We start from the raw sequence: 56,917 nt of genomic DNA, 5'->3' as shown, positions 1-56,917 counted from the left end.
CACGCGTGCTGCAATGGCACTGGCAGGCGGCCGAACCGCCGGGCCAGGCGCGCAGCGACCTGGAGATCATGTCGGGCCTGTTCTTGCGCATGCGCAGCATGTACAAGAAAGAGGGCGGCAAGTTCCCCGATCCGATTCTCAACCTGACGTGGAATTATGCGCAGCCGCATAACCCGCAGCCGGAAGAAATCGCCCGCGAATTCAACGGCAAGGCGCTGGCCGACTTGTACGATCCGAAGGATGCGACCAAGCTGCTGGTGAAGAAGGGCGAGCAGCTGGCCTCGTTTGCGCAATTGCGCGACGACGGCACAACCACCAGCGGTTGCTGGATCTTCGCCGGCAGCTGGACGCAGGCGGGCAACCAGATGGGACGGCGCGACAATAGCGACCCGACGGGCATCGGCCAGACCCTGGGCTGGGCGTGGGCGTGGCCGGCCAACCGCCGCGTGCTGTACAACCGCGCTTCGTGCGACTTGAAGGGCAAGCCTTTCGACCCGACCCGCAAGCTGATCGAGTGGAATGGGACGAACTGGAGCGGGGCTGATATTCCCGACTTCAAGGTCGACGAACCGCCGGAAAACGGCATGGGTCCGTTCATCATGCTGGGCGAGGGCGTGGCGCGCTTCTTTGCGCGCGGCGCCATGGCCGAAGGACCGTTCCCCGAGCATTACGAGCCGTTCGAAAATCCGCTGGGCTACAACCCCATGCATCCGAAAAACCCGCAGGCGACCAGCAATCCGGCCGCGCGCGTGTTCGCAGATGACCGGAAAATGTTCGGCACGCACGAGGAATATCCGCATGTGGCCACCAGCTACCGCCTGACCGAGCATTTCCATTACTGGACCAAGCATGCGCGCCTGAATGCCATCATCCAGCCGCAGCAATTCGTTGAAATCGGCGAAGAGCTGGCCAAGAGCATCGGTGTCGTTGCCGGCGGTGAAGTGCGCGTCAGTTCCAAGCGGGGCCACATCATCGCCAAGGCCGTCGTCACCAAGCGCATCAAGGCGTTGACGATCGAGGGCAAGCAGGTGCATACCGTGGGCCTGCCGCTGCACTGGGGCTTTACGGGCGTGGCCAAGCCGGGGTATCTGATCAATACCTTGACGCCGGGCGTGGGGGATGCGAATTCGCAAACGCCGGAATTCAAGTCCTTCCTCGTGAAGGTGGAAAAAGCATGATGGGAGCTCAATAATGGCACTGCAATCCTTAGATATCCGGCGCCTGTCGGCTACCACGGTAACGCCGCCGCAAGCGCGCAGCCCGGTGACGGGCACCGTGGCCAAGCTGATCGATGTGTCGAAATGCATCGGCTGCAAGGCTTGCCAGACGGCGTGCATGGAATGGAACGACTTGCGTGACGAAGTCGGCGAAAACCATGGCACCTATGACAATCCGACGGACCTGACGCCGCAATCGTGGACGGTGATGCGTTTTGCCGAACACGAAAACAACGACGGCAACCTCGAGTGGCTGATCCGCAAGGATGGCTGCATGCACTGCGAGGACCCGGGCTGTCTGAAAGCCTGTCCGGCGCCGGGCGCCATCGTGCAGTACACGAACGGCATCGTGGACTTCCATCAGGAAAACTGCATCGGTTGCGGCTACTGCGTGGCCGGCTGTCCTTTCGACGTGCCCCGCATTTCGAAAAAGGACGACCGCGCTTACAAGTGCACACTTTGCTCGGACCGCGTCGCAGTGGGCCAGGAACCTGCCTGCGTGAAAACGTGCCCGACGGGCGCCATCGTGTTCGGCACCAAGGAAGACATGAAGGTGCATGCGGAAGAGCGCATCGTCGACCTGAAGTCGCGCGGTTTCGAGAACGCGGGCCTGTACGATCCGCTGGGCGTGGGCGGCACGCACGTGATGTACGTGCTGCATCATGCCGACAAGCCGAAGCTGTATTCGAACTTGCCGGAACGTCCGCGCATCAGCCCGATGGTGGGCTTCTGGAAGGGCTGGTCCAAGCCGCTGGCGGTGGCCGGCATGGCCGCCACGGCCCTGGCAGGCTTCTTCCATTACACGCGTGTCGGTCCGAACGAAGTGAGCAAGGACGAAGAGCACGAAGCGCTGGAAGAGGCCAAGCGCATCAAGGAGGAACAGCATGAATCCTAGTGAACATCACGATGGCAAGCTGCGCGACAAGGATGGCAACCCGCTGATTCAGCGCTACGCTCCCAACGAGCGCACGAATCACTGGGTGACCGCCGTCACCTTCGTCATGCTGGCCCTGTCCGGCCTGGCCATGTTCCATCCCTCGATGGCGTGGCTGGCGAACCTGTTTGGCGGCGGACAATGGACGCGCATCCTGCATCCGTTCGCCGGCCTGGTGATGTTCGTCTCGTTCGCGATCCTCGTGGTGCGCTTCTGGCACCACAACAAGTTCGAGGACGGCGACAAGCAGTGGCTGAAACAGATGGACGACGTGCTCAACAACCGCGAAGAAAAGCTTCCGAAGATCGGCAAATACAATGCCGGCCAGAAGATCCTGTTCTTCGTGCTGCTGGCTTGCATGGTGGGCTTGCTGCTGTCGGGCATCGTGATCTGGCGCGCGTATTTCGCGTTCTACTTCCCGATCCCCGTCATCCGCGCGGCCGCCTTGCTGCACGCCGTGTGCGCGTTCGGCATCATCTGCGCCATCATCGTGCACATCTATGCAGCCCTGTGGGTCAAGGGCTCGATCGGCGCCATGGTGCGCGGCACCGTCACTTACGGCTGGGCGCGCAAGCACCATCCGAAGTGGTTTGAGGCGGTCGTTCGCAACAGCAAAGACTGACGGTTTTTTGCTTAATTAGCCCAAGTGCAAGAGCTGGGGTCAGACCCGACGGGTCTGACCCCGGTTTTCCTTTGCGGCTTGCGCTGCACCATATCGATTAGAATACTTTACAGCCCCCTTTTTTGATGGGAAAACTCCATTGGTACAACGCATTCTTCAGCCAGGCGAAATCGAAGGCCTGGACCACAACGCGATTCCGCGCCTGCTGCTGCCGCAGCCTGACAGCCTGTTCAAGGCACGCGCCTTGCGCTTGCGCGAACTGGCGCAGGGGAAAATCAAGGGCATCCCCGTCGACGCGGGCATGCAGGGTTACCTGGTGCTGATGGCCGCGCTGGCCGACGCGCAGGCCGCCGTGGTGGGAAAACTGGCGCCCGGCGCCGTGCCGGCCGCCAACCCCGATGCGCTGCGCCGCGCCATCCAGCACCGCATGCCGGTGCTGCCCGTCAGCGGCGCCCGTCCGCCCGTCTGGCGCGACATTTTCGCCAGCCTGCTCGATGAACTGGCCGCCACGGCGGCAAACCAGCCGGCCCTGTCGGGCGGCCTGACGCAGGTACTGGCGCAATTGCGTGCCCTCGACGCGCCAGCGTTGGACGCCTGCGCCGACGCCGTGCTCGATGAAAACGGCGACAACCTCAATCCCATGCATGCGCCATTCGTCGCCGCCGCCCTGCAAATCCTGTGGTCGGTGTCGGCCAGCGAATTGCGCGCCGCGCGCGTGCCGGACCTGGAAACGGGCACCCTGTGTCCCGTCTGCGGTTCGCACCCCGTCGCCAGCGTGATCCGCATCGGCGGCCAGTCGCAGGGTTACCGCTACCTGCACTGCGGCATTTGCGAAAGCGAATGGCATATGGTGCGCGTGAAGTGCTCGACCTGCGAACAGAATGGCAAGATCGCTTACCAGGGCCTGGACGCGGCCGACGCAAAGCCGTTCGACCCGGTGACGGCGAAGGACGACAAATTGCCCAACAAGGCGAACGATCCGAAGAAGGTGGCGCGCGCGGAAACCTGCGACGATTGCCATACCTATCGAAAAGTCTTCAACCAGGAACATGATTACAACGTCGAGCCCCTGGCCGACGACCTGGCCAGCCTGATGCTCGACCTGCTGGTGGGTGAGGCGGGTTACCAGCGCGCCAGCGGCAATCCGTTGCTGTGGCTGGGAAAGAATGAAAACAGCGAGGGCCAGCAGTCATGACGACGGGGCAAACCGTGCGCCTGCCGTCGGTAGACCGCATCCTGGGCGACGCGGCTTGCCTGGCCCTGATAGCACACTACGGCCGCGTGCAGACCCTGGCCTGCGCGCGCGCCGTGCTGGCCGAACTGCGCACGGCCATGCTGGCGGGCGCAGTGTTTGGTGAATTCGATGAGGAGGACGCATCGATTGCCGCCATCGCCGCGCAAATGGGCGAACGGCTGCAGGCGCAAGCGCGCTCGCAGCTGCGCGCCGTCTTCAACCTGACGGGCACCGTGCTGCACACGAACCTGGGCCGCGCGCTGCTGCCCGACGCTGCGGTGCAAGCCGTGGTGGAAGCGCTGCAGTGGCCGATGAATCTGGAATTCGACCTGGAAACGGGCAAGCGCGGCGACCGCGACGACCTGGTCGAGGAATTGCTGCGCGAACTGACGGGGGCCGAAGCTGCCACCATCGTCAACAACAATGCGGCCGCCGTGCTGTTGATGCTCAATACCCTGGCGCAGAATAAAGAGGTCATCGTCTCACGCGGCGAACTCGTGGAAATCGGCGGCGCTTTCCGCATCCCCGATGTGATGACGCGCGCGGGCGCCGTGCTGCGCGAAGTGGGCAGCACCAACCGCACCCACCTGGCCGACTATGCGAACGGGATCAGCGAGCATACCAGCCTGCTGATGAAGGTCCATTGCAGCAATTACGCCATTACGGGTTTCACGAAAAGCGTGGAACTCGACGAACTCGTGCCGCTGGCAGCAAAACATGCAATTCCCACGGCGGTGGACCTGGGCAGCGGCACCCTGGTCGACCTGGCGCAATATGGCTTGCCGCATGAAACGACGGTGCGCGAAACGATAGCGGCGGGTGCCGATCTGGTCACTTTCAGTGGCGACAAACTGCTGGGCGGGCCGCAATGCGGCGTCATCGTCGGGCGTGCCGATCTGATCGCGAAGATCAAGCGCAATCCATTGAAACGCGCACTGCGGGTCGGCAAGCTGACCCTGGCCGCACTGGCCCCCGTGCTGCAGCTGTACCGCGCGCCGGATTTGCTGGCCGAACGGTTGACCACGTTGCGTTTGCTGACGCGTCCCACCGCTGCCATGCGCACGCAGGCGGAAACCCTGCTGCCGCTGCTGCAAAGCGCGCTGGGCTTACAGTACGTGGTGACGGCTGAATCCATGAAAAGCCAGATCGGCAGCGGCGCCTTGCCCGTCGACCAGTTGCCCAGCTTTGGCCTGGCCATCCGCAGCGCGCCCGGTTCGCACCTGAGCAATCCCCTGGGCGTGCTGGAACAGCGTTTGCGTGCCTTGCCGTGCCCCGTGATCGGGCGTATCGGGCAAGACACCCTGTGGCTCGATTTGCGCTGCCTGGAAGCGGCGCACGAGACGGCCTTCATCGCGCAGCTCGCTGAGTTGACGGCATGATCGTCGGCACCGCGGGCCATATCGACCATGGCAAGACGACCCTCACGCGCGCACTGACTGGCGTGCACACGGACCGCCTGAAGGAAGAGCAGGCGCGCGGCATCTCGATTGAACTTGGTTACGCCTATCTGCCGCTGGCGGATGGCACGGTGCTGGGCGTGATCGACGTGCCCGGCCACGAAAAATTCATCCGCACCATGGCTTCCGGCGTGACGGGCATCGATTTCGCCTTGCTCGTGGTGGCGGCCGACGATGGCGTCATGCCGCAGACGCACGAGCACCTGGCCATCTTGCAGCTGCTGGGCGTGGCGCGCGGCGCCGTGGCGCTGACCAAGATCGACCGCGCCGACAGCGCCCGCGTGGCGCAGGTGGAAGCGGATATCGAAGCGCTGCTGGCTGGCACGCCGCTGGCGGGTAGCCCGATTTTCCCCACCGCCGCGAATCGCGACAACGATGCCGGCGTGGCCGCCTTGCTGGCGCACCTGACCCACGTGGCGCGCAGCTTGCCGCAACGCGACGAGCGGCGCTTGTTCCGCCTCGGCGTGGACCGCGTGTTCACCCTGTCGGGGCAGGGCACCATCGTTACCGGCACGGCGCTGGCGGGACGCGCGCGGGTGGGCGACATGCTGCAACTGGCGCCCGGCGATGCACAGGCGCGCGTGCGCAGCATCCATGCGCAGAACCGCGCGGCCGAGGTGGGCATGGCGGGCCAGCGTCTGGCGCTGAACCTGGCCGGCATCGACCGCGAGCGCATCGAGCGGGGCAACTGGATCGTCGCGCCCGAACTGGCGCAGTGTTCCGAGCGCCTCGACGTGGAACTGACCCTGCTGCCCGACGCGGGCGTGCAACTGCAAGCCTGGTCGCCGCTGCACGTGCACCTGGGCGCGGCGCACCAGCTGGCGCGCGCCGTCATGCTCGATGGCGAGACCCTGTCGCCGGGGCAGACGGGCAGGGTGCAGCTGGTGTTCGACGCACCCATGCATGGCGTGCCGGGCGACCGCTTCGTCGTGCGCAATGCGCAAGCCACGCAGACGGTGGGCGGCGGCATGGTGCTCGATCCATTCGGCCCCGCGCGCAAGCGCCGCAGCCCGGCCAGGCTGGCGTGGCTCGATGCGCTGGCCACGTTCATCGCGCAGGGCGACTATGCGGCCCTGCTGGCGCAAAGTCCGCTGGGTTTGCGCGAATCGCTGCTGGTGCGCCTGTCCCTGCTGCCGGCGGCGGCCCTGGCGCTGCCGCCCGACACGCGGCGCATCGCACTGCGCGGTGGCGACGCCCTGTTGCTGGCGCCGGCGGCGTTGCTGGCGCTGGAAGCGCGCGTGCTGGCAGCATTGGAAGCCTTCCACGCGCGCGCGCCCGACGAGGCGGGGCCGGAACTGTGGCGTTTGAAACGCATCGTCGATGCCGAGATGGAAGACGCCTTGTGGAGCCACCTGGTCGAAGGCTTGCTGGCGCGTGGCGAGATACTGGCGCGCGGCGCCAGCTTGCACTTGCCGACGCACAGCGTGGAACTGACGCCGCAGGAGCAGGCGATGGCCGAGCCCTTGCTGGCAGCCTTGGAGCAGGGGCGTTCCGATCCGCCGTGGACGCGCGACCTGGCGCGCGGCTTTGGCCTGGCCGAAGACGACACGCGCCGGCTGTTGCGCAAACTTGCCAAGGCAGGGCAGATCAGCCAGGTCGTGCACGACCTGTTTTATCACCAGGCGGCGCTGGCCGAACTGGCGCAGCTGGTGCGGGAACTGGCGCAAACGGCGGAAGGGGACGCAGGATTACCGGCCGGCAATGGCGCCGTGGGCGCGGCCACGTTCCGCGACGCCAGCGGCCTGGGCCGCAAGCGGGCGATCCAGGTCTTGGAATTCTTTGACCGCGTCGGTTATACTCGCCGTGTTGGCAATGGGCATCTATTGCGCCCGCAAGCGCTGTGGTCCTATACGGCAGCCTTGCCCAGCAGCTAAGTACTTAGGCTCAGGCACCGCGGAAAGCACACTCATCCGGTGATGTGGCCGGGCTTCAAACCCGGTGGAGGGCGTCAGACGTTCTCCCGTAGGTTCGACTCCTACTGTTTTCCGCCAGTTATTCATCCTTCCCCCGCATGCTGATCGTCCCGGCGTTGGCCTGTTGCCACGTTGCGGGAAATGAATGGCTTAATTGGCAATATGCGACGATGCCAGGGTGAGCCGATGGTAACATCGGCTTGAATCCCCCTGTGGCAGATGAAAGCAAGCATGAAACAAGCAAGCATGGCGTGGCTGCTGGCAGTGGCGCTGCTGATGCCGGCGCCGGCCGCGGCGGTGGACGTGCGCGTCGTCGGCGAGCATTTGCCGCCGTCGAGCATGATGGAAGGCAATGTGGTCGTGGGACGTGAAACGCTCAAGGTGCGCGACATCATGGCGCGCGCCGGTCTTTCCTACAGCATCGAGCTGCTGCCGTGGAAGCGCGCGTACGCGCAGGCGCTGCGCGAGCCTGATACCTGCATCTTTTCCACCAGCCGCACACAGGAGCGCGAAGCGCAATTTCGCTGGATCGGTCCCCTCAACGAAGCCGAATGGATACTCTACGGCCTGGCCGAACGGCACCTGGCCCTGCGCACGCTGGCCGATGCGCGCGGCCTGGTAATCGGCACGGTGCTCGGCGACGCGCGCGACGATTACCTGCGCCAGCGCGGCCTGAGCGTGGCGCCCGTGACGCAGGAGTGGCTCAATCCACAAAAGCTGCTGCTCGGACGCATCGACCTGTGGGCCGTCGGCATGGCGGTGGGCAGCAAGCCGTTTGCCGGCAAGGAGTGGGAGGGCAAGGTGGTGCCGTTGCTGACTTTTAATCGCGTGCAGACTTACCTCGCCTGCAACAAGCAATTGCCCGAGGCGCAGGTGGCGGCCATGCAGCGCGCCGCTGCCGCCATGCGCCGCGACGGCAGCATGGCGCGCGAGCATATTCGCTGAGCCAATGCGCGGATTCAGCTCTCCAGCCACTGGCGCACGCAGTTGCGCCCTTCGCGCTTGGCCTGGTACAGGGCCTGGTCCGCGTGGCTGTAGGCCGTTTCGAAGGCTGTGCCGGCGCGGTTCCAGCTCAAGCCCACGCTGACGGTGATGGGGCGCGTGATGGGCGCGGCATGGCGCTGGCGGCCGACGCTCTCGCAGATGCGCTGCGCCACTTGCGCCGCGTCGTCGCGCGAGGAAGTGGGCCAGACGACGGAAAACTCTTCACCGCCGACCCGGCCGATGGCCGTTTCCTGTCCCAATAGTCCTTTCAGGCAGTCCACCACGGCCTGGATCACGCCGTCGCCGGCCGGGTGGCCGAAGTCGTCGTTGACCTGCTTGAACAGGTCGATATCGAGCACGATCAGCGCCATGTCGCCCTGTGCCAGGCAGCGCGAGGCATGGTCGATCACGGCGCCGCGGTTCAGGGCGCCCGTCAGAGGGTCGTGCGTGGCGCGGTATTCGAGCTGGCCGGCCAGGGTTTGCAACTGGCGGTTCAGCAGATGCATGTCGCGCTCGGCGCGATCGCTGCGGCCGATCAGGCGCCGCGTCTCGCGCATCAGCCGTTCGTAGTGAGTGATCAATTCACCGAGCACGCGGCGCTGCGCTTCGCCGCTGGCGTGACTGTCGGCGTGCATGCGGCGCGCGGCAGCCAGCGCCGCCGCTTCCACGGTGAACAGGTCGGGCTCCAGTCCGGCTTCGGAGATGGCGGCGCGCATGCCCTAGCTGCCCTGCACGGGATGGTCGTGGAAGTCCAGCGCCGTAAAGTCCTGCTGCAGCTCCTCGCCGAATTCCAGGATGGTGTCGTCGTCCTCGTCGTGATACCAGTTCAGGCGCACCTGGTTGCCATCGACGGCCGCCTGGTTCAGGGTGTCGAACAGGGTAAACAGCATCTTCGTGCTGGAGCTGTTGAAATAGGCCAGCGAGACGTTGACGGTGATGGCCGCCTCGTTGCAGCCTTCCAGGTAGGCGCGCACGGCGGCGATCAGCGGGCCATAGAAGGCGGCCGCGTTTTCCGGATACGACTCGCCCTTGATCGACAGGGTGTGCTGCTCGAAACGGAAGTCGATTTCGGGCGAACTCGGGGTCGCGGCGATGAACAGTGGTGACGGTAATTGCATATGCTTTCCTGAGTCGGCTCTTTCAAATGATGGCTTTGATGCAGAAGATGGTGTGGCCCGGTTCCTGGGGATCCTGGACGAATTCGAATTCCAGCGGCTCGCTGGCGTCGCGCGCCATGGTGAGAAAACCCAGGCCCGCGCCCTTGCTGTCGGCCGGCGCTTCTTCGCGCAAGGCCTTCTTGTACGCCAGGCGGATTTCTTCCATCGTCATCGTGTGCAGCGGTTCCAGGCGGGCGCGGATCTGCGCCACGTTGTCCGTCGAGACGGGGTTGGCGCACAGCAGAAAAAAACTGTCGCCGCGCGTGCCGATACAGAATGAACCGCGCCGCATCTGCTGATCCAGCTGCGCATCGGGCGTCAGGCTGTCGGCGGAATAATGCATGATGTTTTGCGACATCTCGATGAACGAGGAAAAGATGCGCCGCCGCGTGGGCCCGGCCGCGCCGGCCGTATCGAGGCGCGCCTTGATGGTTTCGGAAATGGCATTCACCACGTGCTGCGAGAAATAGCCCACGTAAAAAAAGATGATGTTGCGCTTGCGGGCCACATCCCAAAACTCGTTGAATTCTTCGTACAGCACGTCCGTGCTCCTGGCTAGCCGGTGACCCGGTTTCTTGTTGATAAGGTGACTCGATGGCGCCAAAACTACAGGCGGAAACAGAAAAAGGTCAGGTCGTCGCGGCGCGGCTGTTTTCCCTGCCATGCCGCGCTGTCCTGCAGCAGCGCCGCCGCCACGTCGCCGGCGGGAGCGTCGCGCCGCGCCAGCAGCAGCTCGCGCATGCGGCGCTTGCCGTAGGCGATGTCGCGCGCGCCGCCGATCTGGTCGAGCAAGCCGTCGGTGGTGAGGAACAGCAGGCTGCCGGCGGGAATGGCCAGCGTCTCGTTGTGCCAGCAGTAGCCGGCCGGCGTGTCGACATAGCCCACGCCCATGCGCGCGCCATCGATGGCGCGCACGGCCTCTTCGCCCGGCGCGACCACGTGCAGCGCCAGTTTCGCGCCCGCGAAACGCAGGCTGGCGCTGGCCGTGTCGTAGCACAGGAAGGCGCAATCCATGCCGTCGTTCGAGCCGGCGTGGCCGCTGGCCTCGCTGCTGCTGGCGCCGTCCTGGCCCAGCAGGGTCTTGATGGCGCGGCTGACGGCGCCGATCAGGGCGGCCGGATCGTGCGGCCCCAGTTCGCGCAAGGCCTGGCTCAGGGCCGACGAGGCGATCAGTGTCATGAAGGCGCCCGGTACGCCGTGGCCGGTGCAATCGGCGATGGCGGCGAACCAGCCGCCCGCATGGCGCTCGAAGAAGTAAAAATCGCCGCCGACGACGTCGCGCGGCTGCCATTCCAGGTGCGCGTCGGGCAGGGTGGCGCGCAATTCCGCATCGGATGTGCGCAGCAGGGCGCGCTGGATCACGCTGGCGTAATCGATGCTGTGCATGATCTGCCGGTTCTTTTCCGCCTGCATGGTGGCCACCACGTTCATCAGCTGCAAGCCGAAGCCCACGCCGGCCAGCGCGCCATCCTCGGTGATGATGAAGCCGTCGGCCAGCGCCTTCTCGCCCGCTTCCACGGCGCGGAAGGTGAGGTCTTCGATGCTCATGGCGCCGTCGACGATCAGCGGCTCCTTGTCCATGAAGGCGATGCAGCTCTTCTTGCCATACACCTCGTGATAAAAGGGCTTGGACATCTGCGACATGAAGATGTTGCGACTGATCAAACCGATGGGCTTCTGTTGCTCCGTGACTGGCAGGCTCATCATGTCGCGCCGTTCCGTGAACAGTTCCAGCACGGCGAAATTGCTGGCGTCGGCCTGCACGGATTCCGTGGGAATGCACAGATCAAACGCCACGGACGTGCGATAACGGGGAAGATGCAATCGAGAAGCGTTGAACTCCACAGCGGCTACCTTTACATGACGATCGGACCCTTGTTGTCGCGACGGCAAGGCGACTGACAAACAGGCAATATCATCATGGTAGCCCTGGAATGTGACGGCTTGATTACCAGCTTGTCAAAACCGTATGCAAGATGGCTGCATGGCAAGCAACTTACAGGCGCCGGGCCAGCGCCTGTGCCTGTTCCAGCCAGCGCGCGCGCTGCGCTTCGGTGGAATCGATCATGGGACCAAAGCTGGCCACCTTGACAGGCTTGACGCCGCAAAATTCCAGGGTCGTCTTGCGCAGCTGGTGGATGCCGGGCATGTGGTAGACCCAGCGGAAATACCAGGGCGGCGTATCCATCGCCACCAGCAGCTGGGCCGTGCGGCCCTTCAGCAGCTGCGCCGGGAAAGCCTTGCCCGGGCGATACTTGAAGGCAAAGCCGGGCAGGAAGATGCGGTCGACAAAGCCCTTCAGCAGGGCTGGCGCACCGCCCCACCAGATCGGGTAGGCGAAGACCAGGTGTTCGGCCCAGGTGATGGCCTCCTGCGCCGCCAGCAAGTCCGCCTCCAGCGGCTGCACCTGGCGGTAGCCTTCATGCAGGTTCTGGTCGAAGTCCAGCTGGCCCAGGCGCAGTTCGCGCACGGTATGGCCCGCGCTGCGGGCCGTGGCGGCGTAGGCCTCGGCCAGGGCGGCGCAGAAGCTGTCGCTGGACGGGTGGCCGAGGAGTATCAATACGCGCTTGGGTGTTGTCTTGGTCATGATGCAGGCTATCCGTTAAAGAAGAGCTTGCATGCTAAAGCTTGCCCCTGGGGGCAGAGTCAAGCGGCCTCTTGCAGGCGCTGCTGCGCCAGGCAGTCGTGGATTTCCGTGTCGATGTCAGCCAATTGCGCGTCGAGCTGGCGCAGGCGGGCGATATCCTGCTGTATCTGTGCGCGCTTGTCAGCGATGTGCTGCGACAGGGCGGCCCAGTCGGTATCGTTGCCGGCCAGGATGGGCAGCAGTTCGGCCAGGCGGAAGCCCAGCGCCTGCGCCTGGCGTATCAGCTTCACTTGCGCCAAGTCTTGCTGCGTGTAGACGCGGTAGGCGCCGGAACGGCGCACGTCGCCAAGCAAGCCCAGCGCTTCATAGTGGCGCAAGGCCTTGGGCGAGGTGCCCGCCAGGCGGGCGATTTCTCCGATGTACATGCTTCTTCCTTGTTGAGCTGCGGCGCACGCAGTGTAGCGCAGGTGGCTTGCCAGGCGCTACCTTGCGCGCTGCCTCAGGACGGTTTGCGTGGCGGCACTTTTTTTGCCGTGCACTCGGCGCAGGTGCCGTACAGCGACAGCGCGTGCTCGTGCAGCACGAAGCCCCGCTCGGCGGCGATCTCGTTCTGGCGCAGTTCGATGCCTTCGTCGACGAATTCATCGACCTTGCCGCAACCCGTGCAGACCAGGTGGTCGTGGTGCTGGCCTTCGTTCAGCTCGAAGACGGCGTGGCCCGATTCGAAATGCCGGCGAAACAGAATGCCTGCTTCGGCAAACTGCATCAGCACGCGGTAGATGGTGGCCAGGCCCACGTCGATCTTTTCGGCCAGCAACAGCTTGTAGACATCGTCCGCACTCAGGTGCTTGATCGTGCCTTCTTGAAACAGCTGCAGAATCCGCAAGCGGGGGATGGTGACTTTCAAGCCCGATTCACGCAGTTCCCTCAATATATCCATGTCTCCCATTCCTTTTTGTAGTCGCTTGAGCGAGGTAGTGCATTATATCGCAAATGATAATCATTACTATTCTCATTTGTATTGTGCGAAGTGGAAATAGTATGCTGGCTAGCAGGCCTGTCAACCAGTGACATCGGCGCAAGTTCCGATTGCGTTGCACGCATCTTGCATTGAAATTGCAAAACCAAGGTCGATATCGCTACACTGTGCAGCAAGGAATAACAATGGAGCAGGGACATGGACCGATTTGATGCGATGCGTATTTTTACCCGCATCGTCGAACTGCGCAGTTTCACGCAGGCGGCGCATGACCTCGGTTACCCGAAGGCGACCGTCACGCATGCGATCAAGCAGCTTGAAGCGCGGCTGCGCGTGCGCCTGCTGCAGCGGACCACGCGGCAAGTGACGCCCACGCCCGATGGGGACGCGTATTACCAGCGTTGCGTGCGCCTGCTGGCGGACCTGGAAGAAACGGAAGCCGTGTTCAGTTCGGCGGCGCAGCAGCCGGCCGGCAAGCTGCGCATCGACCTGCACGCGACCCTGGCCATGCATTTCGTGATGCCCGTGCTGGACCAGTTCTGTGCCCGCTATCCGCTGATCGAACTGGAAATCGGCATGGGCGACCGCCTCGTCGATCTGGTGCGCGAAGGCGTCGATTGCGTGCTGCGCGCGGGAGAGCTCGGCGACTCGTCGATGGTGGCGCGCCGCGTGGCGCTGCTCGACCAGGTGACGTGCGCCAGTCCCGCCTACCTGGCCGCGCACGGCACGCCGGAGAATCTGGCGCAACTGGATGGCCACCGCGCCGTCAATTTCTTTTCCACCCAGTCGGGCAAGGTCTGGCCCTTCGACTTCAAGGTGGATGGGCAGCGGCACAGCGTAGCCTTGCCTGGCACGGTGTCCGTCAACAATGCGGACGCCTACCACGCCTGCTGCCGCGCGGGCATGGGCTTGATCCAGGCCCCCCGGTATCACCTTGAACTGGCGCTGGCGACGGGCGAACTGGTGGAAGTGCTGCGGGACTGGCGGCCCGACCCGCTGCCCGTGTCCGTGCTGTATCCCCATCATCGGCAACTGTCGCCGCGCGTGCGCGTGTTTGCCGACTGGGTCGGCAGCCTGTTTGACGGCGTGCAGTGATTGGCATGCTCGCGCTGCGCTGCCGCATTTTCTTGACCTGGGCAAAGGAAAAAATCCCTCTAGTGATGCCATCTAGCACTATTTGATGTGGATCAAAGTTTTTGTTGCACTGCACTCTTAGACTTCGCAGCGTTACTTAACGACAAAAAGAGGGAACTAGAATGAAAAAGTCCGCAACTGCAGCAGCAATCGTCCTGGCCGCCATCGGCGCATTCGCCGGCAACGCAATGGCACAGGAAAGCCCATGGCTGGTCCGTGCGCGCGCCGTGCATATCGACCCGGCCAACAAATCTGCTCCTGTGGGTGGCGTCGGCGCATCCGACCTGATTCACGTCAGCAGCAAGACGATTCCCGAAATTGATATTTCGTATTTCTTCACCCCGAACATCGCTGCCGAACTGATCCTGACCTACCCGCAAAAGCATGACGTTACATTGTCAGGCACGAAGATCGGTACCTTCAAGCATTTGCCGCCGACCCTGTCGCTGCAATACCACTTCATGCCTGAAAAACAGTTCAGCCCATACGTGGGTGCCGGCGTGAATTACACGAATATCTCTGATGTCAAAATTCCTGGCCTGCGTCTGGAACATGACAGCTGGGGCTTCGCGCTGCAAGCTGGCGTCGACTACAAGCTGGACAAAAACTGGTCCTTGAACTTCGACATCAAGAAAGTGCAGATTCGCAGCGATGTACTGACCGCTGCTGGCGCCAAGATCAGCGAAGTCAAGGTTGATCCTGTCCTGATCGGCGTAGGCGTCGGCTACCGTTTCTAAGCATTGATCGACTGCGCCCCCTGCGGCGCGGACAATAAAAAAGGACGGCCAGGTTTACACCTGGCCGTCTTTTCGCATTGCAAGTGCCACCTTATTTTTTCAGCGTCTTTTCCAGCGCCAGCTGGTAGTCCGTCTTTTCGTAGCCGGCCAAATACTTGTTCGTCGCGTCGAGGAAGGCGCGCGAGCGGTAGGCCGCTTCCAGGTCCTTGACCCATGGCTTGGCCTTGTCGGCCGTGCGGATGGCGACCAGGTTGATGTAGCTGTCCGAGATCTTTTCCACGCTAAGGGCCGACGTCAGCTTCATGCCGGCGGCCAGGGCGAAGTTACCGTTGACGAAAGCGTAGTCGGCGTCGGCCAGCGAACGTGGCAGCTGCGCCGCTTCCAGCGGCACCAGTTTCAGCTTCTTCGGGTTGTCCAGCACGTCGCGTTCGGACGCGCGCAGCGGATCGACGTTCGGTTTCAGCTTGATCCAGCCCATCTTGGCCAGCATCACCAGCGCGCGCGCCTGGTTGGTCGGGTCGTTAGGCATGGTGATGGTGGCGCCGTTCTTCACGTCCGCCAGGGACTTCTGCTTGCCGCCGTACAGGCCGATCGGCATGGTCGGCACGGTGATCAGGGAGCTCAGTGGCAGCTTGTTATCGGTGGCGAACTTGGTCAGATACACGATGTGCTGGAACACGTTGGCGTCCAGCGAACCTTCGGCCAGCGCGTAGTTCGGCTGCACGTAGTCGTTGAATTCGACGATCTTGACCTTGTAGCCCTGTTTTTCCAGGATAGGCTTGATGCCCAGCTTCAGCTGGTCCGAATACGGGCCGGAGCTGGTGCCGATGACGAGTTCTTTCGGGTCCTTGGCGTGGGCGGCGGCGGCGAAGGCCAGGCTGGCGGCGGCCAGGAGCAGGTTGCGGCGAATATGGTTCATGCTTTTCCTTGTACTGAAATACTGAAGATGAATTAACGTTTGTCGAGGCGCTTGGCGATGCGCGTGCCGGCGAACTGGATGGTTTGCACCAGCACGATCAGGATGGCCACGGTGGCGACCATGATGTCCGTCTCGAAGCGGTAGTAGCCGTAGCGGATGGCCAGGTCGCCGATGCCGCCGCCGCCCACGACGCCGGCCACGGCCGAATACGACAGGAAGCTGATCGACAGCACGGTCAGGGCCAGCACCAGGCCGGAGCGCGCTTCCACCAGCAGCACGCGGAAGATGATCTGCATTTCCGACGCGCCCATGGCGTGCGCCGCCTCGATCACGCCGCGCGGCACTTCGCGCAGGTTCTGTTCCACCAGGCGCGCCAGGTAGGGGATGGCGGCGAACGACAGCGGCACGGCGGCGGCCAGCGGACCGATCGAGGTGCCCGCGATGATGCGCGTAAACGGCGTCAGGGCGACCAGCAGGATGATGAAGGGGAAGCTGCGCACGGTATTCACCAGCCAGCCGAGGATCGTCGACAGCGGACGGTTTTCCAGCGACTGGCCTTCCGAGACGAGAAACAGCAGGATGCCCAGCGGGCCGCCGATCAGGATGGCGGCGGTCAGTCCAATGCCCAGCATGGTCATGGTCTGGCCCAGCGCCACCCAGATTTCCGGCAGCAGCTTGATGACGTTATTGATCGATTCTTCAAACATGTGTTGCATCCTTCCATGCGGTGGCTTCAAACGCCTCGGTGCCGTAATACGCCAGCTCGCGTCCCAGCGCCGTCTTGCGCGGGGTGGCCGTGTCGCTCAAATCGAATTGTTCGGCGATGGCGCCGTTTTCCACGACGGCGACGCGGTTGCAGATGGCGCCCAGCACCGACAGCTCATGGCTGACGATGACGATGGTCACGCCGAGGCGCGCATTGATGTCGCGCAGGGTGTCGAGCAGGGCGCGCGTCGTTTCCGCGTCCAGCGCGGACGTCGGCTCGTCGCACAGCAGCACGTCGGGGTGGCTGGCCAGGGCGCGGGCGATCGCCACGCGCTGTTTCTGCCCGCCGGACAATTGCGCCGGATAGCTGTGCAGCTTGTCGGACAAGCCGACCAGCGCCAGGCATTCCTCGACCCTGGCGGCGATCTGCTCGCCCTTGGTCGTGCCATGGATTTTCAAGGGGAAGGCGACGTTGTCGAAGACGCTGGCGTTTTGCAGCAGATTGAATTGCTGGAAAATCATGCCGATGTTCTGGCGCGCGTCGCGCAATTCGCTCTTGCCCAGGCGCGTCAGTTCGCGTCCGGCCACGGTAATGGTGCCGCTGTCAGGGCGCTCGAGCAGGTTAATCAGGCGCAGCAAGGTCGATTTGCCGGCGCCGCTCTTGCCGATCAGGCCGAAAATATCACCGGGATAGACTTCCAGCGTGACCGATTTGACCGCGTGGAATTGTTCGCCTTTGGGCAGCGCGAAGGTCTTGTTTGCGCCATCGATGCGAATCACCGGCGTACGGTGTGATGTGGTCATGCAGTGTTTCCTTTTTTATTAGGCCGTGACAGGCGCGCTTGCAGGGGCCAAATCGCCCAGCCTGTTACGTCGGTTGCGTAGTATACCTCCGATCGTGTTATTACTCCTACGACAGAATCTTGCTTTGAATATGCAAATAATGTCTATATGGGTGTTTGGCGAGAGTAAACGCGGTTTTTACGCGATCAGCCAATGGAAAATTCGACGGGAATCGATAATTCCAGCGGGTCCGGCCGTTCCTTGGGAATGCGCGGCAGTGGCGCCGCCCGTTGCAAAGTGTCGAGCGCGGCCTGATCCAGCGCTGCGGAACCGGAACTGCGCTCGATGGCGGCCGCAAGCACATGGCCATCGCGGTCGATGCGGCAGCGCAGATACACGACGCCCTGTTCCTGCTTCGCGCGCGACGCCGTCGGATAGCGGCGGAAGCGTTCCATGCGCGCCAAAACCTTGCCTTCCCAGCTAGATACGCCGCTGCGCAGATCCTGTGGCGCGGGCGGCAGCGCAGGCGAGGGCGGTGCCGCCGCGACAGACGCCGTGGCCACCGCTGCCGGCGTGACGGGGGCTTGGCGCACCTCGGCGACGGCTGCGATGGCCTCGGCTTGCGGCGCCATGGGCGCGGCATCGGGCTGCGGCAGCACGAATTGTTTGATTGCCGGCGCTGCCTTTTTTGCAAGGGTGCGCGACGGTGCGGCGGCCGCGCTGACCTGTTCAGCAAGATTCTGCTCCAAAGGGCGGGGCGGGGCGGCGGCCGGCAGGTAGAGCATGGCCGGCTGCGCGGAGTCGGGCGCGATGGCCAGCACGGACGCCGCTGGCGCGTGCTGGTACACGGCCCATCCCAGCAGGGCGCCATGCATGGCGAAGACGGTGGCGATGGTCAGCGGCTTGTGCCAGTCCGGCGGCGTCTTTTCTGGCGCAGGCACCGGCCCTTCCGGGCGGCGCAGCAGGTAGATGATGACGGCGATTTCCATCGTTGCCACGAGGACGATGACCCACCAGGGCGGATGGCCGAGGCACATGGCGACAAAGCCGATGGCCATGCCCAGGCAAGCGAGGACCTTGCCGCGGCGCGACACGGCGCGGTGTTCGCGCCACTGGCGCAGCGGCGCGCCGAAGCGCGGGTGGTGCAGCAGCCAGTGCTCCAGGCGCGGCGAGGCGCGGCTGAAGCAGGCCAGCGCCAGGATCAGGAAGATCGTCGTCGGCATGACCGGCAGCATGGCGCCGATCACGCCCAGCGCCACCATCAGCATGCCGGCGCCCGTCCACGCCCAGCGGCGCAGGCGTGCCGTATGCGCTTCCGCAACTGCCTGGATGACTGGCTCCTCCATCAGGCGCAGGCCTCCACGTGGCCATGCATGCGCAGGAAGGCGGCGCGCGCGCCATCGATCACGCGCGCTTCACCGGCATCGTCAAGCACGGCCGTATCGAGCACGGAGGTAAACTCGCGCCAGTGGCGCGCGCGTCCGTCCGGATGGCCGGCCAGGTGGCGCGCTCCATGGTGTTCATCGAGGCCGATTTTGCCGGCCAGTTTATACAGGATGGCCGCGCCCAGCTTCGAGCCTTCGCTCACGTACAGCCAGCCCAGCGCCGTGGCCAGATCCAGTTGCGCGTCGAACGGCGGCGTGGCCGCATCTGCCGGCAATGCTGTCTCGAGGTCGCGCAGGTCGGCCGCGATGCTGGCGTAGCGGCGGCGCTGTTCCAGGTCCGGCAGCAGGGCGGCCAGCTGTGCGTTGTCGTACAGCGCGTCGACATCGCGCAGGAACGCGTATTGCGCCTGCAAAAAGCGCGCATAGTTCTCGCGGCTGGAAAACGGCGCGCTGGCCATGATGCGCTGGTCCAGCAATTCGTGGGTGGCCATGGTGTCGGCTTTCAGGCGCTGGCTGCGGGTCGGGGCCGCGTTGGTCGGAACGGCGTTTAAAGTGGTGTCGCTTGCTGCATGCATGGAATATCTGCTCTCTATTATAAGGATGAATCAAATCAGAAACGAAGGCCAAGCGTGACGCGCGCCGTGCGGCCCGGTCCTGGCATCAGGCTCAGGGTCAGCGGATCGAGGTAGTAGCGGTCCGTCAGGTTGTCCACCGCCACGTCGACAGTGGCGTTGGGCGTGATCTTGTAGCTGGCGAACAGGTCGGCCAGCGTGTAGGCCTGCGTCAGCACCTGCGGCGAGGTGCCCGTCCACGATTGCCACACGGCCTTGTCGTCCTGGCGCGCCAGCGGATGGCCGACGTGCGTCAGGCGCGTGCCCACGGTGAGTTTTTCCTGCAGCCAGCGCGTGCCCAGGGTCAGGTTGGCGCTCAGCTTGGGCTGGATATGGTTGCCCACGTAAGAACTGGAAAAGCCGATGGGCGAGCAGTCGGGCGTGTTCCAGATATCCGATTGCCACTTGCTGGCCTTGCGCAAATAGGCCGCCGTGGCCGCGTCGCAGATCAGGGTCTTGCGGTTCCAGGTGCCGGAAAAGTCGGCAAACACGCTACCCCGGTCATATGACGACTGCAGTTCGACGCCCGAGACGCTGTACTTGTCCGTGTTCGCCATCGAGAAATTCTGCGCGTAGGCCGGCAAGTCGGGAATCGGGCGGCGCGTGATGTAGCCGTGCGTGACGTTGTCGAAGTACGCAACGCGCAGGCGCAGCTTGTCGGCGGCGCTCCATACGCCATCCTTGATCACGCTCACGCCGATCTCGCGGTTGTGGCTGCGCTCGGCGTTCAGGGGTGACGAATACGTGGCCGAGAAGCCCATCGTCGATTCGTACAGGCTGGGCATGCGCAGGCCGCGCGCGTCGCGCAGGAACAGGCTGACGCTGTCGGACAGGCGCGCCGTCAGCGCAAACGTGGGCGCAAAACCGTGGTCCTTGCGGCGGATCGGCTTGCTGTAGGTGAACAGGCCGGGAATGGCGTCGCGGAAGACATAGTCGTTGCCGCTCCAGTCGGCGACCTGCGAGACGTCCAGCGGCGCCGGCTCGGCGCCGTAGTTTTCCACCATGCCGCCCACCAGCGCGGGATTGGTGGCGGGCGTGAACCGGCCCTGCGCATCCTGGTACCACTTCGAGGAGCCGAGCTGTCCGCCATCCTTGTCCCACATGGTGACCCATTGCCAGCCCTGCGGCTGGTACTGCTGTTCCGCGCGGCGGTTGCGGTCGCGGGAATCGAAGCGCTGGAAGCGTCCGCCCGCATCGATGGTCAGCCAGTCGCGCGCCTGCCACTGCAGCGAGGCGAATACGCTTTGCTCGTGGCGCTTGCCGTTGCGCAGGGTGTGATTGGCGTTCAGGTCTTCATCGAGGATGGTCACGCTGTCGGCCGGACCGATATCCTCGTTCTGCAGCGACAAGCCGTAATCGAGCTTCAGCGCGCCCATGCCGGTGGCGAAGCGCGAGGTGTTCGTCAGGTCGGCACCGACCCTGCGCGCCTGGTTCTTCGCCAGGTACAGCACCTCCACGCACTCCTTGCATTCATGGTCGCCCGGATTGGTCTTGCCTTCCAGCGGATTGCTGAAGATATCGCCGTTGCGCGACTTGCTCTGCATGTCCGTCAGCCACAGGTTGGCCTTCAGGTCGATGAGGTTCTGGCCTTCCGGCTTCCACTCGTAGCGCGCCGTCAGCGCGTTGGTGCGCACCTGGCTCGGGTCCCACTGGGGAATGCTGCCGGTGCTGTTGCGGTAGATTTGCGAGGGCATGATTTCGCCATAGCTGCTGTCGAAATAGCGGTAGCCCAGCTCCAGCTTTTGCGCGTGCGGCAGGCGCAGACTGGCCTTCAGCAGGGCCGAGGTGGTGCGGTTGGCCGTGTTCAGCACTTCGTCGCCCTTCTTGAAGAACTGCGTCACGCCATTGTCGTCGCCCCATTCATTGAGCATCTGATAGCGTTCGAAGCCCCGTGTGCCGGAAAAATAATTGCCGATGCTGCGCTGGCTGATGGCGGCCACCAGGTCGTAGTCGTCCTGGCGCGTGGCCACGGCGATGCTACCAAAACCGCTGCGCGGGTTGTCCAGCTTGTTGCGCTGCGTGCGCGGCGTGCTGCCGAAATCGGCGGGCGCCGAGACGCTGTTGTCCTGGATGCCGCCGCGCAGGCGCACGCCCGTGCGTTGGCCTGGTCGCAAAATGTCTTCAGGGCGCAGCGTCTGCATGCTGACCATGCCGCCGATGGCGCCCGCGCCTTGCGCCGACAGGTTCGGACCCTTGTCGATGCGGATGGCGCTGATCAGGTCCGGGTCGATGTAGCTGCGGTCGGCGATGCCCGCGTAGCCGCGGTAGACGGTCGATGATTGCAGGCTGCCGTCGATCAGCACGGGCACGCGGCCCTGGCCCTGCATGCCGCGCACGTTGACGTCGACGGCGCCGCTGTTGCGGCTGTCGCCTACCTGCACACCGGCCACGCCCTTGAAGATGTCGGCTGGCGAGGTGCCGCGGAAGCGTTCGATCTGCTCGCGCCCGATGTACACGGAGGCGGCCGGAGTCAGGTAGGGCAGGTCGGCCGGATCCGTGTCGTCCGCCTCGAAACTGCCACTGCCGCCCTGGCCATTCACGCGCAGGGTGCCGATCTGCACGGCGCCGGCAGCGACAGGCGCGGGCGCGCTGATGATGATGGTCGTGCCGCCTTGCAGCTGCGCCTGCAGGCCGCTGCCGGCCAGCAGCTGGCGCAGCGCCTCGGGCAGCGAGTGCCGGCCTTGCAGCGGCGCGCTGTGGCGTCCCTGCGTCAGGCGCGCGTCGGCCAGCAGCACCATGCCGGCCTGGCGCGCCAGTTCGTTCAGCGCGCGGTTCAGCGGCTGCGCGGGAATCTGCCATTCCACCTGCGCCACCGGCGTGGCGGCGGCATGCATGGGGGGCGTGGCAAAGGCCAGGCCGATGGCCAGGAAGAGAGGGGACAGGCGGGGAGACAGGCGGGCGTGCAGGGGAGGGCGCGGTGGAGTCATATGCATGTTTTTCCTATGGTGATGTGGTGATCCTTCATAGTTAAAACGAATGAGTCTCATTTACCCTGACGTGCGGATGGATTTTATTTCGCGTCATGGGGACAAATCAGCGGGCGACGATATGCAGCTTGCCGTCCCGGCGCACCACGCGCACGGGCAAGGCCAGCGGCAGGGCGGCGGCAAATTGCGCCGGCAGCTTCGCGTCGAAGCTGCCGTTCAGGCGCAGGCCGGCCAGCGCCGGATCGCCAAGCACGAGGCCCGTATCGCCATAGCGCTCGAATTCGGCCAGCGCTTCGGCCAGGGTGGCGTCCTCGAAATCGAGGCGCCCGGCACGCCAGTTGCCCACCGCTTGCGCGTTGACCCTGGCCAGCGCCTTCACGCCCTGGGGCGTGACGGTGACCGTGTCGCCCGCCTGCAGCACTTCGGCATGCGCGCCGGCTTCGCTTTCCACGCGCACCGTGCCTTGCGCCACGCTCACCTGTGTCGTGGCGCCCACGTGGCGCACTGAAAAATGCGTGCCCAGCACCGTCGCCGTGGCCGCTCCCGCGATGACCTGGAACGGACGCGCAGGGTCGGCGTGGATATGGAACATGGCTTGGCCGCGCAGCAGGCGCACGCTGCGCCGGTCGCGGTACAGGGCCACGTCGACGGCGCTGCCGCTATCGAGTTCGATGCGGCTGCCGTCGGGCAGGACTTGCGTGGCGAACTGGCCGCGCGCCGTGCTGTAATCGTGCTGGAAGCCCGGTTGCTGCCAATGACTGGCCAGCGGCCAGGCCAGCAGGCCGCACAGCAGCAGACAGCCGCCGGCCAGCGCGCCGCGTGGCGGGAAGGAGGCTGCCTGGCGCAGCCGCCGCAGCAGCGATGACGGCGCGCCCGCCGCCGGGGCAGGCTGGCTGAAGGCCGCCACGCGCTGCGCCGGCAGGCTGGCCAGCAGCGCATCGGTGCGGGCCAGCGCCTGCCAGGCTTGCTGGTGGCGCGCGTCGGCGGCCAGCCATGCATCCAGCGCCGCCAGTTCGTGCGCGGCCAGGCCCGCGTCGTGGCGCAGCAGCCATTGCGCCGCCAGGAAGTCGATGTCGTCGGCCGTCGTGTCTTGTGATGTCATGTGCTGTTTCATAGCGTATCCCGCTCGGGCAAGCCTTTTTTACAGGCGAGCATGCCGTTGATGATGTGTTTTTCCACCATGTTGACGGAGATACCCATCTGGGCGGCGATCTCGATCTGGCTCAGGCCATCGAACTTGTACAGCGCGAAAGCCTGGCGGCAGCGCGGCGGCAAGGCGTCGATGATGGCCAGCAGGCATTCCATGGTTTGCCGGTCGTGCAGCCGTTGCTCGGGTTCATCGGCGCGCGGCGCGCGCAGCTGCATGTGCGGCTCGTCGAGCGCGTCATGGGGCCGCCTCTGGTGCAGGCGCTGTTCGTCGATGGCGATGTTTTTCGCCGTGACGTACAGCAGGGCGCGCTGGCCGCTGTCGGGCGGGGTATCGCCATGCAGGGCGTGGGCGCCGCCCTGCGGCTTGCGCGCCAGGATGCGGGCGTAGGCTTCCTGCACCACGTCCTGTGCCTTGTCGCGGCATCCCGTGGAGCGCGAAATCAGGCGCAGCAATTCCTGGTAATAGCGTTCAAGCACCGCGCATGTCCCCGTGATCAAAGCGAGCGATGATAGCAAGCCTATCAAATAATAACAAGAATCATTCTCATCCAGTGCTTGTTTGAGGTGCCGGATAACGCTGGATATTTTTGGCAATGCAGACAATAATCGGCAGCAGAAGGTGCTGTCGTGGACATCATCGTTGTTATTATCGATTTTATCGATGCTAACTAGGTATATTTTGCGTTTTACATCGATCTTCATGCCATGCATAATCTGTTGTAACTGAAGCCAGACAATCAGCCGCATGCGTCGTTCGCCTGCAGCTGCTTGCGGTTTTGACATCCTCCACTTTCTATCAGGAACCTACAATGAAAAAACTGCTCGCTTTTATCGCCGCCGCCGGCTTCTCGCTGTCCGCTTTTGCCGCGCCTGAAGTCTATGTCATCGATGGCAGCCACACCTTCCCCCGTTTCGAGTACACCCACATGGGCTTCTCGACGCAGCAAAGCCGTTTCAATAACACCACCGGCAAGGTCACCCTGGACCGCGCCGCCAAGACGGGCGCCGTCGAAGTGCTGATCGACACCAAATCCGTCGATACGGGTTCGACCCTGTTCAACTCGCACATCCAGGGCGAAGATTTCCTCGACACGGCCAAGTTCCCGGTCGCCACCTACAAGTCGACCAAATTCAATTTTGACGGCGACAAGCTGGCCTCCGTCGACGGCAACCTGACCCTGAAAGGCGTGACCAAGCCAGTCACCCTAACCGTCACCTCGTTCGCCTGCGCACCGCACCCGATGCTGAAAAAAGACGCTTGCGGCGCCAACGCCACGGCCAAGATCAAACGCTCGGAATTCAACGCCGGCAAATATGCGCCAGCCGTCAGCGATGACGTCACTTTGACGTTCGCAATCGAAGCCATCAAACAGTAATCGTTGGCTGCATGACGTAAAAATGGCGGCGGACTTCGGTCCGCCGCCATTTTTTTATACCTATCCCCAAAGAGAGGGCTGGGGTCAGTCACTGCGTGATTGGAATGTTCCCCATTGGGTAACATTCCCCCGGGTGGGTCTGACCCCGGATTTCACGCCAGGTGATGCACTTCCTGCTGCCCATACACGGGCGTGTTCAACCCTTCCATGCGCGCCTTCAGCTGCAGCGACAGGTACTGGGAATAGTGGCGCGACTGGTGCAGGTTACCGCCGTGGAACCACAGCGCCTGCTGCTGCGTGGGCTTCCACATATTGCGCTGCTCGCCCTCCCACGGGCCCGGGTCTTTCGTCGTGCTTGACCCGAGGCCCCACACCTTGCCCACCTTGTTCGCCACTTCCGGCGAGATCAGGTCGGCCGCCCAGCCGTTCATGGAGCCGTAGCCGGTGGCGTACACCACCAGGTCGGCCGGCAGTTCCGTGCCGTCGGACAGTACGATGGAGTGGCTTTTCAGTTCCTGCACGCCGACGCCGCTTTTCAGCTTGATCTTGCCCTCGGCGACCAGCTCGGAGGCGCCCACGTCGATGTAGTAGCCGGAGCCGCGGCGCAGGTATTTCATGAACAGGCCGGAATCGTCGTCGCCAAAGTCCAGCATGAAGCCCCGTTCTTCCAGGCGCCGGTAAAAATCCGCGTCGCGTTCGCGGATGGCCTTGAAGACGGGCTTCTGAAAGTCGGCCAGGATTTTATAGGGGATCGAGGCGAACGTCAGGTCGGCCTTGTTTGTGGTCATGCCGGCCGCCAGCGCCCGTTCCGAATACAGGTCGCCCAAGGCCAGGTCCATCAGGGAGTCGGACTTGACGATGTGCGTCGATGAGCGCTGCACCATGGTCACATCCACGCCCGCTTCCCACAGGGCGGCGCAGATGTCGTGCGCGGAATTGTTCGCACCGATGACGACCACCTTCTTGCCCACATACGCATCCGGCCCCGGATGCTGCGACGAATGCTGCTGCTCGCCCTGGAACACGTCCATGCCATTGAACTTCGGCATGTTGGCCTTGCCCGACATGCCCGTGGCCAGCACCAGCTGCTTCGGTTTCAGTGTGACGGGCTGGCCGTCGCGCAGCACCTGCACCGTCCACTCGCCGGTGGCTTCGTCAAAGCTGGCCGATTCGCATGACGTCGAACCCCAGTAATTGAGTTCCATCACCTTGGTGTACATTTCCAGCCAGTCGCCGACCTTGTCCTTCGGGGTGAAGACGGGCCAGTTGTCGGGAAACGGGATATACGGCATGTGGTCGTACCAGACGGGGTCGTGCAGGCACAAGGACTTGTAGCGCTTGCGCCAGCTGTCGCCGGGGCGCGAATTTTTCTCGATGATGATGGTGGGAACGTTCAACTGGCGCAGGCGCGCGCCCAGCGCGATGCCGCCCTGGCCGCCGCCGATGATGACGCAGTAGGGCTGGCGCGCGTAGCCCAGTTCCGCCGCTTCCTGCTCGCGGTGCTCCAGCCAGCTGCTGCGGTTCGTGCGCGCGCCGTGTTCCGCGCCCATGGGCCGCCGCCCGCCCTTGGCTTCCTCAAAACCCTTCAATTCGCTCATGGTGGTAAGCAGGGTCCATATCTTGCCATCGCGGATGCGGATGAAGCCCACGCCGCACGCCGCGTTCGTTTCCACCGTGATCCAGCTTTGCAGCACGCCACCGGCTTCCACCGCATGCTCGCCATCGGCGATGCGGATGGAGACTGGCTGCACGGTGCTCAGCTGGGCGGTCAGCATGGCGGCGATCTGTTCGCGGCCTTCCAGGGTTTTCAGGTTCCAGGTAAACAGCACCAGGTCGCGCCAGTAGCCGTCCTGTTCGAACAGTTGCGCGGCGCCCGTGCCGTCGCTGGCGCGCAGCGTGCCTTCCAGCTGCTCCAGGATGCCGGCCACGGCCAGGTCGTGCGGGTTGCTATCGGTTTGCATCGTGTCTCCTCCAAGTCTGCTGACTTTATGATGGGATGCGGCTGTGTTGCCGCTGACGATGTTGTAACACTGGCGTTCCGGCGCCGCATTCCGCAGCGCAGCATGGCTGAATTTGAGACGGAAATCTCAGCCTTCAGATGGGCTACTGGCGGTGCGGCGCCACGATATGCAGCTGCTTGAGGCGCCGGTACAGGGTGGCGCGCGAGATGCCCAGCATGGCGGCCGCCTGCAGCGGACGCCATTTTGCGGCGTTCATGGCGTGGACGATGCGCGTGCGTTCGGCCAGTTCCGGCACCGTGTAGGCCACCATCTCCTCGGTCGCGGGGGCGGCGTTCCTCACGCGTGCTCGCGCGCTGGCCAGGCGCAGCGGCGCGCGCACGCGGGCGTGCAGCCAGGTGCCGCCGCCGGCCAGGCGCAGGGACAGCAGATTGTGTCCTGCGCGCGCATCGAACAGCCGTTCGGCGCGCACTTCCAGCACTTCGCCGACGGGACGCGGCAGGGCATCCAGGCCCGCGATGACGTCACGCGCGCAGCGGTTGGCGGCGACGATGTCGCCATGTTCGTCGATGGCGAGCAGCATTTCCGGCTGCACTTCCACGAAGTGGCGGTTGCGGTGCGCCAGCAGGATGCAGCAATGGCTGTAGGATTTGAGAAAAAAGCCGTCCTCGATCAGGGTTGCGCCTTGCCGCACCAGCTGCTTGACGAGGCGCTGGCTGTCGCGCGCATCGGGCGAACTGAGGGCCGACGCATCGAGCACGCCGATCAAGTCGCCGTGCGGCGAAAAGATCGGCGCCGCGCTGCAGGTCAGGCCCGTGAACGCGGCGCGAAAATGGTCCGTCTTGTGCACGGTGATGGCTTCGCGGTCGAGCAGCACGGAGGCGATGCCGCAGGTGCCTTCCTCTTCTTCCGACCAGCACGAACCGGGGTACAGGCCCGCCTTCTTGAAATCCTTGCGCTGGTCCGTGTCGACCACGTAGTCGATCGTCACGCCGCGCGCATTGGCGAGGATGACGCAGTAGCCCGCTTCGCGCACCATGGCGTGCAGGCGCGGCAGGCACTGGCCCGTGGAGCGCAAAAAATCTTCCTCGGACTGCTGGATGGCGCGCAGTTCGGCGCCCGTCAGGATGCGCGGCCCCGTGGTGGACGCCGGGTCGAGCCGGTAGTCGTCCAGCGAGCGCCGGTACGACGACGCCAGCCTGGCCGTATCGGCCCCTGGGTTGACGATACGGCCGGCGATCAGGTCGCGCACGCGGTCGATATGGCTGGTCTGGCGGACGTAGGGCATGGCGCTCTCCAGTGTTTCGGTATCTGGTTTTTATGGTGTTTTGCTTGTCGCCCCGTTTTTAGCACGAAGCGCCGGGTCGCGCATCCTGCGCTGCAGCATGGCACGCGCGTGAGACGTTAGTCTCAGCGCGTGGCCCGCACAATAGGATGCCGCAGGACAAGATAAAAAGTTTCTCTGTTAGCATGCATCGCATGAAGCGAGCGCCGTTGCCGGCGTCAGCCATGACAGGAGATATGCATGAAGACATTGCCACCCATCCGTCGCCTGGCCCTGGCCGCCGCCTGCCTGGCGCTGGCCGCCGGCGCCCATGCGGCAGAGACAACGGCGCCGCTGTCGGCCGCCGCCAGCGACCCGGCTGCATTGCAATGGATGGTGGGCGCGCCGCCGCCGGCCGATAAGATCATCCGCTTCGACGATGGCAGCTATTTCAATTTCCCCCAGCTGCGCTGGAGCGTGTCGCACTTCCGTCAGTTGATGCCGACGGTGGCAGTGGCGCGCGGCTTGAAAGCGCCCGTGCCCTTGCCGCGCGCACTGCGCAACGATATCGACAGCCTGCGCTTTACCCCGCTGGGCGCGAAGGAGACGATGACCTGGGAGCAGTCGCTGGGCGCCAATTACACGGACGGCATCGTCGTGCTGCACCGGGGCCGCATCGTGTATGAGCGCTATTTCGGCGTGTTGAAGGAGGGCGGCCAGCATGGCGCCATGTCCGTGACGAAGTCCGTGATGGGCACCATCGGCGCGGCCCTGGTGGCCGAAGGCAAGCTCGATCCCGGCAAGAAAGTGGCCGAGTACGTGCCGGAGCTGGCGAAGTCCGCGTTTGGCGACGCCACCGTGCGCCAGGTGCTCGACATGACCACGGGCCTGCAATTCAGCGAAGATTACGCCGACCCGAAAGCGGAAGTGTGGCAGCACGCGGCGGCCGGCAGCCCGCTGCCCAAGCCGAAGGATTACACGGGACCGCGCAGCTATTTCGAGTACCTGCAGACGGTGCGGCACGAGGGCAGGCATGGCGAGGCGTTCGGCTACCGCACGGTCAACTCCGACGTGCTGGGCTGGATCATCGCCCGCGTCACGGGGCAGAACGTTAACGAATACCTGTCCGAGCATGTCTGGCAAAAGCTGGGCGCCGAGCAGGATGCCTACATGACGGTCGATTCGACGGGCACGCCGTTTGCCGGCGGCGGCTTGAATACGGGCTTGCGCGACTTGGCGCGCTTCGGCGAAATGCTGCGCAACGATGGCCGCTACAACGGCCAGCAGATACTGCCCAAGGCGGCCGTCGACGATATCCGCCGTGGCGGCGACAAGCAGCTGTTCGCCAAGGGCGGCTACGATTTGCTCAAGGGCTGGAGCTACCGCGACATGTGGTGGGTCACGCATAACGAGCATGGCGCCTACATGGCGCGCGGCGTGTACGGCCAGCGCATCTACATCGATCCGAAGGCGGAAATGGTGATCGTGCGTTTCGCCTCGACGCCGACGGCGGCCAACGCGGCCAACGACCCGACCACCACGCCGGCCTTCGAAGCGCTGGGCAAGCTATTGCTGGCCAAGCCGAAGTAGGCTGCCAGCCGTGCGGCGGAACGGACTCAACTGCAATACACTATCCTTTCGTCATCATTCGTTGCTTGAGTGATAATTCATGCGCCGCACGCAAGGAGTACGCACCGTGGAAACCAGCCAGCCGGATCAACCGCGCCCGCCACTCTGGCGGCGCCTGCTGTGGCCGGTCGCCCAGCTTGGTTCGGCTTTCAAGCTGACGGGCACGCATCTGCTGCACCACGTGATCGGCGCCAGCCTGATCGCCGCGCTGATGCTGGCGCTGGAGGGTTTTCACGTGCTCGAATGGCTCGATGCGGCCATGCTGCGGGCCAGCGCGGCGCAGGAGCAGCTGCTGGACCGGGGCAAGGACCCGGGCGCCGCCTACCGGCCCGGCATCATCGAAATCGACCAGCCCGCGTTCGAACATGTCTTCGACGAGCGCGAACCGCTGGAGCGCACGCGCCTGGAGCAATTGATCGCCAGCGCCGCCGCGCGCGGCAGCAAGGTGCTGGCCATCGACCTGGACCTGGCGCCGGCCGTATATGAACAGCACAAGGCGGGCGAGCGGCCGCTGGACCGCCTGCTTGACCGGCTGGCCGCCGATGGCCGGCAACTGGTGCTGATCCTGCCCGAGCAATCGGACCGCAACGCGAACCTGCCGTGGATACGCGCGCGCTGCGCGGCCGGCATCCACTTTGCCAGCCCGCGGATCCGCGAACGCATGGGCGCCGTCACGCGCATCGAGCTGAAAAGCCCCGTGCTGGCGGCCGTGGCCTTTGAGCTGGCGCATGGCGCCGACGAGCAGGAGCAGAAGCAGCCCATGCCGGCCGCCTTGTCCGAGCAAAAGGAAGTGGTGGCGCTGGCCGGCCGCGTGTGCCAGCTGGCGCGGCGCACGGGCAGCGAAAAGGAATTGGCGCGCTGGGCGTTCGAACCCGTCATCCGCGGCGACGCCAAGGCGGCGGCCGAGCAGAACGCCGTCACCGCGCCGTTTCACCCTGCCGCCGTGGCGCCGGCATTCCTGAATCCCACGCGCACGCGCGTCAAGCTGATCGATGGCCAGGCCGGCGTGGATGCCGGGACGCCGCACAAGAACGTCGTGTATATCGGCAGCACGTATGACGTGCGCGACCGCTACACGACGGCAGAAGGCGAGCAGGCCGGCCTGCACCTGCATGCGGCCGCCCACACGTCGCTGGGCATCGGCACGGCCGACGTCAACAAATATGCGGTGTTCGTGGCCGACATCGTCATCGGCGTGCTGCTGGGCTGCCTGTTCGGCGGTCTGTGGACCCTGTACGGCCGCGCCGAACTGGCCATCGACAAGCGCATGGAAGACCACGATTTCGGCCGCCTGCATCGCCTGGGCACCCTGGCGGAATTCTATGGCATCCGCCTGATGCTGGCGCTGGTGTGGGCCTCGCCGTTTGCCATCGGCGCGCTGGCCATTTACCTGTCGCGCGGCTTGCTCGATCAGGGCTGGTGGGTCAATCCCGGCCCGCTGATCGCCGGCATGTTCTTGCACGCGATGTCGCTGCGCGACGAAGCCCACCATCCGCACGAGGAAGTGCCCGGCCTGTCCGTGTGGGCCCAGCTGCGCCGCACGCATCCGGGCATCGTGCTGGTGCAGGCGCCGCTGGCGGTGATGCTGTTGATCATCGCCCTGATCTAGCGCAAACCGTGGCGCCGCAGCGGCGCTAAACTGGGCGCCTTTTTCATTTGCAGGAGGATGCCATGCTGAGCGGAGGATGTTTATGCGGCGACGTGCGCTACGAAGCGGGCACGGGCACCTTCCATGAAACGGCCTGCCATTGCTCGATGTGCCGCCGCACGTCGGGCGCGCAGTTTGTCGCCTGGTTCAGTGTGCCACGGGCGAACTTTCGCTGGCTGCGGGGACAGGCCACGCCATACGCGTCCAGCGAATACTGCACGCGTAGTTTTTGCCCCCGCTGCGGCACGCAGCTGACGTTCGAGGATGCGCGCGACCTGGACGAGGTTGGCCTGACCACCAGCAGCCTGGACGACCCCGAACAACTGCCACCGCACAGCCATATCTATACGGACACGCAACTGGAGTGGGTGAAATTGGCCGATGGCTTGCCGCGCTATCGTGGGGCGCGTAGCGAGGGGTAGGTCGGATTAGCGGGGCCGCCGAGGCGCGCAAGCGCGTAATCCGACATGCTACTGGCGTCAATTTAGTCGGTAATGGCGCGCAGGCGCGCCAGCGCGTCTTCCACGACGAATTCAGGCGCGGTTTCGATGCGCTTTGCGCCGCGTGCTTCAAGGTCGAGCATGCGGATCTGGTTGACCAGCGCCACCCCCTGCGTTGCCGTGCCGCTGCCGCTCAATGACGCGGCAAAGCCCGCGTGGCGGGCAAAATCGCCGCCTTGCGTGATGGGGGCGACCAGCACGACACCGAGCGTGTTGAAGGCGCTGGTGGACAGCACCAGCGCTGGCCGGGACGCGCCGCGCTGTTCACGGCCTTCCGTTGGCTCCAGATTGACCATCACGATATCGCCACGGCCGAACTGGACGCGCTTTACCATGCTTCGCGGCCTGCCGGTTTGATCTGGCTCCATGCCGCCATGTCGGCCGGTTCTGGCGCCGTGACATCGCATTGGGCAACCAGATCATCGAGCGTGAAGGCAGGGCGCTTGGCTTTCAGGAATACGCCGTCCGGACGCACATCGACCGCCAGCTTGTCGCCCAGCGACACCTTCAGCATGCCCAGCAGTTCCGTTGGCAAGCGCACGGCCGCGCTATTGCCCCATTTTTGGATCGATAGTTCCATATGACCTCCTATGTATCTACATTGTAGATTCATGTAATCTGATAATCAAGGACGGTGTTTACCCGATCAGCTTCAACCCCGGCGGCAGCGCCTCGCCCAGCATGCGCTTGGTATTCGCTTCGTCCAGCTGCGTCACTTCGCTGATCATCGCCTGCCACAGGGGTGGGGCGCCGACGGCTTTCAGGCGAGCCAGGATGGTGGCCCGTAGTTCATCGGCGATGTCGCGCGAGCGGTCGCCCGTCATGCGCGCCAGGTGGGTGGCGGCAAACGCCGCTGGTTCCGTCTTTTTCCAGTCCAGCGCCAGAAGCACGTGCAGCCATTCGGCCACGGTGGCGCTGTCGACCACTTCATGCGCGCTGCCGTGGAAGGGCTGGCGCGCGCCGACCCTGGCCAGCGCCCACAGGGTATTCGTGTCCGCCACTTCGCCCTTTTTATCAGCCTTCTGCAGACGCTTGATCAGCCAGGCGCCCACTTCGACCTTGTAGGCGCCGGGGATGCGCTCGAGCGAGGCGCCCAGGCGCAGCATGTCGTCATCGCTGCCGTTGACGAGGGTGACGGGGCGGCTGCCGCGCTGGACCGCGTCGGCTTGCAGGTTGAAGGCGAAGTCGTCGAGCAGGCGCAGTTGCTGCTCCGTGCTCAAGCCGCCTGCCACGCGGCGCCACAGGGTCCACCATTCGGCGCATACCTGGTTGTCCTTGTGGTGCTGCACGCCCGCGTCGAACAGGGCCCACAGCTGCTCGATGCGCCACGGGTCGAGCGCGTCGCCATAGCCGGGCCGCAAACAGTAGCCGGCCAGGTTCAGCCACACCCGCTCATGTTCGGCGGAGCGGCGCCGGCCACGCGCGCGTTGTAGCAGGGCGTCGAACAGCTGGCGCAAGAGCGGCGTGTCCCAGCTTTCGCGTCCGCCCAGCCCCCGTTCCAGGTGCTGGCGCAGCTGGCGCACTTCCTTGGTTTCGACCTTTTGCGCCTTGCCGCCGAAGATGCGCTCGATTTTCTCGATGGCTTCTTTCACGCGTGGTGATACGCTGGACGTTTCGCTTGCTACATCCTCTTCGCCTCGCAGCTGGAATTCCAGCAGCCAGCGCTGGCCGGCATCCGCTGCTGCCACGCAATGCACTTCCAGGGTACCCACTTCCGTCATGACTGTCACCAGCTGCACGGTGATGTCGCGCTTGTCACCGCTTTCCGCTTGCAGCACGCTGGCCAGCGGCGGCAGGCGCAAGTATTCTCCGGCATCCAGATCGACGATTTCGCCCAGCTGCGGCGGCGTGCCCGCCTCAAAGAGGGACGTGGCCAGGTGGAAGCGCACGGGCCGGCCCAGGCGCAGCGCGAACAGGCGCTCCGTCAGGCGGATTTCCTCGCCGCTGGCGCTGCCACGGGGCAGGATGCAGACGGCGCGCTTGTCCTTGCCTGCCTCGCCCAGCACGAGGAAATAGCTGCGCGGCGAGCCGCCACCGATGCGCGGCGCCTGGCCGCGCCGGGCCAGCGCGTAGGCGACGGCGCCACGGGCCACGGCCACGTCGGGATTATCGTTGTGCAGGATGGTCAGGGGCTGGCCGCGCCAGTGCGCCAGGGTCTCGGCCAGGCGGCGCGCCAGCGCGTCGGCGCGGAACACGCCGCCATTCAGCAGCAAGGTATCGGGCAGTGCGCCTTGATGCTGTTGTAAAAAGCTGGCCAGGTGGCGCGTGATGGCCGCGTCCTGCGCATACGGCAGGCCGAATTCGACGATGCCGGCGCGGCCTTTTTTCGCTGTCTCCGTGAGTTCCACTTTCGGGAAGAAGCCGTCGACCACCATGGCCGCCACTTCCTCGCGCGTGACGTCGGCGGACCGGCTGCCACCAATCAGGCGCGAGCCCGCGCCCAGCAGGGTGACGGTGGCGCTGTCCGGCGCATCGTGCGACAGCAGCAATTCCTTGGCGGCGCGGCAGCGTTCCATCAACTGCGACAAACGCGCGGCCGACAGCTTCATGCCGCCTTCGCTGCCAGCGGCCATGCGCGTTTCCACCAGGTGGGCCAGCGCCAGGTCCATATTGTCGCCGCCCAGTATCAAGTGGTTGCCCACGCTGCTGCGCGTGAGCTGCGGTTCGCCGTTGCCATCGAAGGCCACGTCGATCAGGCTGAAATCCGTGGTGCCGCCACCCACGTCGCATACCAGAATGCGGCGCGTGTCGGCCAGGTCGTCGCGCAGGGTGGCGCGCCGGCGTTGCAGGAAATCGTAGAAGGCCGCTTGCGGTTCTTCCACCAATCGCAAGGTGGGCAAGCCCGCCATGCGGGCCGCTTCCAGGGTGAGTGCGCGCGCACCCTCGTCGAACGAGGCGGGAATGGTCAGCACCAGTTCCTGCTCTTCGAGCGGAGAATCGGGGAAGCGGTGATTCCACGCGGCGCCTACATACGCGAGGTAGCTGGCGCTGGCCGCCACGGGCGACACCTTGGCCACGTCGGCATCCGCACCCCACGGCAGGATGGGCGCCTGGCGGTCCACGTTCGCATGCGACAGCCAGCTCTTTGCGCTGGAGACGAGCCGGCCCGGCACCTGGGCGCCGAGCTGGCGCGCCAGGGCGCCCAGTACTGCATGGTCGACGCTCGCTGGGTCCTGCTGCGGCCACGGCAGCTGCAAGTCGCCCGCCGCCAGTTCGCCGGCGGCAGGGTGGTAGCGCAAGGACGGCAGCAGCGGGCGTGCAGCCACTTCGCCGGGGGCGACCAGCTGCTCGATGGGGAACAGGTTTATTTCCGCCTGCGCATCGCCAGCCGCCGCATACGCCACCACCGTGTTGGTGGTGCCCAGGTCGATGCCGACCAGGAAGGCCGGCCGCACCTTCGCGCCGCGCATGCTTATGGCTGCGGCGTGCCGCGCACGTCGAATTCCACTTTCCAGCGCTCGGCGCCGTCAGGGGACACGGCCAGCAGTTCCAGGGTGCCCGCCTCCGTCACGCGCGCATGCAGCTTGACCTGCACCACGTCGCCGGCCGACCGGCCTTCGGCGGACAAGGTCGCCTGGATTTCGCTCAGTTCCTGCAATTCGTCCGGGCCCCAGAAGTCGAGCAAGTCGCCGATCTGGTCGTTGCGGCGCGTGGATGAGGCGAAGAAGCGGAAATGCACGGGTTCGCCCACGACGAGGCCGAATTGCTGGCCCGGCAGTTCCAGTTCGCTGCCTTCTTCCATGCCGAACGGCGCCACGCACAGGGCCTGGATCGGCGGTTCCATGCCGGGGATGGCCGGCATCGCCGATTCGATGGCCACGTAGAAGGAACTGGCCGTGCCACCGCGGATGCGCACGCCATGGCCGCGCCGCACGTAGCTGTAGTAGGCCGCGCCACGGGCGACGGCCAGGTCCAGGTCGGCCCCGGCCAGCATGCGCGCCGGTTCAGCGCCTTCCATGTACAGCCAGTCGTTGACGGTCGCCATGATGCGCTGGACCAGCAAGTCGGACTTGAAGACGCCGCCGTTGAACAGCACGGCCGTCGGGTGCAAAAAGCTGGCGCCGTCCGCCTGGCGGCCCGCGAAGCCTTCCAGTTCGCTGGTGGCCGCCACTTGCCGGCCCAGGAAGGCGGCCAGGTGGCGCGTGATGGCCGCGTCCTGCGCATACGGCAAGCCCAGTTGCGTGAGGCCCGCGCGCGTGCGCACGGCAGGGCGGCTCGATGCTTCCACCTGCGGGAAGAAGCCGTCGAGGATGAAGGTGGACACTTCCGCGCGCGTCAGTTCCGTGCGGATGGAGCCGCCGATCAGCTTCGAGCCGCGGCTCGGCACGACGATCGGTGCCACATCGAGGCCGCTGTCGGCCAGCAGGCTTTCCTTGGCGCTGCGGCAGCCATACGTGAGCGCCCGCATCTGCCAGGCGTCGAGCTGGGTGCCGTTGGCGGCCAGCTTGCGGGCCACCAGGTGAGCCAGGGCCAGATCCATATTATCGCCACCGAGCAGGATGTGTTCACCGACTGCCACGCGGTGGGGTTCCAGCACGCCGTCGCGTTCCAGCACGGCGATCAGCGAAAAGTCGCTGGTGCCGCCACCCACGTCGACCACTAAAATGATGTCGCCTGGCTTGACTTCCTTGCGCCAGCGGCCTTCGCTGGTCTGGATCCAGCTGTACAGGGCCGCCTGCGGCTCTTCCAGCAGGGTGAGCGAGGTGTAGCCGGCCGCCTGCGCCGCTTCCATCGTCAGCTCACGCGCGGCCGGGTCGAACGATGCCGGAATCGTTACGGTGATTTCCTGCTGCGCGAACGGCGCTTGCGGGTGGGCGTTGTCCCAGGCCTGGCGCAAGTGCGTCAGATAGCGCGTGGCGGCCGTGATGGGTGAGATACGTGGCACTTCGGCCGGTGCGTCGTTCGGCAGGATGGCCGCGCGGCGGTCCACGCCCGGGTGGCACAGCCAGCTTTTCGCGCTCGACACCAGACGGATCGGCGTGGTGGCGCCGCGGCTGCGGGCCATTTCGCCGACGACGAACGGCGCTTCGGCTTCCTCGGTAACCCAGGGCAGGGCCAGGTCGCCGGCCGCTACTTCATCGGCGTGCGGCAGGTAGACGAACGATGGCAGCAGTGACAATTCTTCGACGGTGCCTGGCGCTGACAGTTGCGGCACCTTCAGCACGCCGTGGCTGGACTTTTCGCCATCGCTTTCGACCAGGTTCACATACGACAGGGCGCTGTGGGTGGTGCCCAGGTCGATGCCGATGGCATAGCGCGGGCTTGGGTTGGTTTGATCGTTCACAGTTCCACCTCGGCCGGTGCCAGGATGGCGGCGTCGTGCTGTTCGCTCAGTTTCGGCAGGCGCACGCTGGACGCGCGCCAGCCGCGATGGCTGAGGGTACCCGTAAATGGCGCCGAACCGACCACGTTGCCCGTCAGGCGTACTTGCGCGCTGTCAAAACCTTCCTGCAGCACGATGCGGCTGCCCTCGGCTTCCTGACGCACGGGGTCGATGGTGAAATACTCGCGCATGACTTTGGCGCAGCCCTCATGCACGACGCGGGCGGCCGCGCCGATGTCGGCATCGGCATGGCTGCCCAGGTTTTCCTGGGTAAAGTCGATCAATCGCGCTTCGCGTTGCAGCAGTGCCAGCAATTGCAGGGCGGCATCGGGCGTCGCTTCTTTCAGGATGACGGGCGCGGCAGCTGGCGTCGGCACGGGAGCAGGCGCCGGGGCCACGGGAGCGACGGGTGCAGCCTCGGGCAGGGACAGTTTTTCCACGCGGGCCGCATAGGCGGCGTCCGACAGTGTGCTGAAGAAGGCGCCGAAAGCCAGCGGGATACGGCGCCAGAACGATGGGTGGGACGATGAAGTGCTCATAGGGAACTCGTTTCTCTGATCTGTAGGGAGGCGTCGGCGGCGCGCCCGGTGGCGGGGCCGCTTCGCAAGGTAGTGCCATGTGCGGGGCCAATAGGGCCTGCTGCGTTTGCCCGCATGATACCAGCTACCGGGCCGGCGCCAAAGTCGCCGCCCCCCAGGCTGCCGGCCATAGGCGTGGTTTTTCTTTGTTCCTGCGCAAGGAAACGCTCGATTTCATGCCGCTTCGACTAGAATCGCGCATTATCTTTTTGCATGACCTGGATGCCATGTCTACCGACTTTTCCCCCGACTTTTCCCTATATCTGGCCAGCAGCACCTACATCGACAGCGACCATCCAGCCGTGCGCGCCAGGGCGGCCGCATTGGCGGCAGGCGCGGTGGGCGACGCCGCCATCGCGGCCCGCTGCTTTGCCTTCGTGCGCGACGAAGTGGCCCACAGCTGGGACTACCAGCGCAATCCCGTTACCTGCCGCGCTTCCGACGTCTTGCAGCATGGCACCGGCTATTGTTATGCGAAGAGCCATTTGCTGGCCGCGCTGCTGCGCGCCAACGGCATTCCTGCCGGCCTGTGCTACCAGCGCCTGGCTGTCGGCGAAGCGGGGCCGCCGTTTTGCCTGCACGGCTTGAATGCCGTGTATCTGCAAGACTTCGGCTGGTACCGCATCGATGCGCGCGGCAACAAGCCCGGCGTCGATGCCGCCTTCACGCCGCCGCGCGAGCAGCTGGCCTTTCCCGTGCTGGCGCCCGAGGAACGCGACTTGCCGGAAATCTGGCCGGCGCCGTTGCCGCAGGTGGTGGCGTCCCTGACCGCCTATGCCACCGTGCAGGACGTGGCGGCGCACTTGCCCGATATCGAATTGTTGCCTCTACAAAAATAATCCAAAGAAAGAAACCATGAAAAAAATCTGTATTGGCTTGATGGGCCTGATGCTGCTGGCCGGTTGCGGCAGCAAGGGCGAGAGCGGCGGACAATCGAGCGCCGCGCGCCTCGATGGCAAGGAAAAGGGCAGCGAGTTTCTTGCCTATGAACATAATGTCAGCGTCGATACGAATGAGGCGCAAGTGCGGCCCCTGTATGAAAAAGTGGTCGCCGCCTGCAAGGCCGACACGGAAAACGGCTGTCTGCTGCTCGATTCCAGCGTCGACAGCGGCCGCTACGTGCACGCGCGCATCAGCATGCGGGCCAAGCCTGCCGGCATCAAGAAGCTCGTCGCGCTGGTCGCGGCCGAAGGCGACGTCACCAGCCAGGGCACCAAGGTGGAAGACCTGGGGCGTCCCGTGCTCGACAGCAAGAAACGCCTGGAAATGCTCAAGCAGTACCAGGCGCAATTGCAAGACCTGGAAAAGCGCTCGGGAGCTAACGTCGACGCCCTGATCAAGGTGACCAAGGAACTGGCCACCGTGCAAGTGGAACTGGAGCAGGCGACGGCGGCCAACGCGCTGTTGATGCAGCGCATCGATACGGACTTGCTGAACGTCGTCGTCAGTGCCGAAGGCAAGCAATCGTTCTGGCGCCCCGTCAAGCGCGCGCTGGGCAATTTCACGGAAAACCTGTCGGAAGGCGTGGCCAACGCCATCACGGCCATGGCCTATATCCTGCCGTGGCTGATCGCTTTCGTGCTGCTGTTCCCACTGGGACGCAAGGGCTGGCGCCGCTTGAGAGGCGTGCCGCGCAAGGATTAACTTCCTCGGCGCACTGTTTTACGGCAATTTGAAACCTGGCTGCACAGTCCTTGTGCAGCCAGGTTTTTTTTCGTGCGGCGACAGCGGCGTGCACCATGCTGGACGCCTGTTGGCGCTGGCATGCATTCTGCTTTAACAACATCGCAGGCTTAGCTCGACCCCCACGAACCCATCACAGGAGTCCCCATGTCACGACGCATCATCCTGAAAGCGACCGCCGCCGGCGCACTGGCCCTGGCCACGTCCACTTACATGCAGGCAGCCTTTGCCGCCGATACGATCAAGGTGGGCATTTTGCACTCCCTGTCGGGCACCATGGCCATTTCCGAAACGTCGCTGAAAGACGTGGCTTTGATGACGATCGCCGAGATCAATGCCAAGGGCGGCGTGCTGGGCAAGAAGCTGGAAGCCGTCGTCGTCGATCCGGCATCGAACTGGCCTTTGTTCGCGGAAAAAGCGCGCCAGCTGGTGACGCAGGATAAAGTAGCAGTCGTGTTCGGCTGCTGGACGTCCGTGTCGCGCAAGTCGGTGTTGCCTGTGTTTAAGGAACTCAACAGCCTGCTGTTTTACCCGGTGCAATACGAGGGCGAGGAGCTGGAAAAGAACGTGTTTTACACGGGCGCCGCGCCCAACCAGCAGGCGATCCCGGCCGTGGAATACCTGATGAGCAAGGATGGCGGCGGCGCCAAGCGCTTCGTGCTGCTGGGCACGGATTACGTGTATCCGCGCACCACCAACAAGATCCTGCGCGCCTTCCTGAAAAGCAAGGGCGTCAAGGATAGCGATATCAGCGAGGTCTACACGCCGTTCGGCCATGCCGATTATCAAACCATCGTCGCCAACATCAAGAAGTTTTCCACGGGCGGCAAGACGGCCGTCATTTCCACCATCAATGGCGACTCCAACGTGCCGTTCTACAAGGAACTGGGCAATGCCGGCCTGAAGGCCACGGACGTGCCTGTCGTCGCGTTTTCCGTCGGCGAGGAAGAGTTGCGCGGCATCGATACCAAGCCCTTGCTTGGCCACCTGGCGGCATGGAATTACTTTGAATCCGTCAAGAATCCCGTGAATACGGCCTTCATCAAGCAGTGGAAGGCCTATGCCGTGGCGCAAAAGCTGCCGAACGCGGGTTCGGTCGTGACGAACGACCCGATGGAAGCGACCTATGTCGGCATCCACATGTGGGCGCAAGCCGTGGAAAAGGCGAAATCGACGGACACGGACAAGGTGATCGCCGCCATGGCCGGCCAGAGCGTCAAGGCGCCGTCGGGCTTCACCCTGACCATGGATGCGACCAATCACCACCTGCACAAGCCCGTGATGATCGGCGAGATCAAGGCTGATGGGCAATTCAATGTCGTGTGGAAAACCAAGGAACCGATACGCGCCCAGCCGTGGAGCCCGTTCATCAAGGGCAATGAGGGCAAGCAAAAGCTGTAAAGAGCCACGCCAGCGCCATCGGGCAATGCGTCCGGTGGTGCCGACCATCAACGCTTTTCCGGGATATCAATGAGGCTATTCACATCGCAGCTGGTCTTCGCCTGCCTGTGCCTGTCATCCATGGCCCAGGCCGCCATCGATCCATCCTTGCTCAAACCGCTGGCCGGCGACGACCCCGATGCCAGGGTCGCCGCCGTCGCGCAGATCGCCGCCCTGGCCACGCCCGAGGCCGACCGTGTGCTGCAAGCCTTGCAGGGCGATGCCCTGTATGCCGCACCCGACGGCACGGTGTATATCGTCGACGGTGAACGGGCATATGACCCGGCAAGCGGCAAGAACGTGCCGTTGCCGGACGGCATCGATGGCGTGATGGTCAACAACCGCTTGCGCTCGGCCGTGGCGGGGGCCTTGTCGGGCTTGCAGCTGCTGGCGCCGGAGCGGGCCACGCGCCTGGCAGCCGCGCAGGCCTTGCAAAAGGCGGTTGATCCCGCGCAGCTTCCCCTGATCCGCAAGGCGCTGGCGCAGGAAAACGATGCTGAGATTAAACAGATATTGCAGGTGCTGATCGCCAGCGCCAACCTGCATGCGCCCGACGCGGCCACACGCAAGCAAGCTGTGGAAGCGCTGGCCGGCAGCAGCGATGCGCGCCTGCTGCCCGTGCTGCAAGCCATGCTGGAGAAGGGCGGTGAGCCGGACGAGGCCGTGCAGCTGGCCGCCATCGAAACCATGCGCCAGATCAAGGGACGGGTGGCGCGCATGGAATTCGCCGGCAATGTGTTCTACGGCATCTCTCTGGGCAGCGTGCTGCTGCTGGCCGCGCTGGGGCTTGCCATCACCTTTGGCTTGATGGGCATTATCAACATGGCGCACGGCGAATTGCTGATGATAGGCGCTTACACGACCTACCTGTGCCAGTTGTTCTTCCGCAACTTCCTGCCTGGCCTGCAGGATGCGTATCTGCTGGCTGCGCTGCCGGCTGCCTTCCTCGTCGCCGGGCTGGTGGGCGTGGCGCTCGAGCGCACGGTGATCCGCTGGCTGTATGGCCGGCCGCTGGAAACCCTGCTGGCCACCTGGGGCATCAGCTTGATCCTGATGCAGGCCGTGCGCACCATCTTCGGCGCGCAAAACGTGGAAGTGGCCAACCCGGCCTGGATGTCGGGCGGTGTCACCGTGCTGGGCGGCCTCGTGCTGCCGTACAACCGGCTGGCCATCATCGGCTTTGCCGTCGTTGTCGTGGTGGCCGTGTGGTTGATTTTGAACAAGACGCGCCTGGGCCTGTTCGTGCGGGCTGTAACACAAAACCGCCGCATGGCCGATTGCGTGGGCGTGGCGACGGGCAAGGTCGACATGCTGACCTTCGGCCTCGGTTCCGGCATCGCGGGCCTGGGTGGCGTGGCCCTGTCGCAGCTGGGCAATGTAGGGCCGGACCTGGGCCAAAGCTACATCGTCGATTCTTTCATGGTGGTGGTGCTGGGCGGCGTGGGCCAGCTGGCTGGTACGGTGATCGCCGCGCTGGGCCTGGGCGAAGTCAACAAATTCCTCGAACCGGTGGCGGGCGCCGTGCTGGCGAAGATCGCCATTCTCGTGTTCATCATCATATTCATCCAGCGCCGGCCGCAGGGCCTGTTTGCCATGAAGGGACGCAGCGTCGAATGATTACCTCCTGTCAAACCAAGCAAGGCCTGTTTACGCGGCCCGTCTGGCTGGCGCTTGCCGCATGCACGTTGCTGGCGGCGCTGTTGCCCATTTTTAACCTGGCGTTTGCCGAAGGGCATGCGCTGCACGTGTCCGCCTACACGGTGGCGCTGGTGGGCAAGTTCATGTGCTACGCGCTGGCCGCGCTGGCGCTGGACCTTGTCTGGGGCTACACGGGCATCCTGTCCCTGGGCCACGGCGTATTCTTTGCGCTGGGCGCGTATGCGCACGGCATGTATCTGATGCGCGCCATCGGCGACCAGGGCCAGTACCACAGCAGCTTGCCCGATTTCATGATCTTTCTCGACTGGAAGACTTACCCGTGGTACTGGGCGTTTACGGAACACTTCTGGTACTGCATGGCGCTCGTCTTGCTGGTGCCGGGCGTGCTCGCCTTTGTGTTTGGTTATTTTGCGTTTCGCTCGCGCATCAAGGGCGTGTATTTTTCCATCATCACGCAAGCGATGACGTATGCCTTCATGCTCTTGTTCTTCCGCAACGATACCGGCTTTGGCGGCAACAACGGTTTCACGGATTTCAAGACCATCCTCGGCTATAGCATCACGGCGCCCGCCACCCGGGCCGTGCTGTTCCTGCTGACCCTGGCCTTCCTGCTGGCGGCCTTGATCGGCGCGCGCGCCATCGTCCGCTCGAAACTGGGCAGGGTGCTGCAGGGCGTGCGCGACAGCGAGGCGCGCTTGATGTTCCTCGGCTACAACCCGCTGTGGTTCAAGCTGTTCGTGTGGACCTTGTCGGCCGTGCTGTGCGGCATCGCCGGCGCCCTGTACGTGCCGCAGGTGGGCATCATCAACCCGTCCGAAATGTCTCCGGCGAACTCCATCGAAATGGTCGTGTGGGTGGCAGTCGGTGGACGGGGTACCTTGATCGGTCCCATCCTGGGCGCCTTCACCGTCAACGGCTTGAAAAGCTGGTTCACGGCCGCCTTGCCGGAGCTGTGGCTGTTCGCGCTGGGCTTGCTGTTCATCGTCGTCACCCTGTTCATGCAGCAGGGCATGCTCGGTGTATTGAGCAAGCTCAAACGTAAAAAGGCGACCGTCGTGGCAGAGGAGGCCGCATGAGTATCCGCATGTTGCCCGGCATGGCCAGCACCGAGGCTGGCGCCACGTATTCGCGCGTCATAGGCGAGGGTGTCGATACGACGCATGGCGCGATTTTGTATCTGGAGGACATCAGCGTGTCCTTCGACGGCTTCAAGGCCATCAACAAGCTGAGCCTCGATATTTCCGTGGGCGAATTGCGCTGCATCATCGGCCCTAACGGCGCGGGCAAGACGACGATGATGGATGTCATCACGGGCAAGACGCGGCCCACGTCCGGCACGGCCTGGTTTGGCCAGACCATGAACCTGGCGACGATGACGGAAGCGCAGATCGCCCACGCGGGCATCGGCCGCAAGTTCCAGCGCCCCACCGTATTCGAGCAGCACACGGTGTTCGACAACCTGGAACTGGCGATGAAGATGGACAAGCGCGTGGCGCCCACCCTGTTTGCCCGTTTGACCTCCGAGCAGGCCGGCAAGATCGAAGCCATCCTGCGCCTGATCCGCCTCAACGGCCACGAGGCGCGGCCGGCCGGTTTGCTGTCGCATGGGCAAAAGCAGTGGCTGGAAATCGGCATGCTCCTGATGCAGGAGCCGCAGCTGATCCTGCTGGACGAACCCGTGGCCGGCATGTCGGATGCGGAAACGGCGCGCACGGCGGAGCTCCTCAATGAATTGCGCGGCAAGCATTCGATCATGGTGGTCGAGCACGACATGGGTTTCGTCACGGACATTGCCCAGCAAGGCATCGTCACCGTGCTGCATGAGGGGGCCGTGCTGGCGCAGGGCCGCATGGACGAAGTGCAGGCCGACGAGCGGGTCATCGAAGTCTATCTGGGAAGGTGAACACATATGCTGGAAGTCGAGCAATTGAATCAATACTATGGCTCCTCGCACACCTTGCGCGGCATCAATCTGTCGGCGCGCAAGGGCGAGTGTCTGGCTTTGCTGGGGCGCAATGGCGTGGGCAAGACGACCTTGTTGAAATGCCTGATGGGCGTGCTGCCCGTGGCGCAGGGCACGGTGGTGTTCCAGGGGCGCGACATCACGAAACTGACGCCGCATGCGCGGGCCAAGCTGGGCATCGCCTACGTGCCGCAGGGGCGCGACATCTTTGCGCGCCTGACGGTCGAGGAAAACTTGTTGATGGGCATGGCGGTGAAGCGGGGCAGGCAAGCCTCGCGCATCGATCCCCACGTGTATGAACTGTTTCCGGTGCTCAAAGAGATGCTGCAGCGGCGCGGCGGCGATTTGTCAGGCGGGCAACAGCAGCAGCTGGCCATCGCCCGTGCCCTGCTGGCCGAGCCGCAGCTGATCATCTTCGACGAGCCGACGGAGGGCATCCAGCCGTCCGTCATCAAGGATATCGGCCGCGTGATCAGCCTGCTGAAACAGCGCGGTGACATGGCCATCGTGCTGTGCGAACAGTATTTCGATTTCGCCCGCGAGCTGGCCGATGAATTCATCGTGCTGTCGCGCGGCAGCGTCGTCGCCAGCGGACTGGCTGCGCAGATGGATGGCGACGACGTGAAGCGCCATTTGGCCGTGTAGGCTTAATAACTGGCTTAACAACGCCTAACAAAACCGTAGCGAGCGGAAGGAAGGCTCGGCGCCCCCGTTGGCTTGAGAAGCGCAACTGTACGAATGTACAGTGAGCATCGCAGGCCGCAAATTACGACGCGCAGTAGGTTTTGATAGGCTATGTCACCGTCAGATGTGGGAATACTCCCAGGGTTGCTTTCAATAACGTTTCTGGTGAACGGATGCGTCTGGCGTCGAGTATCCAGCGCCAGCCCAGGTAATTTGGCAGGTAGCGCGTCGCCACGCCGTGAAACGGACGCAGCCATTGCCGCAAGCGGCTGTGATACGCATTGACGTTCTGCACATGCGCGGCGCCCTGCACACGGATGCCGGCGCGCAAGTTGACGGCCTCGTGGCTGATGCCCGCTTCCCTCGCAAACGCCCGGTAGGCCGCATGGCCATCCGTTACCAGCAGAACATCCTTGTCGATAACGGGCAACAAACATCGGTGCAGCTGCGCCTTCGTCAACGCGCCTTTGCCCGTGACGAAATCAAGGGTCTGGCCCGTGCGGTCGCGCGCCACCAGGATGCAGACTTGCTCATTCGAGATACCGCGTTTAAAGGCATGGCCGCCCCGGCGGCGAGCCGGCCGCGTCATCTGCCTCGATCCCTTTTCCGATTCCAGCACGTAGAGTTCATCGGCCTCGGCGATGCCATGCAGGCCATGCGGCCGGTCCGTCTTCGCCACGCTGAGAAAGCGGTGGCGCCAGCGAAACGTGGTGTTGCGGTGTAATCCCAGCTGCTGAGCGGCCTGGCGCACCGAGGCGGAGTCGAGCAGGCAATCGGCATACGCGATCCATAGCGCCTTGTGACGCAAGCGGGCCAGCGGCGTGCCCGTCAAGGCATTGAAAGTGCGCCCGCAAGGCACGCAGCGGTAGCGCTGCAAGCCGTGCGCATGGCCATGCCGGTGCAGGTGAGGCGAGCGGCAGGCGGGACAGGCCAATCGCGGCTGCGCCACGCTTTCCAGCAACGCGACGGTCGCGTCTTGCGGTGCGTTGCCACGCAGCAGGGCGATGCCTGTCTGCCGCTGGCGTCGGTTCAGGTGAGCAAACTGGGCGATAAAACGGATCCATTCGGCTGGCTGCATGATCTGCTCCCTGTCTGGTAAGTATGCAGAGTCAGACAGCAATGCCAAGGGAAGATTCCGGCAGTTCCCCTATTTACCGATGACAGAGCCTTTTGATAGGCGTACTAAACCAGCTGGAACCAGCCTAGCACGGCGCCAGCCGCCAGCAGCCACAACAAATGGATTTTCGTGCGCCAGATGATCAGGCCGGCCACGATGGACAGGCTCCACAGGGGCCAGTCGGTGCGGATGTTATGGTTGGCGCCGCCCAAAATCATGCCCGTGGAAATCAGGAGGGCAACGACGATGGGCGCCATGCCTTGCTTGAAGGCGCGCACGGGGCGCAGGTCGCGGTTGCGGTATCCCCACTGGGCTGCCACGTAGGTGAGGGTGGTGCTGGGCAGCATGATGCCCACCATCGTCACCAGCACGCCCAGATACGCCGCCGCATAGCTGCCCGCGTTCATGCCCACGTTCCAGCCCATCAGGGCGACGAACAGCACGTTCGGGCCGGGCGCGGCCTGTGCGATGGCGATCGATTCATTGAATTGCGCCTGCGTCAGCCAGCCATGCTGTTCGACGAGGAAACGGTGCATTTCGGACGTGGTGGAAATGGCGCCGCCGATCGACATCAGCGACAGCATCAGGTAGTGGCCGAACAGGTTCAGCCAGTCGCCGGTGCTCAACACCAGTTGCAGGGGCGGATTCATGCGGACAGCTTCCGGTACGTGAGCAGGCAGCCGATGCCGCCCAGGCCCAGCAGGATGTACAGCAGGGGCCAGCGCAGCACGGCCACCATCAGCACGCCCAGCACGGTGATGGACAAGGTCAGCCACAGGGGCAGCGGATGCTTGGCCAGCGCGGTCGCCAGTTTCACGCCCGTGGCGGCGATCATGCCGGCCGAGACGGCGGCCATGCCGCGCAGGGCGCCCGCCATCTGCGGATTGTCGCCAAAATGCGTGTACAGCACGCCCAGCACGAGCACGATGACGAGGGGCACGGCCAGCATGCCGGCCAGCGCCGTCAGGGCGCCTTGCAAGCCGAAATAGCGCCCGCCCACCATCAAGGACAGGTTGACGACATTCGGTCCGGGCATGATTTGCGCCACGGCCCAGTCTTCCAGGAATTCCTCCTGCGTCAGCCAGCGCTTGCGCTCGACCATCTCGCGCTGGATCACGGCCAGCACGCCGCCAAAGCCTTGCAGGGCCAGCCAGGTGAACGAGAAGAACAGGTCGGCAAGCGAGGCGGGCTGCGGGCGGGGAAGGTCGGGCGGAAGGGGAGAAGGCGAGGACATGGCTGATTATCGCCGTGGCCGCTCGCGCTTGTCCATCGCTTTCGGCTGCGCTTGTGCCTGCAAGAAAAAACCGTGGCTCATGTTTCCCTGCCATTGACATCGAGAGTTTATCGGCAATACTTTTAGCGGCAACACGAGCACTGTCCCTTTCCGCGCTGTCGCGGTTCGCACCGCTACGCCGTCTTCCCCTCCGTCCCCTTCGCAGGAGTTGTCCATCATGCCTCATTCCACAGAAACGCTGCATATGCCTGCCATACCGGTGGTGCGCCATGTGCGCATCGACCAGAAGATGTGCGATATCGTCAATCTGGGCATCGCCGTGCAGGCCGCCTTCAGCACCTTGTGTGCGCTGGAATACCTGAAGTCATACAATGTCGCCCCGGAATTGATCGAGCGCGTGCTGCTGCATCCGGAGCAGCGCCGCCAGACCGTGCATTGAGTTTCTACGCGGCAACTGTGTTGCCGGCAGCGTGAGTCCGGTGTTGTCGGATTGATCATTACGGCTCAGTTATGCACAAATGATGGGTTAACGAAATTGGCGAAATAATTTTCTTGTGATTATGTGTGAGTTTCTAAGTGTTTGATTTTAATGAGTTTTATTTTTGCTGTTTGATTGAGCAGTTTATTGAAAGCCGCACGGGCTGTGGCTTTGAGGCCTGTCAATAGGCCCTTATCCACAAAGATATCCACAGTCCGTGTGGATATCTGAAAAAGCGCTTAACAATCCGCCACTTAGGAAATTGGAGCCGCTCGGCACATGCGATGGGCCGACAAGACGGGCCAAAATGGGGCATGCCACAAGCCTGTATGCCTATCCAGTGCTCTGGTTTTTATGACTGAAAGTAGCGGGCGGTGGTCAGGGCGTGCCGCTGGCCGGCGTCGCTGGCGTGTCGCCGCACTGGGCCAGCGCGGCGGCCAGTTCGGTGACCTGTTGCTGCGCTTCGCGCAAGGTGGCGTAGGTGCGCAGCGAGGCGATCACGGTGGTAAACAACTTGCGCGTGGTGAGGTCGGTCTTGCACCAGAAATCGTTGATGTCGTAGTCGATGATGATGCGGTGTTCCAGCGCCTGGCCGGGCTGGCCCGTGCGCAGGATGATGCGCACGGCGCTGTTGTGCAGTTCTTCGCGCACCTGGCGTGCCACTTGCAGGCCGGCATCCTGGGTTTCCATGATCACATCGAGCAGCACCACGGCGATATCGGGAGTGCCGCGCAGTAAGACCAGCGCCTCGGCGCCCGAATACGCGTGCAAAAAGCTCAGCCGGCGGCCCTGGAAACTGGCCTGGCTGAGGGCGAACTTGGTCACCACATGCACGTCGACATCGTCATCGACGATCAGCACGCGCCAGGGCGCCGCGGTGGCGGGTTCTGCCGCCGCATCGGTCCGTCCCAGCGGTTCGTCGACCAGCCAGTCCGGTTCGTCCGCCCCTTTGGCGGAACTGTCGCTATCCATGTTCATGCGTTTATCCACCGTTGATCGTAGTCGCTACTCCACACTATGCCAGTCTGCGGGGTTTGTCAAAACAATGCTGTTCAAGCAAGACGGCCTGGCGCCACTCTGCTTATGCACAGCAAAATATATTTTCATGGTGGCAGAGTAAGTTTGTTCTAGCGCAAACTCGTGATCGCAAGTCATTGATTTCATTGGGGTAAAAAATTGCCTGTGAAATCAGCAAATTGTTGAAACCCGCATCAATACTGGTGTTGCGGCTTGTCAAGAGGGGCTTATCAACAACTTTATCCACAGTTGCTGTGGATATCTAAAAAAGCCGTGCAAAAACCGGGGCTTAGCACCCGTTCGTGAAGCTGCGGCAGAAGTATTCATGCCGCCAGTCCAAACCCGCCCAGCTGGGCAAAGGCCTGCAGGAAGCGCTGCTTGGCTTCGGCCGGGCCCATGGCCTCGATTATACCGGGCAAGGGGGCGATGCCGTCAAGGTAAGCCCAGCGCTCGGCCGAGTGCGGCATCAGGTCGCGCTTTTCCGTGGCCAGCGCGATCAGGTCGGCCCGCTTGATGGGTGCGTAGTCGGAAAAATCCAGGCCATACGTGGCGGCGATGATGGCGCTGACCTTGTCTTCCAGCACCGAAAACTCCGGCAGCAACACTTTCAAGGGTTTCACCATGTCACCCAGGTAGGCTTCGGCCGCATCGTGCAGCAGGGCAGCCAGGCGCAAAGGGGGCGGCACCAGTTCGGCGACGATCAGGCTGTGCTGGGCGACCGAGTAAAACACTTGCGTCTGTCCATTGAAGCGGCACTGGTAAGCGAGGCCGTGGGCGATGTCTTCGATGGCAACCTTGTCGATATGCGGGCGCAAGGGATAAAAGCGGTTGCCGGAATAAGTGGATACGTAGTCGGTAGTAATCATTTCTGGGTCAGTTCGCCTGCTTTGCACGGATGATCCATCCTACACCGGATGGCCGCCACGTGCCTTTCGCTGGTACTCCCCCGTTTCTGCTGAGCCTATGCATCTTGGCAAATCCTTTAATTTATTTCATATCATTCATTGATCTTTCTCAAATACACTGTAGAAATCTTGTTTGAATGAAACTTAAAGGGGACAGGGCAATGACGGCGACACCTTCGGCAAGACCTTCGTATATCTATCAGGGTGGTTCGGTGATGATGCATGCGCCGCTGCAATTGAAACAGTCGGAAATGTACGGCTATTTCGTCCGTGGCGACCTGGCGAAATTGCAAGCGACCGTGAATACCACCCTGAACCAGGTGGCGGGCAGCAAGATGACCCTGAAAGCCCTGTCGCCGTATGTGATGCTGACGTTTACCCGCGTCAACCATGCGGACTCCGCCAATCCCGTCGACCAGGCCAAGGGCTGGATCACGGAAGTCGACATCGTCACCTGGATCATGGTCGGCCAGATGGATGCCGCAGGCAAGCTCGCGCATATCTATTGGTACCCGTGCCATATTTTTGTCGATGACGCGATGGCCCTGATCAACGGGCGCGAACTGTTCGGCTATCCGAAATACCTGTGCGACTACGAAATTCCCGCCGCCGGCAGCGAGCCGCTGCGCTGCTCCGTGGCCGCCAAGGGTTTCCAGCATTTCTCGCCGGAGACGAAACTGGCCTTGCACCCGTTGCTGGAAGTCAACGCCACCGTGCAGACGGGGCAGCACAAGCCCGTCAACAGCTTTTTGGAGCTCATCGAGCAGGCATTCCAGATTTTCCTCTCCATCCCCGATTTCTTCGACATGGACCAGGCCGGCTGGGCCGACATCCTGTCGCTGCTGCGCAATCCCCGCATCGACCAGATTTTCCTCAAGCAGTTCCCGGATAGCGCCGGTGTGAAAGCCGTGTACCAGGCCCTGGTGGCCGCGCCGGCCGAGATCAATCGCCTGCACAGCGCGCGCCTGCTGGGCTACGAGTATGAATGCACGGTGCACGCCTTCGACAGCTTCCCGCTGGAACAGACCCTGGGTTTGAAACTGGGGCCGCAAACGGCCATCCTGCCGTTCAATGTGAACTTCGATTTCACGGCCATGCCGGGCGAGGAACTGGTCGACAATTCCCGCATAGCGCCGGAAAAGATCGCCATTCTCGGCGGTGGCGTGGCGGCCATGACCACCGCGTATTATTTGACGAACCAGCCGGGTTGGCAAAACCAGCACGCCATCACCGTCTACCAGCTGGGCTGGCGCCTGGGCGGCAAGGGTGCCAGCGGACGCAATGCGCAAGTGGGCCAGCGCATCGAGGAACACGGCTTGCACATCTGGTTCGGCTTCTACGCGAATGCCTTCAAGATGATCAAGGAAGCGTATGCGAGCCTGGAACGTCCGCCCGGCGCGCCGCTGGCCACCTGGCGCGATGCCTTCAAACAGCACGATTACGTGGCCCTGTCGGAAGACGTCAAGGGCAAGTGGCGCAACTGGTCCATCGTCTTTCCCACCTTGCCTGGCGAACCGGGCGAGGGCGGCGAAGACATCACCCTGTGGCAGATGGCCATCGCCATGGTGGGCTGGATCGAGCAGTGGATACGCCAGATCCGCCAGGTGGCCGATGCCGATGCGCGCATAGAGCGTGCCAGTGCCAGCGCCACCGCGGCGCAAGGCGAGGGCGTGTGGCCGGGGTGGCTGCGCCGCCTGGCCGATGAAGTGGTGGGGCAGGCCGATGAACTGGGCCTCGACGTGGGCCTGTCCGTGGGCGCGCTGGTGGCGCTGGTGGCCGACCTGGCGCCGGACTCTACGCGCCACGACCAGGCGCGCCACCAGCTGCTGGCCAGTACCCTGAACGGCATCCGCGCCTGGCTGCGCCTGCGCTACCGCGCCCTGATCGATGGCGACGATGAATTGCGCCGCCTGTTCATTTGCCTGGACCTGGGCATCACGGTCATGAAAGGCATGTTCCAGGATGGCGTGTTCAAGCACGGCTTTGACGTCATCAACGACATCGACTTCCGTGACTGGCTGCGCAAGCATGGCGGCGACGAGCAGTTCAGCGTCAACTCGGCGCCCGTGCGCGGCTTTTACGACCTGGTCTTCGCCTACGAGGGCGGCGATTTTGGAAAGCCGAACATCGAGGCGGGCACGCTGTTGCGCTCGATGGCGCGCATCGGCCTGGCCTACAAGGGCGGCATCATGTTCAAGATGCAGGCCGGCATGGGCGACACGATTTTTACGCCGCTGTACGAAGTGCTGAAGAAAAGGGGCGTGGAATTCAAGTTCTTCCAGCGCGTGGAAGAACTGGTGCCGGGCGCGGGCGACATCGACAGCATCCGCATCACGCAGCAGGTGCAGTTGAAGGACCCGGCCGCCGGCTACGCGCCGCTGGTGGACGTCAAGGGCCTGGCCTGCTGGCCCAGCGCGCCCGATTACGCGCAGATCGAACCGGCCCAGGCCGCGCTGCTGCAGGCGCAGGACGTCAACCTGGAATCGTACTGGAGCGGCTGGCCGCAGCAGTACCAGCAGGCGTTCGGCCGCGCGCTGCCCGCCACGGTCTTGAAAAAGGGCATCGACTTCGACAAGGTGGTGTTCGGCATTTCCATCGGCTCGCTGCAAGCCCTGTGCCCGCAACTGCTGGCGCAAAGTCCGGCCCTGCAAATGGCGGCCGACAAGGTGAAAACCGTGGCCACGCAGGCCTATCAGGTGTGGTTGAACAAAAACCTGTCGCAGATGGGTTGGACCACGCAGCCGAAGGGCCAGCAGCCGGTGCTGTCGGCCTTCACGGAGCCGTACGACACGTGGGCGCCGATGGACCAGTTATTGGCGCACGAAGACTGGCCGGCGGGGCTGGAGCCGAAAAACGTCTCCTACTTTTGCAGCGCCTTCCCCGTCGACAGCTATCCGCCCGTCACCGACACGGATTTCCCCGCCCGCTGCGCGGCAAGGGCGAAGCAGGGCGCGCTGCACCAGCTGGAACGCGAGATCGGCGCGCTGTGGCCCGAGGCGGGCGCGCCGGGCGCGTTTCCGTGGCAATGGCTGGTCGACGCGAAGGAGCGTGCGGGAGCGACGCGCTTCGACAGCCAGTACTGGCGCGCCAACGTCGACCCGTCCGAGCGCTACGTGATGTCGGTGGTGAACAGCACGCAGTACCGGCTGGCCACCGACCAGTCGGGCTTTTCCAACCTGTTCCTGACGGGCGACTGGATCAAGACGGGCCTCAATGCGGGCTGCGTGGAGGCGGCCGTGATGGCCGGCATGCAGACGTCGCGCGCCATGACCGGGTATCCGGCCGTGATCCAGGGCGAGACGGATTTCAAGGCATGAAACGCCTGATGCTGGTGTGTCTTGTCCTTGTCCACCTGCACGCGGGTGCCGCGCCGCCTGGCGCGATTGTCCTGTGGCCCGGCGCGCCGCCCGGTGGCGCTGCGCCGGGCCCGCAGCGCGACAGCGCCAAAGGCTCCATCACGCAGGTCGACCAGCCTTACCTGATCGCGCACCGCCCGGCGCAGCCGAACGGTATCGCCATGCTCCTGGTCAGCGGCGGCGGTTATGCGCATATCGAGGCGGGCAAGGAGAGCGGCCCCACCGCCAACTGGCTGCAGGCGCACGGCGTCACGGCGTTTGAACTCGTGTATCGCTTGCCACGCGAAGGCGGCGGGGTGGCTGCGCCATTCCAGGACGGCCAGCGGGCCATGCGCGTGATCCGTGCGAGGGCGGCCGAGTGGGGTATCGACCCGGCGCGCATCGGCATGCTGGGTTTTTCCGCCGGCGCGCACCTGGCCGGCATGACGGCCGTGCAGGCCGATGCGGCCCGCTACGCGCCCGTCGATGCGATCGATGGCGTCTCCGCGCGGCCCGACTTTGCCGTGCTGCTGTACCCCGTGCTAACCATGCAAGCGCCATTCGACACGACGCATGCGAAGAAAGAGCTGCTGGGCGCCCATCCCGCGCAGGCGGCGCGCGACGCCTTGTCGGTGGAGTTGCACGTCGATGCGCGCACGCCGCCCATGTTCATTGCGCAGGCGCTCGACGATCCGATTTCCCCACCTGCGAACAGCCTGCTGATGGCCGCCGCCCTGCGCCGCGCGGGCGTGCCCGTCGAGCTGCACCAGTTCCGGCACGGCGGCCATGGCTGGGGCCTGGGCAAACCGGGCAGCGAGCCGGCCGCCTGGCCGCAACTGCTGCTGGCGTGGCTGCAGGCGCAGGGCTGGATGCCTCAGCCTGCGGGCTGAGTTTCCAGGTCGCGCCGCGCCACAGCCAGCGCCGCCTGCAGCTGCGGCAGGAACTGTTCCACGTTATCGAGCTGGCCGTTCGAGGCCAGGGTTTCCATCTGGTGGCACAGGCCGTGCAGGGTGGGGCGGCTCAGGTAGCCGGCACTGCCCTTCAAGGCGTGGAAGGCGGCAGCGGCCGCGCTGGCGTTGCCGTCGCGCACGGCGTGGCAGGCCAGGTCCAGGCGCCTCGGCGCTTCCGTCAGGAACGCTTGCGCGATGCGCTGCAAATGCTGCGGCGACAGGCCAGCCAGCGGCAGGATGTGCACGGGCGCCGTCATGGGATCGGCCGGTGCGCTTGGCTCGTCGGCGGCGTCGTCCAGGCCGAACTGGCGCGCCAGGGTGTCGTCCTCGATGGGCACGGCTGGCGGCAACGCGTGGCCGCGCGCCAGCAGCAGGTCGATGATGGCGTCGATTTTCTCGAACAGCAGCGCTTCGTCGACGGGTTTGCTGAGGAAATCGTCCATGCCGCAAGCCAGGTAGCGTTGCCGGTCATGTTCGCTGGCGTTGGCCGTCAGCGCGAGGATGGGGATCTGCGCGTCGGAAATGGGGAATTGCGCGTTGCCGCCGTCGCGGATCAGGCGCGCGGCCTGTTCGCCATCCATCAGCGGCATGCGGCCATCCATCAGCACGCAATCGTAGGGTTCCGTGCCCAGCGCGCGCAGCGCCTGCTCGCCGTTTTCCACGATGGTCACGGCATGCCCCATGCTTTCGAGCAGGGTGCCGATGATGATCTGGTTGGTGCGCACGTCTTCGGCGCACAGGATGCGCAGGCGGCAGGCGTGGCGCGCGTGGCGTGCCGGCCGGCGCGCGTCGGCCGCCGGCGCGCTGCCAGGCGTCAGCGGCAAGGTGAAATGGAAGCGCGAGCCGATGCCGATCCGGCTTTCCACGCCGATCGTGCCTTGCATCAGTTCGACCAGTTCCTTGCAGATGGCCAGGCCCAGGCCCGTGCCGCCGTAGCGGCGCGTGGTGGAGTGGTCGGCCTGTTCGAATTTCTGGAACAGGCGCGGCAAGGTGTCCGCGTCGATGCCGGGGCCCGTATCGCTGATGATGAATTCGATCTCGCTGCAGCCGTCGCGGCGCGGCGGTGTGCGGGCGCGCCGCACTTCCAGCAGCACTTCGCCATTTGCCGTGAATTTCAGCGCGTTCCCCAGCAGGTTGATGAGGATTTGCCGCAGGCGCGTGGGGTCGGCACGCACGTAGCGCGGCAGGTCCAGCGCCAGTTCGCGGCGCAGCAGCAGGCTCTTGGCGTCGGCCTGGCCCTGCACGATGCCGGCCGCGTCGCCGATCAGCGCCAGCAGGTCGAAGTCCACGGTTTCCAGGGTCAGCTTGCCCGCGTCGATCTTCGAGAAATCGAGGATGTCATTGAGAATGGTCAACAGCGATACGCCATTGTGCAGGCCGATGCGCAGGTACTCCTGCGTGCGGCCCTTGACTGACTGGTCGCGCAAGGCGAATTTCAGCATGCCGATCACGCCGGCCAGCGGCGTGCGGATGTCGTGGCTCATGGCGGACAGAAAATCGATGCGGTGGCGGCTGACCACTTCCGCGTGTTCCTTGGCCTTCAGCAGGGCGTCGTTGCTGAGGGTGAGCGCCAGGGTGCGTTCCTGCACGCGCTGTTCCAGATTGTTGCGCAGCAATCGGATCTGGTCGGCCAGGGCAAATGCCAGCAGCAAGCCGTCGAGCGTGCCGCCCAGCAGTGTCACCAGCTGGGCGTTGGCCACCATGGCCGGCATCAGGCCCAGGTTGGCCGGCAGGATCAGAAAGCCTGGCAGCATCAAGGCGACGAAGGCCAGCACGAAGAAGCGCGCCGGCTGGTAGCCGCGGCGCCAGACGACGATGCCGCAGACGAGCGCCAGCAGCATCCAGATGCTGATGACGATGGTGGCCAGGGTATGCGCATACGACAGGGCGAAGAAGCAGCTGGGTAGCAGCAGCAGGGGCAGCACCAGGTTGACCTGGCTGATGCGGTACAGCCGGGGCGAATAGTCGCGCAGGCGCAGGAAGTGCATGTAGAACAGGGTGCTGAAGACGGGCAGCAGGAAAAACGGCACGTAATGCAGCTGCAGCAAATGCCAGTCGAACAGGTCGGCAAAGACGTGGAAAGTCATGGCCCAGGCCAGGCCATAGGTCAGCACGTACAGCGCGTAATACGCCGAGGCTTTTTCCAGGGTGATGGAAAAGATGAAGAAATTGAACAGGCCCAGCGCCAGCAGGGCGCCGATGGAAGCGACCATCAGGAAGTTTTCCTTGCCTACCAGCTTGCGGTAGTCTTGCTGCGTCTTCACGCCGAACAGGGGCGCGCGCGCGTAATACGGGCTGGAAAAGCGGATCAGGATGTCATACGTGGCGCCTGGCGCCAGTTGTACGTTCCTGCCGTAGTGCAACAAATATTCGTGCGGACGCTGGTAGCCCGTCAGCAAGGTTTGCGGCGCCGCGTGCGGCCCGGGGCCGTACACGTGCAGGTCGACCAGGTCGATCAGGGTGTCGTTCGGGTCAATGACCCAGGCCGTTTCGCTGCTGTCGTTGCGCACCTGCGCATGCAGCCAGTAGGCGCCGCCGAACAGGTCGACTTGTGCGGCTGGACGCTGGCGTGCCAGCCAGGCGGGCAGGGCGGCCGCATCGGCAGGCGCGGCCTCATTTCCGGCGAGAAATAGTTGCCCGCCCTTGCCCAGGTGCTGGATGCCTTGCGTGCTCAGGGGCAAGGGCGCCGCCTGCGCCGCGCCCGCCAGCCCCAGCAGGCCAAACAGCAGACTGAGCAGGAGC

51 protein-coding genes and 1 tRNA gene (1 of these 52 cut by a window edge) are annotated in these 56,917 nt (G+C 64.2%); 24 read left to right on the top strand and 28 right to left on the bottom strand.

The window, feature by feature from the left end:
• From fdnG to SJI03_RS28230, 8 genes are all read left to right on the top strand, one after another.
• Positions 1-1,178 carry the end of a formate dehydrogenase-N subunit alpha gene (gene fdnG, locus SJI03_RS28265; RefSeq protein ID WP_322429386.1) on the top strand. Its footprint begins 1,894 nt before the window's first position, so the window shows 1,178 of its 3,072 coding nt (coding positions 1,895-3,072); its start codon lies beyond the left edge, outside the window; its stop codon occupies positions 1,176-1,178.
• A gap of 13 nt (positions 1,179-1,191) precedes the next feature.
• Complete coding sequence (fdxH, locus tag SJI03_RS28260; RefSeq protein ID WP_099380701.1) at positions 1,192-2,112, top strand: formate dehydrogenase subunit beta; 921 nt, start codon at positions 1,192-1,194, stop codon at positions 2,110-2,112.
• Complete coding sequence (locus SJI03_RS28255) at positions 2,102-2,773, top strand: formate dehydrogenase subunit gamma (protein WP_322429385.1); 672 nt, start codon at positions 2,102-2,104, stop codon at positions 2,771-2,773. Before fdxH ends, SJI03_RS28255 begins: the two co-directional genes overlap by 11 nt.
• 139 nt (positions 2,774-2,912) lie before the next feature.
• Complete coding sequence (gene fdhE / locus SJI03_RS28250) at positions 2,913-3,968, top strand: formate dehydrogenase accessory protein FdhE (protein WP_322429384.1); 1,056 nt, start codon at positions 2,913-2,915, stop codon at positions 3,966-3,968.
• A complete protein-coding gene (selA, locus tag SJI03_RS28245) occupies positions 3,965-5,386 on the top strand; it encodes an L-seryl-tRNA(Sec) selenium transferase (protein ID WP_322429383.1) in 1,422 nt (473 codons plus the stop codon). The genes fdhE and selA overlap by 4 nt, the downstream gene beginning before the upstream one ends.
• Positions 5,383-7,338: a selenocysteine-specific translation elongation factor gene (gene selB / locus SJI03_RS28240; RefSeq protein WP_099380705.1), complete on the top strand. Its 1,956-nt coding sequence runs from the start codon at positions 5,383-5,385 to the stop codon at positions 7,336-7,338. Before selA ends, selB begins: the two co-directional genes overlap by 4 nt.
• Before the next feature lie 21 nt (positions 7,339-7,359).
• Positions 7,360-7,455, top strand: a tRNA-Sec gene (locus SJI03_RS28235).
• A 153-nt stretch (positions 7,456-7,608) separates the two neighbouring features.
• Complete coding sequence (locus SJI03_RS28230) at positions 7,609-8,322, top strand: substrate-binding periplasmic protein (protein ID WP_233516368.1); 714 nt, start codon at positions 7,609-7,611, stop codon at positions 8,320-8,322.
• A gap of 14 nt (positions 8,323-8,336) precedes the next feature.
• On the opposite strand, the gene SJI03_RS28225 is transcribed toward SJI03_RS28230, so the two are convergent.
• From SJI03_RS28225 to fur, 7 genes are all read right to left on the bottom strand, one after another.
• A complete protein-coding gene (locus SJI03_RS28225; protein ID WP_099380706.1) occupies positions 8,337-9,077 on the bottom strand; it encodes a GGDEF domain-containing protein in 741 nt (246 codons plus the stop codon).
• A 3-nt stretch (positions 9,078-9,080) separates the two neighbouring features.
• Positions 9,081-9,479 carry a DUF1987 domain-containing protein gene (locus SJI03_RS28220; RefSeq protein WP_099380707.1) on the bottom strand — a complete coding sequence of 133 codons (399 nt, stop codon included), beginning with the start codon at positions 9,477-9,479 and terminating at the stop codon, positions 9,081-9,083.
• Positions 9,480-9,501: 22 nt separating this feature from the next.
• Positions 9,502-10,059 carry a SiaB family protein kinase gene (locus tag SJI03_RS28215; protein ID WP_034756676.1) on the bottom strand — a complete coding sequence of 186 codons (558 nt, stop codon included), beginning with the start codon at positions 10,057-10,059 and terminating at the stop codon, positions 9,502-9,504.
• Positions 10,060-10,124: 65 nt separating this feature from the next.
• Positions 10,125-11,342 carry a SpoIIE family protein phosphatase gene (locus tag SJI03_RS28210; protein ID WP_322429382.1) on the bottom strand — a complete coding sequence of 406 codons (1,218 nt, stop codon included), beginning with the start codon at positions 11,340-11,342 and terminating at the stop codon, positions 10,125-10,127.
• Between the two features lie 172 nt (positions 11,343-11,514).
• Positions 11,515-12,105 carry an NAD(P)H-dependent oxidoreductase gene (locus SJI03_RS28205; RefSeq protein WP_099380710.1) on the bottom strand — a complete coding sequence of 197 codons (591 nt, stop codon included), beginning with the start codon at positions 12,103-12,105 and terminating at the stop codon, positions 11,515-11,517.
• A 59-nt stretch (positions 12,106-12,164) separates the two neighbouring features.
• A complete protein-coding gene (locus SJI03_RS28200) occupies positions 12,165-12,530 on the bottom strand; it encodes a MerR family transcriptional regulator (RefSeq protein ID WP_099380711.1) in 366 nt (121 codons plus the stop codon).
• 74 nt (positions 12,531-12,604) lie between these two features.
• Positions 12,605-13,045, bottom strand: coding sequence for a ferric iron uptake transcriptional regulator (fur, locus tag SJI03_RS28195; protein ID WP_035820181.1), 441 nt, complete (start codon positions 13,043-13,045; stop codon positions 12,605-12,607).
• Positions 13,046-13,282: 237 nt separating this feature from the next.
• On the opposite strand from fur, the gene SJI03_RS28190 reads away from it, so the two are divergent.
• Positions 13,283-14,179: a LysR family transcriptional regulator gene (locus SJI03_RS28190; protein ID WP_322429381.1), complete on the top strand. Its 897-nt coding sequence runs from the start codon at positions 13,283-13,285 to the stop codon at positions 14,177-14,179.
• 161 nt (positions 14,180-14,340) lie between these two features.
• Positions 14,341-14,955 (top strand): OmpW/AlkL family protein, encoded by a 615-nt coding sequence (locus SJI03_RS28185; RefSeq protein WP_225241836.1) that lies wholly within the window; start codon positions 14,341-14,343, stop codon positions 14,953-14,955.
• A 91-nt stretch (positions 14,956-15,046) separates the two neighbouring features.
• On the opposite strand, the gene SJI03_RS28180 is transcribed toward SJI03_RS28185, so the two are convergent.
• From SJI03_RS28180 to SJI03_RS28145, 8 genes are all read right to left on the bottom strand, one after another.
• Positions 15,047-15,874, bottom strand: a complete 828-nt coding sequence (locus SJI03_RS28180) for a MetQ/NlpA family ABC transporter substrate-binding protein (protein ID WP_322429380.1) — start codon at positions 15,872-15,874, stop codon at positions 15,047-15,049.
• A gap of 32 nt (positions 15,875-15,906) precedes the next feature.
• The gene (locus tag SJI03_RS28175; protein WP_099380715.1) at positions 15,907-16,581 is read right to left on the bottom strand and encodes a methionine ABC transporter permease; all 675 of its coding nucleotides are present in this window, start codon (positions 16,579-16,581) and stop codon (positions 15,907-15,909) included.
• Positions 16,574-17,383: a methionine ABC transporter ATP-binding protein gene (locus tag SJI03_RS28170; RefSeq protein WP_100873622.1), complete on the bottom strand. Its 810-nt coding sequence runs from the start codon at positions 17,381-17,383 to the stop codon at positions 16,574-16,576. The genes SJI03_RS28175 and SJI03_RS28170 overlap by 8 nt, the downstream gene beginning before the upstream one ends.
• Before the next feature lie 185 nt (positions 17,384-17,568).
• Entirely contained in the window at positions 17,569-18,708 is a 1,140-nt protein-coding gene (locus SJI03_RS28165; RefSeq protein ID WP_322429379.1) for a TonB family protein, read from the bottom strand.
• Positions 18,708-19,322: a biliverdin-producing heme oxygenase gene (locus tag SJI03_RS28160; RefSeq protein ID WP_322429378.1), complete on the bottom strand. Its 615-nt coding sequence runs from the start codon at positions 19,320-19,322 to the stop codon at positions 18,708-18,710. Before SJI03_RS28160 ends, SJI03_RS28165 begins: the two co-directional genes overlap by 1 nt.
• Before the next feature lie 35 nt (positions 19,323-19,357).
• The gene (locus SJI03_RS28155; protein ID WP_322429377.1) at positions 19,358-22,291 is read right to left on the bottom strand and encodes a TonB-dependent receptor; all 2,934 of its coding nucleotides are present in this window, start codon (positions 22,289-22,291) and stop codon (positions 19,358-19,360) included.
• A 100-nt stretch (positions 22,292-22,391) separates the two neighbouring features.
• Positions 22,392-23,387: a FecR family protein gene (locus SJI03_RS28150; protein ID WP_322429376.1), complete on the bottom strand. Its 996-nt coding sequence runs from the start codon at positions 23,385-23,387 to the stop codon at positions 22,392-22,394.
• Between the two features lie 8 nt (positions 23,388-23,395).
• A complete protein-coding gene (locus SJI03_RS28145) occupies positions 23,396-23,911 on the bottom strand; it encodes an RNA polymerase sigma factor (protein WP_322429375.1) in 516 nt (171 codons plus the stop codon).
• A 332-nt stretch (positions 23,912-24,243) separates the two neighbouring features.
• Here SJI03_RS28145 and SJI03_RS28140 point away from each other — a divergent pair, with 332 nt between their 5' ends.
• Positions 24,244-24,810, top strand: coding sequence for a YceI family protein (locus SJI03_RS28140; RefSeq protein ID WP_322429374.1), 567 nt, complete (start codon positions 24,244-24,246; stop codon positions 24,808-24,810).
• Positions 24,811-24,962: 152 nt separating this feature from the next.
• Here SJI03_RS28140 and SJI03_RS28135 read toward each other — a convergent pair whose 3' ends face one another.
• Both SJI03_RS28135 and SJI03_RS28130 read right to left on the bottom strand, forming a co-directional pair.
• Positions 24,963-26,771 carry an NAD(P)/FAD-dependent oxidoreductase gene (locus SJI03_RS28135; RefSeq protein ID WP_322429373.1) on the bottom strand — a complete coding sequence of 603 codons (1,809 nt, stop codon included), beginning with the start codon at positions 26,769-26,771 and terminating at the stop codon, positions 24,963-24,965.
• 142 nt (positions 26,772-26,913) lie between these two features.
• Positions 26,914-28,056 carry a sigma-54-dependent Fis family transcriptional regulator gene (locus tag SJI03_RS28130; RefSeq protein WP_322429372.1) on the bottom strand — a complete coding sequence of 381 codons (1,143 nt, stop codon included), beginning with the start codon at positions 28,054-28,056 and terminating at the stop codon, positions 26,914-26,916.
• Positions 28,057-28,293: 237 nt separating this feature from the next.
• Here SJI03_RS28130 and SJI03_RS28125 point away from each other — a divergent pair, with 237 nt between their 5' ends.
• From SJI03_RS28125 to SJI03_RS28115, 3 genes are all read left to right on the top strand, one after another.
• On the top strand, positions 28,294-29,622 hold the full coding sequence (locus tag SJI03_RS28125; protein ID WP_322429371.1) for a serine hydrolase: 1,329 nt from the start codon (positions 28,294-28,296) through the stop codon (positions 29,620-29,622).
• A 79-nt stretch (positions 29,623-29,701) separates the two neighbouring features.
• Positions 29,702-31,270: a CHASE2 domain-containing protein gene (locus SJI03_RS28120; protein WP_322429370.1), complete on the top strand. Its 1,569-nt coding sequence runs from the start codon at positions 29,702-29,704 to the stop codon at positions 31,268-31,270.
• A 62-nt stretch (positions 31,271-31,332) separates the two neighbouring features.
• Positions 31,333-31,731 carry a GFA family protein gene (locus tag SJI03_RS28115; protein WP_322429369.1) on the top strand — a complete coding sequence of 133 codons (399 nt, stop codon included), beginning with the start codon at positions 31,333-31,335 and terminating at the stop codon, positions 31,729-31,731.
• 62 nt (positions 31,732-31,793) lie between these two features.
• On the opposite strand, the gene SJI03_RS28110 is transcribed toward SJI03_RS28115, so the two are convergent.
• The 5 genes from SJI03_RS28110 to SJI03_RS28090 are packed head-to-tail and all read right to left on the bottom strand — an operon-like array spanning position 31,794 to position 37,671.
• Complete coding sequence (locus SJI03_RS28110) at positions 31,794-32,144, bottom strand: type II toxin-antitoxin system ChpB family toxin (protein ID WP_099380725.1); 351 nt, start codon at positions 32,142-32,144, stop codon at positions 31,794-31,796.
• A complete protein-coding gene (locus SJI03_RS28105) occupies positions 32,138-32,389 on the bottom strand; it encodes an AbrB/MazE/SpoVT family DNA-binding domain-containing protein (protein WP_099380726.1) in 252 nt (83 codons plus the stop codon). The genes SJI03_RS28110 and SJI03_RS28105 overlap by 7 nt, the downstream gene beginning before the upstream one ends.
• A gap of 58 nt (positions 32,390-32,447) precedes the next feature.
• A complete protein-coding gene (locus tag SJI03_RS28100) occupies positions 32,448-35,219 on the bottom strand; it encodes an Hsp70 family protein (RefSeq protein WP_322429368.1) in 2,772 nt (923 codons plus the stop codon).
• A gap of 2 nt (positions 35,220-35,221) precedes the next feature.
• Positions 35,222-37,093: an Hsp70 family protein gene (locus SJI03_RS28095; protein ID WP_322429367.1), complete on the bottom strand. Its 1,872-nt coding sequence runs from the start codon at positions 37,091-37,093 to the stop codon at positions 35,222-35,224.
• The gene (locus SJI03_RS28090) at positions 37,090-37,671 is read right to left on the bottom strand and encodes a DUF2760 domain-containing protein (protein WP_322429366.1); all 582 of its coding nucleotides are present in this window, start codon (positions 37,669-37,671) and stop codon (positions 37,090-37,092) included. Before SJI03_RS28090 ends, SJI03_RS28095 begins: the two co-directional genes overlap by 4 nt.
• Positions 37,672-37,937: 266 nt before the next feature.
• Here SJI03_RS28090 and SJI03_RS28085 point away from each other — a divergent pair, with 266 nt between their 5' ends.
• The 7 genes from SJI03_RS28085 (at position 37,938) to urtE (ending at position 45,100) form a co-directional block, all read left to right on the top strand.
• Positions 37,938-38,549 (top strand): transglutaminase family protein, encoded by a 612-nt coding sequence (locus SJI03_RS28085; protein WP_322429365.1) that lies wholly within the window; start codon positions 37,938-37,940, stop codon positions 38,547-38,549.
• A gap of 16 nt (positions 38,550-38,565) precedes the next feature.
• Positions 38,566-39,354 carry a DUF4349 domain-containing protein gene (locus SJI03_RS28080; protein ID WP_322429364.1) on the top strand — a complete coding sequence of 263 codons (789 nt, stop codon included), beginning with the start codon at positions 38,566-38,568 and terminating at the stop codon, positions 39,352-39,354.
• A gap of 186 nt (positions 39,355-39,540) precedes the next feature.
• Positions 39,541-40,794, top strand: a complete 1,254-nt coding sequence (urtA, locus tag SJI03_RS28075) for an urea ABC transporter substrate-binding protein (protein WP_322429363.1) — start codon at positions 39,541-39,543, stop codon at positions 40,792-40,794.
• Positions 40,795-40,863: 69 nt separating this feature from the next.
• A complete protein-coding gene (urtB, locus tag SJI03_RS28070) occupies positions 40,864-42,450 on the top strand; it encodes an urea ABC transporter permease subunit UrtB (RefSeq protein WP_322429362.1) in 1,587 nt (528 codons plus the stop codon).
• Positions 42,447-43,568: an urea ABC transporter permease subunit UrtC gene (gene urtC / locus SJI03_RS28065; RefSeq protein ID WP_322429361.1), complete on the top strand. Its 1,122-nt coding sequence runs from the start codon at positions 42,447-42,449 to the stop codon at positions 43,566-43,568. Before urtB ends, urtC begins: the two co-directional genes overlap by 4 nt.
• Entirely contained in the window at positions 43,565-44,395 is an 831-nt protein-coding gene (gene urtD, locus SJI03_RS28060) for an urea ABC transporter ATP-binding protein UrtD (protein WP_416208797.1), read from the top strand. The genes urtC and urtD overlap by 4 nt, the downstream gene beginning before the upstream one ends.
• A 6-nt stretch (positions 44,396-44,401) precedes the next feature.
• Complete coding sequence (gene urtE, locus SJI03_RS28055) at positions 44,402-45,100, top strand: urea ABC transporter ATP-binding subunit UrtE (protein WP_322429360.1); 699 nt, start codon at positions 44,402-44,404, stop codon at positions 45,098-45,100.
• A gap of 148 nt (positions 45,101-45,248) precedes the next feature.
• Here the strand turns inward: urtE and SJI03_RS28050 are convergent, their stop codons facing one another.
• From SJI03_RS28050 to SJI03_RS28040, 3 genes are all read right to left on the bottom strand, one after another.
• Positions 45,249-46,217, bottom strand: a complete 969-nt coding sequence (locus SJI03_RS28050; RefSeq protein ID WP_322429359.1) for an IS1595 family transposase — start codon at positions 46,215-46,217, stop codon at positions 45,249-45,251.
• 104 nt (positions 46,218-46,321) lie between these two features.
• Complete coding sequence (locus tag SJI03_RS28045) at positions 46,322-46,906, bottom strand: chromate transporter (RefSeq protein WP_322429358.1); 585 nt, start codon at positions 46,904-46,906, stop codon at positions 46,322-46,324.
• Positions 46,903-47,490, bottom strand: coding sequence for a chromate transporter (locus SJI03_RS28040; RefSeq protein WP_099380901.1), 588 nt, complete (start codon positions 47,488-47,490; stop codon positions 46,903-46,905). The genes SJI03_RS28045 and SJI03_RS28040 overlap by 4 nt, the downstream gene beginning before the upstream one ends.
• A 217-nt stretch (positions 47,491-47,707) precedes the next feature.
• Between SJI03_RS28040 and SJI03_RS28035 the strand changes: the two genes are divergently transcribed.
• The gene (locus SJI03_RS28035; RefSeq protein ID WP_099380899.1) at positions 47,708-47,929 is read left to right on the top strand and encodes a hypothetical protein; all 222 of its coding nucleotides are present in this window, start codon (positions 47,708-47,710) and stop codon (positions 47,927-47,929) included.
• Between the two features lie 417 nt (positions 47,930-48,346).
• Here the strand turns inward: SJI03_RS28035 and SJI03_RS28030 are convergent, their stop codons facing one another.
• Both SJI03_RS28030 and SJI03_RS28025 read right to left on the bottom strand, forming a co-directional pair.
• Positions 48,347-48,946, bottom strand: coding sequence for a hypothetical protein (locus tag SJI03_RS28030; protein ID WP_322429357.1), 600 nt, complete (start codon positions 48,944-48,946; stop codon positions 48,347-48,349).
• Between the two features lie 362 nt (positions 48,947-49,308).
• The gene (locus SJI03_RS28025; protein ID WP_099380898.1) at positions 49,309-49,851 is read right to left on the bottom strand and encodes a phosphohydrolase; all 543 of its coding nucleotides are present in this window, start codon (positions 49,849-49,851) and stop codon (positions 49,309-49,311) included.
• A 200-nt stretch (positions 49,852-50,051) separates the two neighbouring features.
• Between SJI03_RS28025 and SJI03_RS28020 the strand changes: the two genes are divergently transcribed.
• Positions 50,052-53,207, top strand: coding sequence for an NAD(P)-binding protein (locus SJI03_RS28020; RefSeq protein ID WP_322429356.1), 3,156 nt, complete (start codon positions 50,052-50,054; stop codon positions 53,205-53,207).
• Positions 53,204-54,115 (top strand): alpha/beta hydrolase, encoded by a 912-nt coding sequence (locus SJI03_RS28015; protein ID WP_322429355.1) that lies wholly within the window; start codon positions 53,204-53,206, stop codon positions 54,113-54,115. Before SJI03_RS28020 ends, SJI03_RS28015 begins: the two co-directional genes overlap by 4 nt.
• Here SJI03_RS28015 and SJI03_RS28010 read toward each other — a convergent pair.
• Positions 54,100-56,913 carry a 7TM diverse intracellular signaling domain-containing protein gene (locus SJI03_RS28010; protein ID WP_416208798.1) on the bottom strand — a complete coding sequence of 938 codons (2,814 nt, stop codon included), beginning with the start codon at positions 56,911-56,913 and terminating at the stop codon, positions 54,100-54,102. The two genes, SJI03_RS28015 and SJI03_RS28010, sit on opposite strands and share 16 nt — an antisense overlap.
• Positions 56,914-56,917 lie beyond the last annotated feature (4 nt).

The organism is Janthinobacterium sp. GMG1, assembly GCF_034427795.1.
Lineage (GTDB): Bacteria > Pseudomonadota > Gammaproteobacteria > Burkholderiales > Burkholderiaceae_D > Janthinobacterium.
The sequence above is the reverse complement of the archived record's forward strand: the minus strand, read 5'-3'. Positions and strand labels throughout refer to the sequence as shown.

Coding starts and splice junctions, on each gene's coding strand:
- SJI03_RS28150 (WP_322429376.1), bottom strand. CDS start 23,387: ATGACATCACAAGACACGACGGCCGACGACATCGACTTCCTGGCGGCG.
- fdxH (WP_099380701.1), top strand. CDS start 1,192: ATGGCACTGCAATCCTTAGATATCCGGCGCCTGTCGGCTACCACGGTA.
- SJI03_RS28105 (WP_099380726.1), bottom strand. CDS start 32,389: ATGGAACTATCGATCCAAAAATGGGGCAATAGCGCGGCCGTGCGCTTG.
- SJI03_RS28090 (WP_322429366.1), bottom strand. CDS start 37,671: ATGAGCACTTCATCGTCCCACCCATCGTTCTGGCGCCGTATCCCGCTG.
- urtC (WP_322429361.1), top strand. CDS start 42,447: ATGATTACCTCCTGTCAAACCAAGCAAGGCCTGTTTACGCGGCCCGTC.
- SJI03_RS28185 (WP_225241836.1), top strand. CDS start 14,341: ATGAAAAAGTCCGCAACTGCAGCAGCAATCGTCCTGGCCGCCATCGGC.
- SJI03_RS28110 (WP_099380725.1), bottom strand. CDS start 32,144: ATGGTAAAGCGCGTCCAGTTCGGCCGTGGCGATATCGTGATGGTCAAT.
- fur (WP_035820181.1), bottom strand. CDS start 13,045: ATGGATATATTGAGGGAACTGCGTGAATCGGGCTTGAAAGTCACCATC.
- SJI03_RS28135 (WP_322429373.1), bottom strand. CDS start 26,771: ATGCAAACCGATAGCAACCCGCACGACCTGGCCGTGGCCGGCATCCTG.
- SJI03_RS28025 (WP_099380898.1), bottom strand. CDS start 49,851: ATGATTACTACCGACTACGTATCCACTTATTCCGGCAACCGCTTTTAT.
- SJI03_RS28175 (WP_099380715.1), bottom strand. CDS start 16,581: ATGTTTGAAGAATCGATCAATAACGTCATCAAGCTGCTGCCGGAAATC.
- SJI03_RS28080 (WP_322429364.1), top strand. CDS start 38,566: ATGAAAAAAATCTGTATTGGCTTGATGGGCCTGATGCTGCTGGCCGGT.
- SJI03_RS28160 (WP_322429378.1), bottom strand. CDS start 19,322: ATGCATGCAGCAAGCGACACCACTTTAAACGCCGTTCCGACCAACGCG.
- SJI03_RS28130 (WP_322429372.1), bottom strand. CDS start 28,056: ATGCCCTACGTCCGCCAGACCAGCCATATCGACCGCGTGCGCGACCTG.
- urtB (WP_322429362.1), top strand. CDS start 40,864: ATGAGGCTATTCACATCGCAGCTGGTCTTCGCCTGCCTGTGCCTGTCA.
- SJI03_RS28040 (WP_099380901.1), bottom strand. CDS start 47,490: ATGTCCTCGCCTTCTCCCCTTCCGCCCGACCTTCCCCGCCCGCAGCCC.
- SJI03_RS28120 (WP_322429370.1), top strand. CDS start 29,702: ATGCGCCGCACGCAAGGAGTACGCACCGTGGAAACCAGCCAGCCGGAT.
- SJI03_RS28015 (WP_322429355.1), top strand. CDS start 53,204: ATGAAACGCCTGATGCTGGTGTGTCTTGTCCTTGTCCACCTGCACGCG.
- SJI03_RS28155 (WP_322429377.1), bottom strand. CDS start 22,291: ATGCATATGACTCCACCGCGCCCTCCCCTGCACGCCCGCCTGTCTCCC.
- SJI03_RS28220 (WP_099380707.1), bottom strand. CDS start 9,479: ATGCAATTACCGTCACCACTGTTCATCGCCGCGACCCCGAGTTCGCCC.
- urtA (WP_322429363.1), top strand. CDS start 39,541: ATGTCACGACGCATCATCCTGAAAGCGACCGCCGCCGGCGCACTGGCC.
- SJI03_RS28050 (WP_322429359.1), bottom strand. CDS start 46,217: ATGCAGCCAGCCGAATGGATCCGTTTTATCGCCCAGTTTGCTCACCTG.
- selB (WP_099380705.1), top strand. CDS start 5,383: ATGATCGTCGGCACCGCGGGCCATATCGACCATGGCAAGACGACCCTC.
- SJI03_RS28030 (WP_322429357.1), bottom strand. CDS start 48,946: ATGAACATGGATAGCGACAGTTCCGCCAAAGGGGCGGACGAACCGGAC.
- SJI03_RS28100 (WP_322429368.1), bottom strand. CDS start 35,219: ATGCGCGGCGCGAAGGTGCGGCCGGCCTTCCTGGTCGGCATCGACCTG.
- SJI03_RS28045 (WP_322429358.1), bottom strand. CDS start 46,906: ATGAATCCGCCCCTGCAACTGGTGTTGAGCACCGGCGACTGGCTGAAC.
- SJI03_RS28180 (WP_322429380.1), bottom strand. CDS start 15,874: ATGAACCATATTCGCCGCAACCTGCTCCTGGCCGCCGCCAGCCTGGCC.
- SJI03_RS28115 (WP_322429369.1), top strand. CDS start 31,333: ATGCTGAGCGGAGGATGTTTATGCGGCGACGTGCGCTACGAAGCGGGC.
- SJI03_RS28165 (WP_322429379.1), bottom strand. CDS start 18,708: ATGGAGGAGCCAGTCATCCAGGCAGTTGCGGAAGCGCATACGGCACGC.
- SJI03_RS28200 (WP_099380711.1), bottom strand. CDS start 12,530: ATGTACATCGGAGAAATCGCCCGCCTGGCGGGCACCTCGCCCAAGGCC.
- SJI03_RS28225 (WP_099380706.1), bottom strand. CDS start 9,077: ATGCGCGCCGCCATCTCCGAAGCCGGACTGGAGCCCGACCTGTTCACC.
- urtD (WP_416208797.1), top strand. CDS start 43,565: ATGAGTATCCGCATGTTGCCCGGCATGGCCAGCACCGAGGCTGGCGCC.
- SJI03_RS28170 (WP_100873622.1), bottom strand. CDS start 17,383: ATGACCACATCACACCGTACGCCGGTGATTCGCATCGATGGCGCAAAC.
- selA (WP_322429383.1), top strand. CDS start 3,965: ATGACGACGGGGCAAACCGTGCGCCTGCCGTCGGTAGACCGCATCCTG.
- SJI03_RS28140 (WP_322429374.1), top strand. CDS start 24,244: ATGAAAAAACTGCTCGCTTTTATCGCCGCCGCCGGCTTCTCGCTGTCC.
- SJI03_RS28190 (WP_322429381.1), top strand. CDS start 13,283: ATGGACCGATTTGATGCGATGCGTATTTTTACCCGCATCGTCGAACTG.
- urtE (WP_322429360.1), top strand. CDS start 44,402: ATGCTGGAAGTCGAGCAATTGAATCAATACTATGGCTCCTCGCACACC.
- SJI03_RS28020 (WP_322429356.1), top strand. CDS start 50,052: ATGACGGCGACACCTTCGGCAAGACCTTCGTATATCTATCAGGGTGGT.
- SJI03_RS28085 (WP_322429365.1), top strand. CDS start 37,938: ATGTCTACCGACTTTTCCCCCGACTTTTCCCTATATCTGGCCAGCAGC.
- SJI03_RS28230 (WP_233516368.1), top strand. CDS start 7,609: ATGAAACAAGCAAGCATGGCGTGGCTGCTGGCAGTGGCGCTGCTGATG.
- SJI03_RS28035 (WP_099380899.1), top strand. CDS start 47,708: ATGCCTCATTCCACAGAAACGCTGCATATGCCTGCCATACCGGTGGTG.
- SJI03_RS28125 (WP_322429371.1), top strand. CDS start 28,294: ATGAAGACATTGCCACCCATCCGTCGCCTGGCCCTGGCCGCCGCCTGC.
- SJI03_RS28255 (WP_322429385.1), top strand. CDS start 2,102: ATGAATCCTAGTGAACATCACGATGGCAAGCTGCGCGACAAGGATGGC.
- SJI03_RS28205 (WP_099380710.1), bottom strand. CDS start 12,105: ATGACCAAGACAACACCCAAGCGCGTATTGATACTCCTCGGCCACCCG.